Annotated in this window: 51 protein-coding genes and 2 pseudogenes; 27 read left to right on the top strand and 26 right to left on the bottom strand. The window is 74.6% G+C overall.

Annotated elements, in window-relative coordinates; genetic code table 11:
* The first annotated feature begins 164 nt into the window (after nucleotides 1-164).
* From IG05_RS0106265 to mug, 8 genes are all read left to right on the top strand, one after another.
* Entirely contained in the window at nucleotides 165-1,007 is an 843-nt protein-coding gene (locus IG05_RS0106265; protein ID WP_051789544.1) for an ABC transporter ATP-binding protein, read from the top strand.
* A 4-nt stretch (nucleotides 1,008-1,011) separates the two neighbouring features.
* Nucleotides 1,012-3,588: an FtsX-like permease family protein gene (locus IG05_RS0106260; RefSeq protein WP_030339931.1), complete on the top strand. Its 2,577-nt coding sequence runs from the start codon at nucleotides 1,012-1,014 to the stop codon at nucleotides 3,586-3,588.
* Nucleotides 3,589-3,672: 84 nt separating this feature from the next.
* A complete protein-coding gene (locus IG05_RS0106255) occupies nucleotides 3,673-4,077 on the top strand; it encodes a GNAT family N-acetyltransferase (protein WP_030339930.1) in 405 nt (134 codons plus the stop codon).
* Between the two features lie 173 nt (nucleotides 4,078-4,250).
* Nucleotides 4,251-5,612, top strand: a complete 1,362-nt coding sequence (locus IG05_RS0106250; RefSeq protein ID WP_030339928.1) for a hemolysin family protein — start codon at nucleotides 4,251-4,253, stop codon at nucleotides 5,610-5,612.
* Nucleotides 5,609-6,628, top strand: coding sequence for a hemolysin family protein (locus IG05_RS0106245; protein WP_030339926.1), 1,020 nt, complete (start codon nucleotides 5,609-5,611; stop codon nucleotides 6,626-6,628). The genes IG05_RS0106250 and IG05_RS0106245 overlap by 4 nt, the downstream gene beginning before the upstream one ends.
* A gap of 76 nt (nucleotides 6,629-6,704) precedes the next feature.
* The gene (locus IG05_RS0106240; RefSeq protein WP_030339924.1) at nucleotides 6,705-7,493 is read left to right on the top strand and encodes an SGNH/GDSL hydrolase family protein; all 789 of its coding nucleotides are present in this window, start codon (nucleotides 6,705-6,707) and stop codon (nucleotides 7,491-7,493) included.
* 117 nt (nucleotides 7,494-7,610) lie between these two features.
* Nucleotides 7,611-9,053, top strand: a complete 1,443-nt coding sequence (gene purB, locus IG05_RS0106235) for an adenylosuccinate lyase (RefSeq protein ID WP_030339922.1) — start codon at nucleotides 7,611-7,613, stop codon at nucleotides 9,051-9,053.
* Nucleotides 9,054-9,124: 71 nt separating this feature from the next.
* Entirely contained in the window at nucleotides 9,125-9,631 is a 507-nt protein-coding gene (mug, locus tag IG05_RS0106230) for a G/U mismatch-specific DNA glycosylase (RefSeq protein WP_030339920.1), read from the top strand.
* Between the two features lie 41 nt (nucleotides 9,632-9,672).
* Here mug and IG05_RS0106225 read toward each other — a convergent pair whose 3' ends face one another.
* The 3 genes from IG05_RS0106225 to IG05_RS0106215 all read right to left on the bottom strand — a co-directional run bounded on the left by IG05_RS0106225 (nucleotide 9,673) and on the right by IG05_RS0106215 (nucleotide 11,813).
* A complete protein-coding gene (locus IG05_RS0106225) occupies nucleotides 9,673-10,116 on the bottom strand; it encodes a hypothetical protein (RefSeq protein WP_030339918.1) in 444 nt (147 codons plus the stop codon).
* 63 nt (nucleotides 10,117-10,179) lie between these two features.
* On the bottom strand, nucleotides 10,180-10,890 hold the full coding sequence (locus IG05_RS0106220) for an ABC transporter permease (RefSeq protein WP_030339916.1): 711 nt from the start codon (nucleotides 10,888-10,890) through the stop codon (nucleotides 10,180-10,182).
* Nucleotides 10,891-10,892: 2 nt separating this feature from the next.
* The gene (locus IG05_RS0106215) at nucleotides 10,893-11,813 is read right to left on the bottom strand and encodes an ATP-binding cassette domain-containing protein (RefSeq protein ID WP_030339914.1); all 921 of its coding nucleotides are present in this window, start codon (nucleotides 11,811-11,813) and stop codon (nucleotides 10,893-10,895) included.
* A gap of 107 nt (nucleotides 11,814-11,920) precedes the next feature.
* Here IG05_RS0106215 and IG05_RS0106210 point away from each other — a divergent pair, with 107 nt between their 5' ends.
* From IG05_RS0106210 to IG05_RS0106200, 3 genes are all read left to right on the top strand, one after another.
* Nucleotides 11,921-13,075, top strand: coding sequence for a sensor histidine kinase (locus tag IG05_RS0106210; RefSeq protein WP_030339912.1), 1,155 nt, complete (start codon nucleotides 11,921-11,923; stop codon nucleotides 13,073-13,075).
* A 14-nt stretch (nucleotides 13,076-13,089) separates the two neighbouring features.
* The gene (locus IG05_RS0106205) at nucleotides 13,090-13,746 is read left to right on the top strand and encodes a response regulator transcription factor (protein WP_030339910.1); all 657 of its coding nucleotides are present in this window, start codon (nucleotides 13,090-13,092) and stop codon (nucleotides 13,744-13,746) included.
* Nucleotides 13,747-13,841: 95 nt separating this feature from the next.
* A complete protein-coding gene (locus IG05_RS0106200; protein ID WP_030339908.1) occupies nucleotides 13,842-14,996 on the top strand; it encodes an ROK family transcriptional regulator in 1,155 nt (384 codons plus the stop codon).
* A gap of 161 nt (nucleotides 14,997-15,157) precedes the next feature.
* Here IG05_RS0106200 and IG05_RS0106195 read toward each other — a convergent pair whose 3' ends face one another.
* Nucleotides 15,158-15,919 carry a GntR family transcriptional regulator gene (locus tag IG05_RS0106195; protein ID WP_030339906.1) on the bottom strand — a complete coding sequence of 254 codons (762 nt, stop codon included), beginning with the start codon at nucleotides 15,917-15,919 and terminating at the stop codon, nucleotides 15,158-15,160.
* Nucleotides 15,920-16,174: 255 nt separating this feature from the next.
* Nucleotides 16,175-17,059: an RNA polymerase sigma-70 factor gene (locus tag IG05_RS0106190; RefSeq protein WP_030339904.1), complete on the bottom strand. Its 885-nt coding sequence runs from the start codon at nucleotides 17,057-17,059 to the stop codon at nucleotides 16,175-16,177.
* 121 nt (nucleotides 17,060-17,180) lie between these two features.
* Here IG05_RS0106190 and IG05_RS0106185 point away from each other — a divergent pair, with 121 nt between their 5' ends.
* From IG05_RS0106185 to IG05_RS0106170, 4 genes are all read left to right on the top strand, one after another.
* On the top strand, nucleotides 17,181-17,834 hold the full coding sequence (locus IG05_RS0106185) for an NADPH-dependent F420 reductase (protein WP_030339902.1): 654 nt from the start codon (nucleotides 17,181-17,183) through the stop codon (nucleotides 17,832-17,834).
* Between the two features lie 96 nt (nucleotides 17,835-17,930).
* On the top strand, nucleotides 17,931-18,761 hold the full coding sequence (locus IG05_RS0106180; RefSeq protein WP_030339900.1) for an alpha/beta fold hydrolase: 831 nt from the start codon (nucleotides 17,931-17,933) through the stop codon (nucleotides 18,759-18,761).
* Nucleotides 18,762-18,879: 118 nt separating this feature from the next.
* Entirely contained in the window at nucleotides 18,880-20,466 is a 1,587-nt protein-coding gene (locus tag IG05_RS0106175) for an alkaline phosphatase D family protein (protein WP_030339898.1), read from the top strand.
* Nucleotides 20,467-20,590: 124 nt separating this feature from the next.
* Nucleotides 20,591-22,003 (top strand): GNAT family N-acetyltransferase, encoded by a 1,413-nt coding sequence (locus IG05_RS0106170; protein WP_199808256.1) that lies wholly within the window; start codon nucleotides 20,591-20,593, stop codon nucleotides 22,001-22,003.
* 85 nt (nucleotides 22,004-22,088) lie between these two features.
* Here IG05_RS0106170 and IG05_RS0106165 read toward each other — a convergent pair whose 3' ends face one another.
* Nucleotides 22,089-23,291, bottom strand: coding sequence for a trans-sulfuration enzyme family protein (locus IG05_RS0106165; RefSeq protein WP_030339894.1), 1,203 nt, complete (start codon nucleotides 23,289-23,291; stop codon nucleotides 22,089-22,091).
* A gap of 60 nt (nucleotides 23,292-23,351) precedes the next feature.
* Here IG05_RS0106165 and IG05_RS0106160 point away from each other — a divergent pair, with 60 nt between their 5' ends.
* The 6 genes from IG05_RS0106160 to IG05_RS0106135 all read left to right on the top strand — a co-directional run bounded on the left by IG05_RS0106160 (nucleotide 23,352) and on the right by IG05_RS0106135 (nucleotide 29,481).
* Entirely contained in the window at nucleotides 23,352-23,837 is a 486-nt protein-coding gene (locus IG05_RS0106160; RefSeq protein WP_030339892.1) for an Lrp/AsnC family transcriptional regulator, read from the top strand.
* A gap of 53 nt (nucleotides 23,838-23,890) precedes the next feature.
* Nucleotides 23,891-25,582, top strand: a complete 1,692-nt coding sequence (locus IG05_RS0106155) for a DUF885 domain-containing protein (RefSeq protein WP_030339890.1) — start codon at nucleotides 23,891-23,893, stop codon at nucleotides 25,580-25,582.
* Nucleotides 25,583-25,775: 193 nt separating this feature from the next.
* A complete protein-coding gene (locus tag IG05_RS0106150) occupies nucleotides 25,776-26,450 on the top strand; it encodes a hypothetical protein (protein ID WP_030339888.1) in 675 nt (224 codons plus the stop codon).
* A gap of 143 nt (nucleotides 26,451-26,593) precedes the next feature.
* The gene (locus tag IG05_RS0106145) at nucleotides 26,594-26,824 is read left to right on the top strand and encodes a ferredoxin (protein ID WP_030339886.1); all 231 of its coding nucleotides are present in this window, start codon (nucleotides 26,594-26,596) and stop codon (nucleotides 26,822-26,824) included.
* Nucleotides 26,814-28,205, top strand: coding sequence for an NAD(P)/FAD-dependent oxidoreductase (locus tag IG05_RS0106140; RefSeq protein ID WP_030339884.1), 1,392 nt, complete (start codon nucleotides 26,814-26,816; stop codon nucleotides 28,203-28,205). The genes IG05_RS0106145 and IG05_RS0106140 overlap by 11 nt, the downstream gene beginning before the upstream one ends.
* Nucleotides 28,206-28,242: 37 nt before the next feature.
* Complete coding sequence (locus IG05_RS0106135; RefSeq protein WP_030339882.1) at nucleotides 28,243-29,481, top strand: cytochrome P450; 1,239 nt, start codon at nucleotides 28,243-28,245, stop codon at nucleotides 29,479-29,481.
* 9 nt (nucleotides 29,482-29,490) lie between these two features.
* Here the strand turns inward: IG05_RS0106135 and IG05_RS0106130 are convergent, their stop codons facing one another.
* The 5 genes from IG05_RS0106130 to IG05_RS0106110 form a co-directional block, all read right to left on the bottom strand.
* A complete protein-coding gene (locus IG05_RS0106130; protein WP_030339880.1) occupies nucleotides 29,491-30,591 on the bottom strand; it encodes a sensor histidine kinase in 1,101 nt (366 codons plus the stop codon).
* The gene (locus tag IG05_RS0106125; RefSeq protein ID WP_030339878.1) at nucleotides 30,588-31,241 is read right to left on the bottom strand and encodes a response regulator; all 654 of its coding nucleotides are present in this window, start codon (nucleotides 31,239-31,241) and stop codon (nucleotides 30,588-30,590) included. The genes IG05_RS0106130 and IG05_RS0106125 overlap by 4 nt, the downstream gene beginning before the upstream one ends.
* A gap of 104 nt (nucleotides 31,242-31,345) precedes the next feature.
* Nucleotides 31,346-31,975, bottom strand: coding sequence for a histidine phosphatase family protein (locus tag IG05_RS0106120; RefSeq protein ID WP_030339876.1), 630 nt, complete (start codon nucleotides 31,973-31,975; stop codon nucleotides 31,346-31,348).
* Nucleotides 31,976-32,130: 155 nt separating this feature from the next.
* Nucleotides 32,131-32,631, bottom strand: a complete 501-nt coding sequence (locus IG05_RS0106115; RefSeq protein ID WP_030339874.1) for a GNAT family N-acetyltransferase — start codon at nucleotides 32,629-32,631, stop codon at nucleotides 32,131-32,133.
* Between the two features lie 78 nt (nucleotides 32,632-32,709).
* A complete protein-coding gene (locus IG05_RS0106110; protein WP_030339872.1) occupies nucleotides 32,710-33,186 on the bottom strand; it encodes a rhodanese-like domain-containing protein in 477 nt (158 codons plus the stop codon).
* 95 nt (nucleotides 33,187-33,281) lie between these two features.
* On the opposite strand from IG05_RS0106110, the gene IG05_RS0106105 reads away from it, so the two are divergent.
* Nucleotides 33,282-33,728, top strand: coding sequence for an Lrp/AsnC family transcriptional regulator (locus IG05_RS0106105; RefSeq protein WP_030339870.1), 447 nt, complete (start codon nucleotides 33,282-33,284; stop codon nucleotides 33,726-33,728).
* A 72-nt stretch (nucleotides 33,729-33,800) separates the two neighbouring features.
* Here the strand turns inward: IG05_RS0106105 and IG05_RS50495 are convergent.
* The 6 genes and pseudogenes from IG05_RS50495 to IG05_RS0106075 all read right to left on the bottom strand — a co-directional run.
* Nucleotides 33,801-34,286 (bottom strand): annotated as a pseudogene (locus tag IG05_RS50495) (response regulator transcription factor); the annotation flags it as partial.
* 153 nt (nucleotides 34,287-34,439) lie between these two features.
* The gene (locus tag IG05_RS0106095) at nucleotides 34,440-37,481 is read right to left on the bottom strand and encodes an AAA family ATPase (RefSeq protein WP_051789542.1); all 3,042 of its coding nucleotides are present in this window, start codon (nucleotides 37,479-37,481) and stop codon (nucleotides 34,440-34,442) included.
* On the bottom strand, nucleotides 37,478-38,641 hold the full coding sequence (locus IG05_RS0106090) for an exonuclease SbcCD subunit D (protein ID WP_030339863.1): 1,164 nt from the start codon (nucleotides 38,639-38,641) through the stop codon (nucleotides 37,478-37,480). Before IG05_RS0106090 ends, IG05_RS0106095 begins: the two co-directional genes overlap by 4 nt.
* A 105-nt stretch (nucleotides 38,642-38,746) precedes the next feature.
* On the bottom strand, nucleotides 38,747-39,373 hold the full coding sequence (locus tag IG05_RS0106085) for a YigZ family protein (RefSeq protein ID WP_030339861.1): 627 nt from the start codon (nucleotides 39,371-39,373) through the stop codon (nucleotides 38,747-38,749).
* A gap of 289 nt (nucleotides 39,374-39,662) precedes the next feature.
* Nucleotides 39,663-40,205, bottom strand: a complete 543-nt coding sequence (locus IG05_RS0106080) for a SixA phosphatase family protein (protein ID WP_030339859.1) — start codon at nucleotides 40,203-40,205, stop codon at nucleotides 39,663-39,665.
* A gap of 34 nt (nucleotides 40,206-40,239) precedes the next feature.
* Complete coding sequence (locus IG05_RS0106075) at nucleotides 40,240-41,076, bottom strand: hypothetical protein (protein WP_030339857.1); 837 nt, start codon at nucleotides 41,074-41,076, stop codon at nucleotides 40,240-40,242.
* Nucleotides 41,077-41,228: 152 nt separating this feature from the next.
* Between IG05_RS0106075 and IG05_RS0106070 the strand changes: the two genes are divergently transcribed.
* From IG05_RS0106070 to IG05_RS0106060, 3 genes are all read left to right on the top strand, one after another.
* Nucleotides 41,229-41,636, top strand: coding sequence for a CoA-binding protein (locus IG05_RS0106070; RefSeq protein WP_030339856.1), 408 nt, complete (start codon nucleotides 41,229-41,231; stop codon nucleotides 41,634-41,636).
* Between the two features lie 202 nt (nucleotides 41,637-41,838).
* Nucleotides 41,839-43,482 carry an APC family permease gene (locus tag IG05_RS0106065; RefSeq protein ID WP_030339854.1) on the top strand — a complete coding sequence of 548 codons (1,644 nt, stop codon included), beginning with the start codon at nucleotides 41,839-41,841 and terminating at the stop codon, nucleotides 43,480-43,482.
* A 65-nt stretch (nucleotides 43,483-43,547) separates the two neighbouring features.
* Nucleotides 43,548-44,768: a 4-hydroxybenzoate 3-monooxygenase gene (locus IG05_RS0106060; protein ID WP_030339852.1), complete on the top strand. Its 1,221-nt coding sequence runs from the start codon at nucleotides 43,548-43,550 to the stop codon at nucleotides 44,766-44,768.
* Nucleotides 44,769-44,825: 57 nt separating this feature from the next.
* On the opposite strand, the gene IG05_RS0106055 is transcribed toward IG05_RS0106060, so the two are convergent.
* Nucleotides 44,826-45,386 (bottom strand): YbaK/EbsC family protein, encoded by a 561-nt coding sequence (locus IG05_RS0106055; protein ID WP_030339851.1) that lies wholly within the window; start codon nucleotides 45,384-45,386, stop codon nucleotides 44,826-44,828.
* A 43-nt stretch (nucleotides 45,387-45,429) separates the two neighbouring features.
* Nucleotides 45,430-46,002, bottom strand: a complete 573-nt coding sequence (locus tag IG05_RS0106050) for a helix-turn-helix domain-containing protein (RefSeq protein ID WP_030339850.1) — start codon at nucleotides 46,000-46,002, stop codon at nucleotides 45,430-45,432.
* Between the two features lie 109 nt (nucleotides 46,003-46,111).
* On the opposite strand from IG05_RS0106050, the gene IG05_RS0106045 reads away from it, so the two are divergent.
* Nucleotides 46,112-46,969 (top strand): DMT family transporter, encoded by an 858-nt coding sequence (locus IG05_RS0106045; protein WP_030339849.1) that lies wholly within the window; start codon nucleotides 46,112-46,114, stop codon nucleotides 46,967-46,969.
* 10 nt (nucleotides 46,970-46,979) lie between these two features.
* Here IG05_RS0106045 and IG05_RS0106040 read toward each other — a convergent pair whose 3' ends face one another.
* Complete coding sequence (locus IG05_RS0106040) at nucleotides 46,980-47,744, bottom strand: acyltransferase (RefSeq protein ID WP_030339848.1); 765 nt, start codon at nucleotides 47,742-47,744, stop codon at nucleotides 46,980-46,982.
* 109 nt (nucleotides 47,745-47,853) lie between these two features.
* On the opposite strand from IG05_RS0106040, the gene IG05_RS0106035 reads away from it, so the two are divergent.
* A complete protein-coding gene (locus IG05_RS0106035; RefSeq protein ID WP_030339846.1) occupies nucleotides 47,854-48,381 on the top strand; it encodes a gamma carbonic anhydrase family protein in 528 nt (175 codons plus the stop codon).
* Between the two features lie 47 nt (nucleotides 48,382-48,428).
* Here IG05_RS0106035 and IG05_RS0106030 read toward each other — a convergent pair whose 3' ends face one another.
* The 6 genes and pseudogenes from IG05_RS0106030 to IG05_RS0106005 form a co-directional block, all read right to left on the bottom strand.
* A complete protein-coding gene (locus IG05_RS0106030; protein ID WP_030339841.1) occupies nucleotides 48,429-49,082 on the bottom strand; it encodes a DedA family protein in 654 nt (217 codons plus the stop codon).
* Between the two features lie 118 nt (nucleotides 49,083-49,200).
* Nucleotides 49,201-50,364, bottom strand: a complete 1,164-nt coding sequence (locus IG05_RS0106025) for a class I SAM-dependent methyltransferase (protein WP_107051299.1) — start codon at nucleotides 50,362-50,364, stop codon at nucleotides 49,201-49,203.
* Entirely contained in the window at nucleotides 50,361-51,542 is a 1,182-nt protein-coding gene (locus IG05_RS0106020) for a glycosyltransferase (protein WP_030339838.1), read from the bottom strand. Before IG05_RS0106020 ends, IG05_RS0106025 begins: the two co-directional genes overlap by 4 nt.
* Entirely contained in the window at nucleotides 51,539-52,333 is a 795-nt protein-coding gene (locus IG05_RS0106015; protein ID WP_051789540.1) for an alpha/beta hydrolase, read from the bottom strand. The genes IG05_RS0106020 and IG05_RS0106015 overlap by 4 nt, the downstream gene beginning before the upstream one ends.
* Before the next feature lie 9 nt (nucleotides 52,334-52,342).
* Nucleotides 52,343-52,663: an acyl carrier protein gene (locus tag IG05_RS0106010; RefSeq protein WP_030339835.1), complete on the bottom strand. Its 321-nt coding sequence runs from the start codon at nucleotides 52,661-52,663 to the stop codon at nucleotides 52,343-52,345.
* Between the two features lie 116 nt (nucleotides 52,664-52,779).
* Nucleotides 52,780-56,031: pseudogene (locus IG05_RS0106005) on the bottom strand (acyltransferase domain-containing protein); the annotation flags it as partial.
* Nucleotides 56,032-56,198 lie beyond the last annotated feature (167 nt).

The following is a 56,198-nucleotide window of genomic DNA, read 5'->3' as shown; positions in this document are numbered from 1 at the left end:
CGCTAGCGCCGGCGTGCTAGCGCGGGCAAGGGCGCACGGAAGCGCTGCGCCGGGCCCCCGCGTCCCTTACGCTCGCCCGGGACGGGCGGTGGTGTACGCCCGCCCGGGCCGGGCGGAACCGTACGCCCGCCCGTGGAGGCGGTTCCGGCGACGGGGAGGCTGTCTTGTCGACACCTGCTGCGCAGCACGCACCCGGCCGCACGCCGGACGGCGGGGTCGCGGCCCGCTCGCGCGGGCTGACGAAGGCGTACGGCTCCGGTGAGACGGCTGTGCTCGCCCTGGACGCGGTGGACGTGGACATCGCCCGCGGCCGGTTCACCGCCGTGATGGGCCCGTCGGGGTCCGGGAAGTCCACGCTCATGCACTGCCTCGCGGGCCTCGACACCGTCTCGGCCGGCCGGATCTGGCTCGGCGGCACCGAGATCACGGGGCTGCGGGAGCGGGAGCTGACCCGGCTGCGACGGGACCGGGTCGGGTTCGTGTTCCAGTCGTTCAACCTCATCCCGACACTGACCGCGGCCGAGAACATCACCCTGCCGATGGACATCGCCGGCCGGAAGCCCGACCCGGGGTGGCTGGACCAGGTCGTCGGCACGCTCGGGCTGCGGGACCGCCTGACGCACCGCCCGGCCCAGCTCTCCGGGGGCCAGCAGCAGCGGGTGGCCTGCGCCCGGGCGCTGGCCTCCCGGCCGGAGCTGATCTTCGCCGACGAGCCGACCGGCAACCTGGACTCGCGGGCCGGCCTGGAGGTGCTGGGCTTCCTGCGCGGTGCCGTGGACGACCTCGGGCAGACCGTCGTCATGGTGACGCACGATCCCGGCGCCGCCGCCCACTCCGACCTGGTGCTCTTCCTCGCCGACGGGCGGATCGTGGACGATATGCCCGCGCCGACGGCGGAGGCCGTGCTGGAGCGGATGCGTGTCCTGCCCGGCGGGAGTCCCCGCACCGCCGGACACGGCGTGGTCCGGAGCCGGGCCCGCGACGGCCGCACCGCCGAGGAGGACTGACCCGGTGCTCAAGGCGACCCTGAGGAGCTTCCTGGCGCACAAGGGGCGGCTGGCGCTGTCCGCGCTGGCCGTGCTGCTGTCCGTGGCGTTCGTCGCGGGCAGCCTGATCTTCTCCGACACCGTCACCCGTACCTTCGACCGGCTGTTCGCCTCCACCGCCGCCGATGTGACGGTCCAGCCCCGGCAGGACCTGCGGTCGGCGCGGGCGAGCGGCGCGGTGCAGACCGTGCCGGCCGCACTGCGGGACCGGGTGGCCGGGGTGGACGGGGTGGCGGCGGCCCGTGCGCTGGTGTCGGTGCGGAACGTGGTGGTGGTCGACCGCCGCAACCGGTCGGTCGGCCCGACCACCGGCGCCCCGACCGTCGCCGCCGCCTGGTACCCCACCGGCCGCAGCCCGGTGCGGCTGACCTCCGGTCACGCGCCGCGCGGGAGCGGCGAGGCGCTGCTGGACGCGGACACGGCCGGCCGGAGGCACGTGCGGATCGGGGACACCCTGACCGTGCAGGCGCAGCCGGGCACCTTCCGGGTCCGGGTCGTCGGCATCGCCGCCTTCACCACGACCAATCCGGGCGCGGCCCTGCTCTACCTCGACCCGGCGGCGGCCGGCCGGGAGTTGCTCGGCTCGTCCGCGCGGGCGACCGGCATCGCCGCGGACGCGGCACCGGGCGTGTCCGACACGGAGCTCAAGCGCCGGATCGGCGCGGTGGCCGGCATCCGCGCGTACGACGTGAAGACCGCCGGTGAGCAGGCCGAGTCGGCCGCGGCAGCGCTCGGCAGCTTCCTGGACGTGGTCAAGTACGTGATGCTGGGCTTCGCCGGTGTCGCCCTGCTGGTCGGCGTGTTCCTGATCGTCAACACCTTCTCCATGCTGATCGCCCAGCGCACCCGGGAACTGGGCCTGCTGCGGGCGCTGGGCGCGGACCGGCGCCAGGTGCGGCGCTCGGTACTCACCGAGGCGCTGCTGCTGGGGCTGGCCGGCTCGACGCTCGGGCTGGGCGCCGGGATCGGGCTGGCGTTCGGGCTGATCCGGCTGATGAGCGCGTTCGGGATGAACCTGCGGGCCGCGGAGCTGGTGATCGGCTGGGGGACGCCGGCCGTGGCCTATGCCGTCGGCCTGGGCGTGACCTTCGTGGCCGCGTACCTGCCCGCGCGGCGCGCCGCGGCCGTCTCGCCGATGGCGGCGCTCGCCGGCGACGGGTTCGCCGACGCGGCGGGTGCGGACCGGCCGTTGCGGGCGCGGGCGATCGCCGGGGCGGTGGCCGGGGCGGCCGGCGCGGCGGCGCTGGCCGGGTGCGCGACGGCGACCCGGACCGGGCGGGCCGCCTCGCTGCTGGGTGCCGGTGTGGTGCTGACGCTGATCGCGACCGTGGTGGCCGGCCCGCTGCTGGTGCGGCCGGTGATCCGGGTGCTGGGGGCGACCTTCCCGGCGCTGTTCGGCCCGGTCGGGCGGATGAGCCTGCGCAACGCGTTGCGCAATCCGCGCCGGACCGGTGCCACGGCCGCCGCGCTGATGGTGGGCCTGGCCCTGGTCGGCGGGATGTCAGTGGCGAGCGCCTCGATGTCCGCGTCGTTCGACCGGCAGATCGACCGCACGCTGGGCGCCGACTTCGTCGTCCAGAACGCCAACTTCCTGCCGTTCACCCGGCAGGTCGCGGACCGGACGGCCGCGACACCGGGGGTGGGGCTCGTCGTACGGCAGCGGCTCACCCCGATCGCCGTGCGCCTGCCGGACGGCCGGCGGGTGACGACGTCCGCCACCGGGTACGGCCCGCGGCTCGACGACGTCGCGCACATCACGTACACGCGGGGCGGCTCGGCGGCCGCCCTTGCCGACGGGCACCTCGCCCTGGACGCCGGCTACGCGCGGGACCACGGGGTGCGGGTCGGCAGTGTGCTGCCGGTCGAGTTCCCGGGCGGGCGCCGGACGGAGCTGACCGTCGGGGCGCTGACGGACCAGGAGGCCGCCGACGGCTTCGGCGGCCAGGGCGGCCTCTTCCTCGGCCTGGCGACCCTGGAGAGGTACGTGCCGAACGGGCAGGACGCCGCGGTCTACGTCAACGCGGCCCCCGGCACCGACCCGGCTCACCTGCGGCCCCGCCTGGAGCGGGCGCTCCGCTCCTTCCCGCAGGTCCGGGTGCGCGACCAGGCCGACTACAAGGACCTGGTCCACGACCAGATCGCCGTGCTGCTGTACCTGGTGTACGCGCTGCTCGGGCTGGCGATCGTCATCGCCGTGCTGGGCGTGGTCAACACGCTCGCCCTGTCGGTGGTGGAGCGGACCCGGGAGATCGGGCTGCTGCGGGCGATCGGTCTGGGGCGGCGGCAGGTGCGCCGGATGATCCGGCTGGAGTCGGTGGTGATCGCGGTGTTCGGGGCGGTCCTGGGGCTGGGCCTGGGGCTGGTGTGGGGGGTGTGCATGCAGCGGGTGCTGGCCCTGCGCGGGCTGCCGGCGCTGGCGATCCCGTGGGGCACGATCGTGGCGGTGGTGATCGGCTCGGCGCTGGTCGGCGTGGTGGCGGCCCTGCTGCCGGCGCTGCGGGCGTCCCGGATGAACGTGCTGGCGGCGATCGCCCACGAGTGAACCCGCCGGACGCCGTGCGGGAGCGGACCGTCCGCATGGCGGAATTCCGGGTGGTGCCCGGGCGGTGGCGATCACGATGGCCGCATGACCGGTCTGCGTGTGCGCGCCGCCGCGCCCGAGGATCTCGACTCCGTCCTCGCCTTCTGGCGGACGGCCGCCGAGGGGACGAGCATCAGTGACGACCGCGCCGGTGTGGAGCGGCTCGTCGGCCGGGACCCGGAGGCGCTCGTGCTGGCCGAGCTGGACGGCGAGCTGGTGGGCGGCTGGCGGTGCCATCTGTACCGGCTCGCGGTGCACCCGGAGCGGCGGCGGCAGGGCATCGGCTCGGCGCTGCCGGCCGCCGCCGAGGAGCGCTTCGAACGGCTGGGCGGGCGGCGCGCGGACGCGATGGTGCTGGTCCGCAACGAGACCGCGCAGCACGCCTGGCGCGCCGCCGGATACGGGCCGGAGGAGCGGTGGCGGCGCTGGGTGAAGCCGCTCACGCACTGAGACCGGCGACCGGCACGGGACCCCGGGACGGCTTTTTTGCTCATCCTTTACCCTTGAGGGAGCACTCGGCCCTCTATGAAAGGTTGTGAGCGTCCGCCCATGGGCGAGCCTCCCAGTACGCGACACCGCGCGTTCCGCGCCACCCTGTCCGAGCATGGGACGGGGGTGACCCGATGACCGAAGTGCTCCTCCTCCTGGTGGCGATCCTGCTGTCGCTGGCCTGCGGCGCCTTCGTGGCGGCCGAGTTCTCGCTGACCACGGTGGCACGCGGCGAGCTGGAGCGGGCCGCCGCGCGCGGCGAGCGCGGCGCCGCGGGCGCCCTGAAGGCCGTACGGAACCTGACCTTCCAGCTGTCCGGCGCCCAGCTCGGCATCACCGTGACCAACCTGGTGGTCGGCATGCTCGCCGAGCCGTCGGTCGCCAAGCTGCTCGCCGGGCCGTTCACGGCGCTGGGCCTGTCCCGGACCACGGCGCATTCCGTCGCGCTGGTGCTGGGCACGGCCCTGTCGACGGTGTTCCTGATGGTCGTCGGCGAGCTGGTGCCGAAGAACTGGGCGATCTCCTCGCCGCTGGCCATGGCCAAGCGGGTGGGCAGCGCCCAGCGCTGGTTCAGCGCGGCCTTCCGGCCCTTCATCACCCACCTGAACAACACCGCCAACCGGTTCGTCCGCCGGCTCGGCATCGAACCCGCCGAGGAGCTGGCCTCCGCGCGCGGGCCGCAGGAGCTGGCCGCGCTCGCCCGGCACTCCGCCAGGAAGGGCGCGCTGGAGCCGGACACCGCCGAACTGTTCGTGCGGACGCTGAACCTGGCCGACCTCACCGCCGAGAACGTGATGACCCCGCGCGTCCAGGTCATCGCCCTGGACACCCAGGCGACCTGCGAGGACGTGGCCAACGCGACCCGGGCGACCGGACTGAGCCGGTTCCCCGTCTACCGGGGCAGCCTGGACTCCGTCGTCGGCACCGCCCACATCAAGGACGTGCTGGCCGTCCCCGCGGACCAGCGGCGCCACCGCACGGTCGCGCAGATCATGCGCGAGCCGCTGCTGGTGCCCGAGTCCCTGACCGTCGACCGGCTGCTGGACCGGCTCGGCGGCCGGCACACCATGGCCGTCGTCATCGACGAGTACGGCGGTACGGCCGGTGTGGTCACCCTGGAGGACATCGTGGAGGAGGTCGTCGGCGAGGTGCGGGACGAGCACGACCCGCACGAGACGCCCGATCTCGCGCCCGCCGGCGCGGACGAGCAGGGGCGGGCCCTGTACGCGGCGGACGGCTCCGCCCGCACCGACCAGCTCGCCCGCGTGGGACTGCGCGTGCCCGAGGGGCCGTACGAGACACTGGCCGGACTGGTCGCCGCCGAGCTGGGCCGGATACCCGCCGCCGGGGACAGCGTCGAGGTGGCCGGCTGGCGGCTGGACGTGGTCGACGCCTCGGGCCGCCGGGCCGCGCGGGTGCTGCTGCACGCACCGCTGGACGACGAGCGCACGCAGGGCACGGGTGGGACCCACGGGACGCGGGAGGGCACGCGATGACCGCCGTACAGCTGCTGATCGGCCTGGCGACCCTCGTCGTCAACGCCTTCTTCGTGGGCGCCGAGTTCGCGCTGATCTCCGTGCGCCGCTCGCAGATCGAGCCGCTGGCCCAGGAGGGCGACCGGCGCGCGCGGAGCGTGCTGTGGGGTCTGGAGCACGTCTCCGCGCTGCTGGCCGCCGCCCAGCTCGGCATCACGCTGTGCACGCTGGTGCTGGGTGTGGTCGCCGAGCCGGCGATCGCGCATCTGCTGGAGCCGGTGTTCCACGCGCTGGGCGTGCCGGTGAGCGCCGGGCACGCCGTGTCCTTCGTGATCGCGCTGACCCTCGCCACCTATCTGCACATGCTGCTCGGCGAGATGGTCCCGAAGAACATCTCGCTCGCCGAACCGGTGCGCAGCGCGTTGCTGCTCGGCCCGCCGCTGGTGGCGCTCGCCCGGGCGCTGCGGCCGGTGATCTTCACGATCAACGCCTTCGCGAACGGACTGCTGAAACTGCTGCGGGTGGAGGCGAAGGACGAGGTCGCGGCGACCTTCACGGACACCGAGCTGGCCGAGATCGTCAAGGACGCCAGCGAGGCGGGCCTGATCGACGACCGGGCGCAGGAGCGGCTGCACGACGCCCTGGAGCTGGGCAGCCGGCCGGTGCGGGACGTCGTCGTACCGCTGGAGCGCGTCGTCTACGCGCGCGTGGGCGTCACCCCGGAGCAGCTGGAGCGGCTGTCGGCCGAGTCGGGCTTCTCCCGGTTCCCGGTGGTCGACACCGGCCGCCGGATCGTGGGCTACCTGCACGTCAAGGACGCGCTCGACGCGTCCCCGCGGGACGTGGCGTTCCGGCTGCGGGACATGCGCCCCATCGCGCGCGTCCGCGAGAGCACGCCGCTGGACGACGTCCTCACCGCGATGCGCCGCAGCCGCACCCATCTGGCCGCCGTGCTCGGCGACGACGGCCGGCTGGCGGGCCTGGTGACGATGGAGGACGTGCTGCGCCAGCTGTTCGGCCAGCCGGCCCAGAGCTGAGCGCGGTCGGTCAGCCCCAGGATCCCGGGGCTGACCGACCGGCTGGTATTGGCCTCGGGATACCATCTCTGTCGCCATGCAGACGAATCCCACACCTCCCGCCCACACCAGCCTGGTCGCGGTCGGCGACTCCTTCACCGAGGGCATGTCGGACCTGCTGCCCGACGGCTCCTACCGGGGCTGGGCCGATGTGCTCGCCGCGCGGATGGCCGCCCGTACGCCCGGCTTCCGGTACGCCAACCTCGCCGTGCGCGGCAAGCTGATCGGGCAGATCGTCGACGAGCAGGTGGACGTGGCCGCGGCCATGAAGGCCGACGTCGTCACCCTGGTCGGCGGCCTCAACGACACCCTGCGCCCCAAGTGCGACATGGGCCGGGTCCGGGGGCTGCTCACCGAGGCCGTGGAACGGCTGGCGCCCTCCTGCAAGCAGCTGGTGCTGATGCACAGCCCCGGCCGGCAGGGCCCGGTGCTGGAGCGGTTCCGGCCGCGCATGGAGGAGCTGGTCGCCTGCGTGGACGAGCTGGCCGCCCGGCACGGCGCCGTCGTGGTCGATCTGTACGGGGCGCCCGCGCTGGCCGACCCGCGGCTGTGGGACGTGGACCGGCTGCACCTGACGGCGGAGGGGCACCGCCGGGTCGCCGAGGCGGTGTGGCAGGCACTCGGGTACGAGCCGGAGGACACCGACTGGCACCTGCCGATGCCGGCGACGCTCCCGCCGGGCTGGCTGGCGCGGCGAGTCGCCGACGCGCGCTTCGCCCGGCAGCACCTGCTCCCCTGGATAGGCCGCCGCCTGACCGGCCGCTCCTCGGGCGACGGCCGCCCGGCGAAGCGCCCGGACCTCCTGCCGTACGAGGACCTGGCCTAGCCGTCCGGGCGCGCTCGCGTCCGGAGCGGGGGCCCACGGCGTGACGCGGCTCTCGTAGCTTTTGCCGAACGCACCCATGGCGTTGGCCTGCACGAACCGCCAGTAGAATCTGGACACGTGACTTCTGCGCCCGCCAAGCCCCGCATCCCCAACGTCCTCGCCGGACGCTACGCCTCCACCGAGCTCGCCACGCTCTGGTCCCCCGAGCAGAAGGTGAAGCTGGAGCGGCAGCTCTGGCTCGCCGTGCTGCGGGCCCAGAAGGACCTCGGCATCGAGGTCCCGGACGAGGCGATCGCCGACTACGAGCGCGTGCTCGACACCGTCGACCTGGCCTCGATCGCCGAGCGCGAGAAGGTCACCCGGCACGACGTGAAGGCGCGGATCGAGGAGTTCAACGACCTCGCCGGGCACGAGCACGTGCACAAGGGCATGACCTCCCGTGACCTCACGGAGAACGTCGAGCAGCTGCAGATCCGGCTCTCGCTGGAGCTGATGCGCGACCGCACGGTGGCCGTGCTGGCCCGTCTGGGCAAGCTCGCGGGCGAGTACGCCGAGCTGGTCATGGCCGGCCGCTCGCACAACGTGGCCGCGCAGGCCACCACCCTCGGCAAGCGTTTCGCGACCGCCGCCGACGAGCTGCTGGTGGCCCACGGCCGCGTCGAGGAGCTGCTCGGCCGCTACCCGCTGCGGGGCATCAAGGGCCCGGTCGGCACCGCGCAGGACATGCTCGACCTGCTGGGCGGGGACGCCGGCAAGCTCGCCGAGCTGGAGAACCGGATCGCGGGGCACCTCGGCTTCTCGCAGGCCTTCACCTCCGTCGGCCAGGTCTACCCGCGCTCGCTGGACTACGAGGTCGTCACCGCGCTGGTGCAGCTCGCGGCGGCGCCCTCCTCGCTGGCCAAGACGATCCGGCTGATGGCCGGGCACGAGCTGGTCACCGAGGGCTTCAAGCCGGGCCAGGTCGGCTCCTCGGCGATGCCGCACAAGATGAACACCCGCTCCTGCGAGCGCGTCAACGGCCTGATGGTCATCCTGCGCGGCTACGCCTCGATGACGGGCGAGCTGGCGGGCGACCAGTGGAACGAGGGCGACGTGTCCTGCTCGGTGGTGCGCCGGGTGGCCCTGCCGGACGCCTTCTTCGCGCTGGACGGCCTGCTGGAGACCTTCCTGACGGTCCTCGACGAGTTCGGTGCCTTCCCGGCCGTCGTCGCCCGCGAGCTGGACCGCTACCTCCCCTTCCTCGCCACCACCAAGGTGCTCATGGGCGCCGTGCGGGCCGGGGTCGGCCGCGAGGTCGCGCACGAGGCGATCAAGGAGAACGCCGTGGCGACCGCGCTCGCGATGCGCGAGCAGGGTGCCGAGCGCAACGACCTGCTCGACAAGCTCGCCGCCGACGAGCGGCTGCCGCTGGACCGTGACCGGCTGGGCGCGCTGATGGCCGACAAGCTGTCCTTCACGGGTGCCGCCGCCGCCCAGGTCGGCGTGGTCGTCGCCCGCATCGAGGAGATCGTCAAGCAGCACCCGGAGGCCGCCGGGTACACCCCCGGAGCGATCCTCTGACCCGGGCACCGCGCACTCCCCGCCTCACCCGGGCGGAACTGGAGGCCGCCCGCGACCGCCTCGTCCCGGACGTGGTCGCGGACGGCCTCCAGGTACTGTTCTGCGGCATCAACCCCGGTCTGACGACCGCCGCGACCGGCCACCATTTCGCCCGCCCCGGCAACCGGTTCTGGCCGGTGCTGCACCTGTCCGGCTTCACCCCGCGGCTGCTGCGGCCGGCCGAACAGCGGGAGCTGCTCTCCTACGGCCTCGGCATCACCAACGTGGTCGCCCGGCCCACCGCACGGGCGGACGAGCTGACCGCCGAGGAGTACGCCGAGGGCGGCCGGCTGCTGACCACCAAGGTGACGCGTCTGAAGCCGAGGTGGCTGGCCGTGGTCGGCGTGACCGCCTACCGCGCCGCCTTCGCCGACCGCACCGCCCGGGTCGGCCCCCAGCAGCGCACGATCGGCGACACCCGCATCTGGGTCCTGCCCAACCCCAGTGGCCTGAACGCCCACTGGACCGCGACGACGATGGCCCAGGAGTACGCCCGGCTGCGTCAGGCAGCGGGCGTCGACGACCACCTGCCCGGCTGACGCCGGTCCCGCGCGCAGCGGCCACCACGGCTCCCGCCGGGTCAGGGCGGGTCGGTCTCCGTCACTATGCCGAGCAGTTGGAACGGCAGCTCCTTGTCCCACTGGGAGACGCCGAGGGCGAGCCAGCGGTCCGTCCGCGGCAGTTGCCACAGGTGGACGTCCGGGACGTGGCCGCTCAGGCCGGCCCAGGGCTCGGGGACGTCCTCGCCCGCCAGGGTCCGGTCGAGCACGCTGTACAGACTGACGTGGTGCGGCGGGCCCCAGCGGTCGCCGAGCCGCCGGGCGAGGCCGTCCCGGTCGGCCTCGTACTGCGCGGCGGTCTCCTCCCGGGCGCTGCCGTCACCGTCCCAGAACTCCTCGCTCGTCTGTAAAGCGGCTATGTGGTAGCCGGGCCCGCTCTCGCCGTGCTCCGTCCTGCCGTGCACGGCCGGGAACTCCCGGGCGCACAGCAGGTCGATGAGAGTCAGGCACTGCGCGATGTCCATGCCGTCCAGTAAAGCGGGCCCCACTGACAATTGGCGGCGCGTCAGACCGCCCCTCCCCCGGTGTCAGGCGTCCCGGCGCCGTAGGCTCCACGCGCCCGCCAGCAGGGCCGCCGCCGTCCACAGCGCGGTCACCGCGAGGCCGGTCCACGGGCCGAGGGTGCCGTCCCAGGTGCTGTGCAGCGCGACCTGACCGGCCCGGTCGGGGAGGAAGTCGGCTGCTCCGCCCGCCAGGTCGCCGACGACGAAGGAGACGATCAGGAGGAACGGGATCAGCACGGAGAGGGTGGCCACGCCGCTGCGCAGGACCGTGGCGAGGCCGGCGGCGAACAGGGCCATCAGCGTCAGGTGCACACCGCAGCCGACCGCGCCGCGCACTCCCCCGGCCCAGCCGGGCGCGGACTCGCGGAGCACCGCCCGGCCCGTCAGGAGCGTGACGAACCCCGTGAGCAGCCCGACGGCCAGCACCGGCAGGGCGATCGCCGTCGCCTTCGCGGCGAACCAGCGCCCCCGGTCGGGCACCGCCGCGAGCGTCAGCCGCAGCGCGCCGCCCCGGAACTCCGCCGAGACGGCCGTCGTACCGAAGGCGATCGCGGCGATCTGGCCGAAGTTGACGCCGAAGAACACCGAGTACAGCGGGTCGGAGTCGTCGGCGTCGGCCGCGGCGAGCGCCGAGAACGCGGCGGTGCAGACGAGGACCGCGGCGAGGGCGCCCAGCAGGGAGCGCAGGGTACGGATCTTGATCCACTCGGCGTGCAGCACGGGTGCGAAGGGCATGGTCAGGCCTCCTGGCGTGGTGCGGTGAACTCGGCCTCGGCCGCGGTCAGATCGAGGTAGGCCTCCTCCAGGGTGGCCTCACGGGCGGCGAGTTCCAGGACGGGGACGCCCGCCTCGGACATCAGCCGGCCCAGGTCGTCCACGCGCGCGTGCCGTACGGTCCAGGTCCCGTCCTCGTCCCGGGAGGCGTCGTGGCCGTGCCGGGCGAGGAGGTCGCCGAGGGCGGCGGGATCGGTGGTGCGGATGCGGACGTGGGGCCGTACGCGCGCGTGGATGAAGTCCCTCACCGGGGTGTCGGCGAGCAGGCGGCCCCGGCCGAGGATCAGCAGGTGGTCGGCGAAGGCGGCGGTCTCGCCCATCAGATGGCTGGAGACCAGGACCGTGCGGCCCTCGGCGGCGAGCCGGCGCAGCAGGGTGCGGATCCACACGATGCCTTCGGGGTCGAGGCCGTTGGCGGGTTCGTCGAGCAGGACGACCTCGGGGTCGCCGAGCAGGGCGGCGGCGATGCCGAGCCGCTGGCGCATGCCGAGGGAGTACGTCCGTACCCGGCGCCGGGCCACGGCGGCGAGGCCCGTCTCCTCCAGGACGGTGTCGACCCGGCGGGCCGGGATGCGGTTGCTCGCGGCGAGGGCCCACAGGTGGTCGCGGGCGGTGCGGGAGCCGTGCGCGGCGCGGGCGTCGAGCAGGGCTCCCACCCGGCGCAGGGGGTCGCGGAGCCCGGCGTAGACGTGGCCGCCGACGGTGGCGGTGCCCGCGGTGGGCCGGTCCAGGCCGAGGACGAGGCGGAAGGTGGTGGACTTGCCGGCGCCGTTGGGGCCGAGGAACCCGGTGACCCGGCCGGGCCGCACGCGGAAGGTGAGCCGGTCCACGGCCCGCCGGCCGCCGTACTCCTTGGTGAGGTCTCGTACGTCGATGCTGGTCATGGCAACAGCCTGGCCGTACGGCCGAGTCGGATCATCCCCCGCCGGTGGGGAGCGTCTCCCCCGCGCGGGGGAGGTCCGTTGCCGGTGCCGCCTGCGACGATGAGGTCATGCCCCGCTTTCTGCGCCCGCTGCTGAGCGGGACGACGTACACGCGCCTGCTGCACCTGTGGGTGCCGATGCTGGCGGTCGGCGTCTGGCTCCTCGTCGTCCCGTCGGTCCCGTGGGTGCCGGCGCTGCTGCTCGCCCCGCTCGGCCTGGTGCCCGCGGTGCGGCGGGGCGAGGGGGTGCAGGCGCGGCTGCTGCTCACGCCCGGCGAGCCGGACCCCGGCATCTGCGAGACGCCGGCGGCGGCCTGGCGGGACCGGCTGCGTACGGTGCTGTGGCTGGAGCTGCGCATGCTGCTCGGCGGCGCGATCGCGTTCGCCTCGGTGTGGCTGCCCGTCACCTGCTTCGCACTGGCCCGGTGCGCCTGGGCCGGGACGTCTCCCGGGGTGCCGCTGCTGGACCGGTTGCCCCCGCATCCCGCCTGGGCGCTGCTGGCGCCGCTGCCGCTGCTCGCTCTGTACGGGGTGGTCGTCGGGCTCGGCGCGCTGCTCACCGCCGCCGCGCGCCGGCTGCTGGGGCCGTCGGCGGCCGAGCGGCTGGCCGCGCTGGAGGAGCGCACCGAGCACCTGCTGGAGCGCACCCGGATCGCGCGGGAGTTGCACGACTCGATCGGGCACGCCCTGACGGTGGCGGTGGTGCAGGCCGGTGCCGCGCGCGCGGCCGGTGATCCGGAGTTCACCGACCGGGCGCTGGCCGCCGTGGAGGAGACCGGCCGGGCCGCGCTGGAGGACCTGGAGCGGGTGCTGGGCGTGCTGCGGGAGTCCGAACGGCCGGTGGGCGCACGGCCCACGCTGGCCGACGCCGGCCGGCTGCTGGAGTCGGCGCGGACCTCCGGCGCCGAGGTCGACGCCGAGGTGACGGGCACGGTCGAGGCCGTGCCGGGGCCGGTGTCCCGCGAGGGCTACCGGATCCTCCAGGAGGCGCTCACCAATGTGCTGCGGCACGCGGGGGCCGTCCCGGTCCGGGTCCGGGTCACGGTCGCCGACGGGAGACTCGTCCTGGAGGTCCGCAATCCGCTGCCGGGGGCGGTACCCGGCCCCGGGCGGGGCAGCGGCCTGCGCGGCATACGGGAGCGGGCGGCGCTGCTCGGCGGCACCGCGCGCACCGGCCCGGACGAGGGTGACTGGCAGGTGCGCGCGGAGCTGCCCGCCTGCTGATCTACGCTGGCCGGATGCCGGTCACCGTACTCCTCGTCGACGACGAACCCCTGGTCCGCGCGGGTCTGCGGGCCGTGCTCGCGGCACAGCCCGACATCGAGGTGGTGGGCGAGGCGGCCGACGGCGCGGCGGTCGTCCCGCTGGTGCGGCGACTGCGGCCGGACGTGGTCGCGATGGACGTACGGATGCCGCTGATGGACGGGATCGAGGCCACCCGCGCGGTGCTGCGCACGGTGCCGGAGCCGCCGAAGGTCCTCGTGGTCACCACTTTCGAGGACGACGAGTACGTCTACGAGGCGCTGCGCGCGGGCGCCGACGGGTTCCTGCTGAAGCGGGCCCGCCCGGCCGAGATCGTGCACGCGGTGCGGCTGGTCGCGGAGGGCGAGTCGCTGCTGTTCCCGGCGTCGGTACGGCGGCTCGCCGCCCGGTACGGCGACGGCGGCCGGCCGGCGCGGGCCGTGCTGGAGCGGGCCCGGCTGACCGACCGGGAGGCGGAGGTGCTGCGGCTGATGGCCCGGGGACTGTCGAACGCCGAGATCGCCGGCCGGCTGGTGGTGGGCGCGGAGACGGTCAAGTCGCATGTGAGCGCCGTCCTGGCCAAGCTCGGTGCGCGGGACCGCACCCAGGCGGTGATCGCGGCCTACGAGTCCGGTTTCGTGGCACCAGGGTGACCGAAGGGCCCGGCCCGTGGGCGGAACCCGCTCGCCGGGCTGCGCCGGGCCGAGTACGATCCGGCCAACACGCCCGCAAGCTGGGAGGACGGACGGTGGGGCAGCTGACCGGCGGCGATCCCTCGCTGCTGCGAAGGATCAATTCCGCGGTGGTGCTGCACGCGCTGCGTGCCACGGACTGCGCGACCTTCACCGAGATCACCCGCGTCACCGGACTGTCCCGGCCGACCGTCGAGGGCGTCGTGGAGGGGCTCGTCGAGGGCGGGCTCGTGGTGGAGGCCGCGGCCGACGACGGCGGTGCCCGCCGCCAGGGGCGGCCCGCCCGGCGGTTCCGGTTCCGGGCCGAGGCGGGACACCTGCTGGGCCTGGAGATCGGGCCGCACCGGGTCGCCGCGCTGCTGTCCGACCTGGACGGGCGGGTGCTGGGCGCACAGGCCAAGGAGGTCGACGAGACGGCGCCGGCGGACGAGCGGCTGGACCGGCTGCGCGGCGCGGTCGCCGAACTGCTGCGCCGGGCCGGGGTGGCGCGCAGTTCGCTGCGGGCGGTGGGCGTGGGCACGCCGGGCATCGTGGAGGCGGACGGCACGGTTCGGCTGAGCACGGCCCTGCCGCAGTGGACGGGGCTGCGGCTCGGGGAGCGGCTGAGCCGTTCCTTCCGCTGTCCGGTGCTGGTGGAGAACGACGCCAACGCGGCGGCCGTCGCCGAGCACTGGAAGGGCGCGGCGACCGGGACGGACGACGTGGTCTTCGTCCTGGCCGGGCTGAGCCCGGGGGCCGGCTCACTGATCGGCGGGCGGCTGCACCGGGGTTACGGCGGGGCGGCCGGGGAGATCGGCGCGCTGCACCTGCTGGGCCGGGAGGCGACGCCGGAGGCGCTGCTGTCGACCACCGACGAGCCGCTGCACCCGCTGGACGAGCAGGCGGTCGCCGAGGTGTTCGCGTTGGCCCGCAAGGGCGACCAGCGGGCCCGGGCGGCCGTCGAACGGTTCATCCAGCGGCTCGTGCACGATGTCGCCGCGCTGGTGCTGGCGCTCGATCCGGAGCTGGTCGTGATCGGGGGCTGGGCGGCGGGCCTGGACGGCGTCCTGGAGCCGCTGCGGCGGGAACTGGCCCGCTACTGCCTGCGGCCGCCCAGGGTGGCGTTGTCCGTGCTGGGCGAGGCGGCCGTCGCCACGGGGGCGCTGCGCCTGGCTCTGGACCATGTGGAGGAGCAGTTGTTCGCCGTGGACGGCACGGTGACGCGGCGCTGAGCCGTGCTACGCGCCGGGCGCGGGTCGTCGTGGAGCTGCCGCGGCGGCGGGGCCGGCCGCGCCCGCGCGGCGGAGCCGCACACGCGGTGCGGCCCCGCTCCGTCAGGGGAGTTGGCCCGTCCGGGGCCCTGAAGGGCCCCGGGTGCGGGCTGCCTCACGGTTCAGGAGGCCCGCTGCCGAGGGTCGTGGTGTATCTCCACGTCCGCCGACTCTCCGAAGGTCAGCCGGCAGGTGTCGGCCCGGTAGGTCGCCACCGACAGTGCGGCGGTGCGCCCCTGGACGAGGAAACGGGTGGTGACGACGAGGACGGGTGAGCCGGGGAGGCGGTCGAGCTCCTTGGCGTCGTCCGCGCGTGCGGAGCCCAGCTCGACGGCGCGCTCCTCGCCCTCCAGCGGCAGGTGCTGCAGCTCGCGCAGCACCGCACGCGCGCGTGCCGCGCCGGACGGGGTGTCGATCGCGGTGAGGCCGGGCACGGAGACCGCCGGGATGTAGAGCAGTTCGGTGGCGACCTGCTGGCCGTGGGACATACGGGTGCGGCGGACGGTGTGGACGGCCTCGTCCGCGCCGGTCTCCAGGGCGGCGGCGACAGCGGCGGGCGGCGCCGCCAGGTCGCTGTCGACGGGCTGCCAGGCGTCTCCGGCGGCGCCGGGCCAGGCGTGCTGCTCGGTGCCGACGGCGACGCCCACGCGCGGCGGCGCGACGGTCGTGCCGACGCCGCGGCGGCGTTGCAGCCGGCCCTCCAGCTCCAGCTGTTCGAGGGCCTGGCGGAGCGTGGCCCGGGCCACGCCGAAGCGTGCGGCGAGGTCGCGTTCGTTCGGCAGGATCTCGCCGACCGAGAACTCGGAGTCGAGTGCCTCGGTGAGCACGGTCTTGAGATGCCAGTACTTCGGTTCCGGCACCGTTTCCAGCTGCGTGGTCCCCACCCTGTCCTCCGCAAGAGCCGTGGTCCGGCGGTTTTTAGCGCCCTTGTTTATTAAAGGTTGTTGCACTTCTCTGCGACGATAGGGCGGCCGTCACCCTTGGTCAAGACCAATCCTCGGCCCGGCGCGCAACGCGTGGCCGGACTGCCGCGGAGCGTTCATGAGGCGTTCGTACGCGGCACGCCGTGTGACATCACGGCAAAGCCCCCGTCGCACGACGGGGGCTTCGCGGGTGGAGCGGTGGGTACAGCGGTGGGTTCAGCGGTCGGCCAGGTGCCGGAGCTTGTCCGGGTTGCGCATGATGTAGACGGCGGTGATCCGGCCGTCGGCGATGTCCACCTGGAACAGGCTGTCGGGCTTGTCGCCGGACAGGATCAGCAGGGCGGGGCCGCCGTTGACCTCCACGGGGCGGAAGGACAGGTCCGCCCTGCCGGAGCGCGCGGCGCCGACGAGGAAGCGGCCGACCTTGTCGGCGGTGTGCAGGACGCGCAGCGGCGCCTTGGCCTTGCCGCCGCTGTCGCCGACCAGGCGGACGTCCGGCGCGAGCAGGGACAGCAGGCCCTCCAGGTCGCCCCCGGCCGCGGCGGCGAGGAAGCGCTCGGTCAAGTCGCGGCGCCGGGCGGGGTCGACCTCGTACCGGGGGCGCCCTTCGGCCACGTGCCGGCGGGCCCGGCCGGCGAGCTGCCGTACCGCCGGCTCGGCCCGGTCGAGCATGGTGGCGATCTCGGCGAAGGGGTAGCCGAAGGCCTCGCGGAGCACGAACACCGCGCGCTCCAGCGGGGACAGCGACTCCAGGACGACGAGGACGGCCAGGGAGACCGTGTCGGCGAGCACGGCGCGGTCCGCGGAGTCCGGCGCGGTGTCGGCGAACTCGGTGGGATACGGCTCCGGCAGCCACTGCCCGACGTACGCCTCGCCGCGGGACTGCACCTGGCGCAGCCGGTCGATGGCCAGCCGGGTGGTGATGCGCACGAGGTAGGCGCGTGGTTCGCGGACGTCGGTGCGGTCGGCCTGGTACCAGCGCAGCCAGGCATCCTGGACCACGTCCTCGGCGTCGGCGACCCGGCCGAGCATGCGGTAGGCGACCCCCATGAGCAGGGGCCGGTGCTGTTCGAAGACGTCGGTGGCGAGGTCGGCGGTCACGGGCCCATCCCAGCCGACACGTCTTTCGCTGTCCAGCCGGAATGCCCGGCGTCGGGAGCGGTGCGGATCACAATGACGGCGGACCGTCGGCGGGCGGCGGCCGGTGACCGTGAGGTGGGCGATGCGGTACGCGGTACTGGGCACGGGCGAGGTGGGCCGTACCCTGGCCGGCCGGCTGCTGGAGCTGGGCCACGAGGTGACCCTCGGTTCCCGCACCCGCGACAATCCGGTGGCGGTGGAGTGGGCGACGGCCGCGGCCGGCCGGGCCCACGCGGGGACGTTCGCGGACGCGGCGGAGGCGGGCGAGGTGGTCGTCAACGCGGTGAGCGGCCGGGTGGCGCTGGACGCGCTGCGGGCGGCGGGTGCCGAGCACCTGGAGGGCAAGGTGCTGGTGGACGTCACCAATCCGCTGGCCTTCGAGGGCGGGCAGCCGCGGCTGGACCCGGTGGAGTCCGACAGTGTGGCCGAGCGGATCCAGCGGGCGTTCCCGCACACGCGCGTGGTGAAGACGCTGAACACCGTCGACTGCCGGGTGATGGTGGATCCGGGGCGGGTGCCGGGCGAGCACCACGTGTTCGTGTGCGGGGCGGACGCCCGGGCCAAGGAGCGGGTGACGGGGCTGCTCGTGGAGTTCGGCTGGCCGGCCGGGCGGGTGCTGGACCTGGGCGGCATCGGGTCGGCGCGGGCGGTGGAGATGTACCTGCCGCTGTGGCTGGCCCTGTCCCGCGGCTTCGGGCACGCCGACTTCAACATCGAGGTGCGGCGGGCGCGTTGAGGGCCGGGCAGGCGGCATCCGGGGGCTACCGGCCGGTAGTAATTGCTGACAAGCTGTCTACGGCGTCCGTCAGCAGCCCCAGACGAGGAGCACCCCATGTCCGCCACCGTCTCCTTCAAGGTCCCCGCCCCGCACGGCCCCGGCGACGTGACCGTGTCCTACGCGCGCGTGGGCCGCGGCGAACCGCTGGTCCTGCTGCACGGCATCGGACACCACCGGCAGGCCTGGGACCCGGTCGTGGACATCCTGGCCACCGAACGCGAGGTGATCGCCGTCGACCTGCCCGGTTTCGGCGCCTCCCCGGGGCTGCCGGCCGGCCTGGCCTACGACCTGCCCACCACGAACTCCGTGCTGGGCGCCCTGTTCGAGGCGCTGGAGCTGGACCGCCCGCACGTCGCCGGCAACTCGCTGGGCGGTCTGCTCGCGCTGGAGCTGGGCCGGGAGAAGCTCGTACGGTCCGTCACCGCCCTTTCCCCCGCCGGTTTCTGGACCGAGGCCGAGCGGCGGTACGCGTTCACGGTGCTGCTCGCGATGCGGGGCATCGCCCAGCGGCTGCCGCTGCCGCTGGTGGAGCGGCTGGCCCGCACGGCGGCCGGCCGTACCGCGCTGACCAGCACCATCTACGCCCGTCCCGGGCGCCGTTCACCGGAGGCGGTGGTCGCCGAGACGCTCGCGCTCGTCGGGGCCACCGGCTTCGAGGCGACCCTGCGGGCGGGCTCCGCCGTCCGGTTCAGCGACGAGCTGGCGGGCCTGCCGGTCACGGTGGCCTGGGGCAGCCGGGACCGGATCCTCATGCGCCGCCAGGGCGTCCGCGCCAAGCAGCTCATACCGCACGCCCGGCTGGTGCGGCTGCCCGGCTGCGGCCACTGCCCGATGAACGACGACCCGGCGCTGGTCGCGCGGGTCATCCTGGACGGCAGCCGCTGAGCACCGCCCGACCGCCCGGGAACCGGCGGGAGTTCACCTCGGGTTCGCGTGCGCGCCGCGCCGCCCCCGTAGATGTGGCTGTGCACACTGGCCGGATCCCGTCCCTGGAGGCGTAGCCATGTCCCACCGTCCGCTCCCCGGTCGCCGCGGCGTGCTGCGCGGCTCCCTCGCCGCGTCGGCGGCCCTGACCCTGCCCACGGGCCTCGGCGCGGCCCCGGCGTTCGCCCGCTCCGGACGCCCCGGGGCGGGCTGGGGCGTGCAGAGCGGCGACGTGACCGCCGACTCCGGCCTGGTGTGGGTACGCGCGGACCGGCCGGCCCGGATGATCGTGGAGACCTCCGCCACCGAGTCGTTCCGCGATCCGCGCCGGTGGCACGGCCCGCTGCTCGGCCCCGGCACGGACTTCACCGGCACCACCCGGCTGCACGGCCTGCCCTCCGGCGAGCAGATCCACTACCGGGTGCTGCTCGCCGACCCGGAGGACCCGCGCCGCACCGGCGAGCCCGTGACCGGCACCTTCCGTACCGTGTCCCGGCGCCGCCGGGACGGCGTGCGGTTCCTGTGGTCGGGCGACCTGGCCGGACAGGGCTGGGGCATCAACCCGGACCGGGGCGGTTACCGCATCTACGACGCGATGGCGAAGCTGGACCCGGACTTCTTCCTGTGCAGCGGCGACAACATCTACGCCGACGGCCCCATCCCGGCCACCCAGGCGCTGCCCGGCGGGGGCACCTGGCGGAACGTCACCACCGAGGAGAAGGCGAAGGTCGCCGAGACGCTCGCCGAGTACCGGGGCAACTTCCGCTACAACCTGCTCGACGAGAACCTGCGTCGGTTCAACGCCCAGGTGCCCTCGGTCATCCAGTGGGACGACCACGAGGTGCGCAACAACTGGTACCCGGGCGAGGTGATCGCCTCCACCGACACCCGCTACACCGAGAAGAGCATCGACGTGCTCGCCGCGCGCGCCCGGCGGGCGTTCGCCGAGTACTTCCCCGTGTCCACGCTGCGGCCCGGCGCGAGGGAGGGCCGCGTCTACCGGGTGCTGCGCCAGGGCCCGCTGCTGGACGTGTTCGTGCTGGACATGCGGACGTACCGCAACGCCAACTCGCCGGACGACCAGACCGTGGACCCGCAGGGCATCCTCGGCCGGGAGCAGCTGGAGTGGCTCAAGCGGGAGCTGGCCCGGTCGCGTGCGGTGTGGAAGGTGATCGCCGCCGACATGCCGCTCGGTCTCGTCGTACCGGACCCGGTGGAGAACGAGCCGAACTTCGAGGCCGTGGCCCAGGGCGACCCGGGCGCCCCGCTCGGCCGCGAGCTGCAGATCGCCGAGCTGCTGCGGTTCGTCAAGCACCGGCGGATCACCGGCACGCTGTGGCTGACGGCGGACGTGCACCACACGTCCGCGCAGCACTACCACCCCTCCCGGGCCGCGTTCACCGACTTCGAGCCGTTCTGGGAGTTCGTCTCCGGGCCGCTGAACGCCGGCGCCTTCCCGGCCAGTGCGCTGGACGGCACCTTCGGACCGGAGCGGGTGTTCGTGAAGGCGCCGGCCGCGTCGAACGTCTCGCCCGCGGGCGGCTACCAGTTCTTCGGCGAGGTCGACATCGACGGGGACAGCGGGGAGCTGACGGTACGGCTGCGGGAGCAGGACGGCACCGTGCTGTTCACGCGGACGCTGCGGCCGGGCCGGGTCGGTCAGTAGGGCCCGCGCGGGAAGAGGGCGGGCGGTCGGCCGTAGAAAATCCAACAAATGGGACGGAGCATGCTTTACCCATCGGTCACAATCAGTTCGTGATCACGCAACACCTTTCGTCCACAGTGGCTGCATGACTCCAGACATTCCTGATGTGACCCGGGCCAGGCACGGGCGGCCCGTGCACCACTGGCGGCGCGAGGTCGTCGAACTCGCCGCGCTCTTCACGGCGGTGGCCGTCGCGGACGCGGGGGCGAACCTGGTCGGACACGGGCCCGACGGCCCGGCCCTGCTGGTGGTCTCGGCGCTCGTGCTGGCCGCGACGGCGGTGTTCCACGTGTGGTGGTCACGCCGCCACGGACACGCGCCGCCGGTGAGCGATACCGGTGCCCGGCCGGCCGCGGAGACGCGGCCGGCCGGGCCCTCCGAGCAGCCCGCCGCCTACGGGATCGGCGGCACGCTGTGGCGGATGCGGACGACCGTGAAGGACGAACCGGGCTCGCTGGCCGCCCTGTGCACGGCGCTCGCCGGACACCGGGTGGACATCCTGAGCCTGCAGACGCACCCGCTGGCCGACGGCACGGCGGACGACTTCCTGCTGCGGGCGCCGGGCGCGCTCCCGGCGGCCGAGATCACCCGGGCGGTCGCGCTGGCCGGCGGCACGGGCACCTGGATCGAGCGGGCCGACGCCCACGACCTGGTCGACGTGCCCACCCGGGTGCTCGGCCTGGCCGCCCGCACCGCCGTCGACACCGCCGAACTGCCTCTCGCACTGCGTCAGTTGCTGGGCCGCTGCACGATCCGCTCGCTGCCCGGCAGGCCGGCCGGCGGCGGCCGCGGTCCGCAGCCGGTGCCGGCCGAGGGGGTCCTGGAGGACACCGTGATGCGGCTGCCGGCACCCGAGGGCGGTGTGCTCACCGTGGAGCGGCCGTACCTGCCGTTCACCCCCACCGAGTTCGCTCGCGCCCGGGCGCTGGTGGAGCTGGACAGCCGGCTCGGCCCCCGCATCCCCGACGGCGAGGACGTACTGACCCTGCCCGAGGGCAACGACATCACCGTGCGCCGGGTCGACACCGGGGACCTGGCCGCGGCCCGGGCGATGCACGACCGGTGCTCGCCGCACACCCTCGGCCTGCGCTACCACGGCCCGGTCGGCGACGCGGACCGCTACCTGAACCACCTGCTCAGCCCCCGCTACGGCCGCACCCTGGCCGCGCAGACCGCCTCCGGGCGGATCGTCGGCCTCGGGCACCTGCTGTGGGACGGCGACGAGACCGAGGTCGCGCTGCTGGTCGAGGACGAGTGGCAGCAGCGCGGCATCGGCGGCGAACTGCTCGGCCGGCTGGTGGCGCTGGCGGCGGAGGCCGGCTGCGAGAGCGTGTACGCGGTGACCAAGGCGTCCAACACGGGCATGGTGGCCGCGATGCGCGGGCTCGGCCTGCCGCTGGACTACCAGGTCGAGGAGGGCACGCTGGTGATCACGGCCCGGCTGGACGCCGCACCGGCCGCCACCGCAGCCGGCCCCCAGCCGCCGCACCTCGGCTGAACACCGGCCCCGGGGAGCGCGGACACGGCGCCGCCGCCCGGCAGGGTCGGCGGTGCCGGACCGTACGGGGACGGCACCGTCCGCCTCAGCGCACCGCCTCCTGGAGCGCCGTCACCCGCCGCGCGCGTGGAGCACCCAGCGCCTGGTCCAGGTCGGCCCACAGGTCGTCCACGTCCTCCAGGCCCACCGACAGCCGCAGCAGCCGGTCGCTCACCCCGGCCCCGCGCCGGTCCTCGGCGTCGACGATGCGGTGGCTGATGGACGCGGGGTGCTGGATGAGCGTGTCGACGCTGCCCAGGCTCACCGCGGGCGTGACGAGCCGGACCCGGGAGATCACCTCGTGCGGGTCGTCGTGCACCTCGAAGGCGATCATCGCGCCGCCGAGCCTCGGGTAGCGGACCCGGGCCACGCGCGGATCGGCGGCGAGCCGGCGGGCCAGCTCGGCGGCGTTCGCGGAGGCGGCCCGCACCCGCACGGGGAGCGTGGACAGCCCGCGCAGCAGCAGATAGCCGGCGAGCGGATGCAGGACTCCCCCGGTGGCGAACCGTATCTGCCGCAGCCGGCCCGCGAACTCCTCGTCACAGGCGACCACCCCGGCCAGCACGTCGCCGTGTCCCCCGAGGTACTTGGTGGCGCTGTGCAGCACCAGCCGGGCGCCCTGCTCGGCCGGGCGCTGGAGCACGGGCGTGGCGAAGGTGTTGTCGGCGAGCAGCGGCACCGAGCCGCAGGCGTGCGCGATGCCCCGCAGGTCGAGTTCGGCGAGGGTCGGATTGGCCGGGGACTCGACCATCACCAGCCCGGTGTCCGGGCGCAGCGCCTCGGTGATGCCGGCCGGGTCGGTCCAGGTGACCTCGGTGCCGAGCAGCCCGGCGGTCAGCAGATGGTCGCTGCACCCGTACAGGGGCCGTACCGCCACGACATGGCGCAGGCCCATGGCGGACCGGGCGAGCAGGACCGCGCTGAGCGCCGCCATGCCGCTGGCGAAGGCGACCGCGGACTCGGTGCCCTCCAGGCGGGCGAGGGCGGTCTCGAAGCGGGCGACGGTCGGGTTGCCGAGGCGGCCGTAGACCGGCGGTCCGACCGGGTCGGCGCCGTCGGCGGCGAAGGCGTCGATGCGGGCGGCCTCGGCGCGGCTGTCGTAGGAGGGGTAGGTGGTGGACAGGTCGATCGGCGGGGCATGCAGACCCTGGCGGGCGAGGTCGTCGCGGCCGGCGTGCACGGCCTCGGTGGCCAGGGCTCTCGGTGCGGTGCGTACGTCGTCGTAGGCACCGGTGCTCGATGTGTCCATGGGCGGAAGGGTGAACATCGAACGGTTCACCGGAATCGAACACCGTGCTACGTTCGGCCCATGGCCGAATCCGTCGTACTGGATCCGGTCGATCTGCATCTGCTGCGGTTGTTGCAGAACGACGCCCGGACCACCTACCGCGACCTCGCCGCGCAGGTGGGCGTGGCGCCGTCGACCTGTCTGGACCGGGTGACCCGGCTGCGCCGCTCGGGCGTGATCCTCGGCCACCGGCTGCGGCTCGACCCGGCCAAGCTCGGGCGCGGCCTCCAGGCGCTGCTGTCGGTGCAGGTGCGGCCGCACCGGCGGGAGCTGGTGGGACCGTTCGTGGAGCGGATCCGGGCGCTGCCGGAGGCGCGGTCGGTGTTCCACCTGACCGGGCCGGACGACTACCTCGTCCACGTGGCGGTCGCGGACATGGCCGATCTCCAGCGGCTGGTGCTGGACGAGTTCACGGCGCGGCGCGAGGTGGCCCGAGTGGAGACCCGGCTGATCTTCCAGCAGTGGGAGTGCGGGCCGCTGCTGCCGCCCGGCCACGCCCAGAGCTGAATCCCGCGAATCCCGGGTGACGCGGAGATCCCCGCCGTACGAGGATGGGCCGCATGTCTGAGACCCAGAGCCCGCTTCCCCGTCAGGTCGCCGACGCCTACGTCGACGACCTCATCGCCCTCGACCCGGTCACCGGTACGTACCTCGGTGTGAAGGAGAGTTCGAGCAGGCTGCCCGACTACTCGCCGGCCGGTCAGGAGGCCCTGGCGGAGCTGGCGCGGGCCACGCTCGCGAAGCTGGACGAGGCCGAGCGGCGGCCCGGTGCGGACAGTGACGTGGAGCGGCGCTGCGCCCGGCTGCTGCGGGAGCGGCTGACCGCCGAACTCGCCGTCCACGACGCCCAGGAGCACCTGCGCCGGATCGGCAACCTGGACACGCCCGGCCACGCGGTCCGGGAGATCTTCACGGTCACCCCGGCCGAGACCGAGGAGGACTGGGCGGCGATCGCCGAGCGGCTGCGCGCGGTGCCGGGCGCGCTCGCGGGCTACCGGGAGTCGCTCGAACTCGGCCTGGAACGCAAGCTGTTCGCCGCGCCCCGGCCGACCGCGACCCACATCGGCCAGCTCACCGAGTGGACGGACACGGACGGCACGGGCCGCGGCTGGTACGAGGACTTCGCCGCCGCCGGCCCCGAGGCGCTGCGCGCGGAGCTGGACGAGGCGGCGCGGGCGGCGACCGGCGCCCTGGTGGAGCTGCGGGACTGGCTGCGGGACGTGTACGCGCCGGCGATCGAGGGCGCCCCGGAGGTGGTCGGCCGGGAGCGGTACGCACGCTGGGCCCGCTACTTCAACGGCACGGACCTGGACCTGGACGAGGCGTACGCCTACGGCTGGGCGGAGTTCCACCGCATCCTCGGCGAGATGCGCAAGGAGGCGGAGAGGATCCTGCCCGGCGCCGGGACGCCGTGGGTGGCGCTCGCGCACCTGGACGAGCACGGCCGGCACATCGAGGGCGTCGACGAGGTCCGGGAGTGGCTCCAGGGCCTGATGGACAAGGCGATGGAGGAGCTGGACGGCACGCACTTCGAACTCGCCGAGCGGGTGCGCAGGGTGGAGTCGTGCATCGCCCCGCCCGGCGGCGCGGCGGCCCCCTACTACACGCCGCCCTCGGAGGACTTCTCCCGGCCCGGCCGCACCTGGCTGCCCACCATGGGCCTGACCCGCTTCCCGGTCTACGACCTCGTCTCGACCTGGTACCACGAGGGCGTGCCCGGCCACCACCTCCAGCTCGCGCAGTGGGCGCACGTGGCGGAGAACCTCTCCCGCTACCAGGCGACGATCGGCGGGGTCAGCGCCAACGCGGAGGGCTGGGCGCTGTACGCCGAGCGGCTGATGGACGAGCTGGGCTACCTCACGGATCCCGAGGAGCGGCTCGGCTACCTGGACGCGCAGATGATGCGGGCGGCCCGGGTGATCGTGGACATCGGCATGCACCTGGAGCTGCCGATCCCGGCGGACTCGCCGTTCCACCCCGGTGAGCGGTGGACGCCGGAGCTGGCCGAGGAGTTCTTCGGCCGGCACAGCAGCCGGCCGGCGGACTACGTGGAGAGCGAGCTGACCCGGTACCTGACGATCCCGGGCCAGGCGATCGGTTACAAGCTCGGCGAGCGGGCCTGGCTGCTGGGCCGGGAGAAGGCGCGCGAGCGGCACGGTGACGCGTTCGACCTGAAGGCCTGGCACATGGCGGCGCTGTCACAGGGCTCGCTGGGCCTGGACGACCTGGTGGACGAGCTCTCCCGGCTCTGACCGCCCGGCGCCCCCCTTCCGGGCCGGTCACCTCGGAGGTGATCGGCCCGCCTCGCCGGTGGTCCGGCCCGCCCGGCCGGTGGCGTACCCGGTGCCGGCGCGTTCCCTCGGCCGTACGGCCGTCTCCCGGTGGCGGAGGCGGGGTGCGGGAGGCTAGCTGGTGCCGGGGGCCGACACGGAAGGCGGGCCGGGCATGCAGGAGCAGTGGCCGGGGCAGCGGGCACTTCGGGCACCGCGGGCCGCCGGGCTGGCCGGCGTGGTCTTCGCGCTGCTCCTGGCGGCGGCGATGACGCTGGTCAGGCTGGGGCTCCCGGAAGGTGCCGAAGCTGGCACCGGGCGGGCGTTCACGGACTCCGTGCGGGGCGACGCGCTGCGTGCGGCCCTCGCGCTGGTGCCGTTCGCCGGCATCTTCTTCCTCTGGTTCGTCGGTGTGATCCGCTCGCACGTCGGCGCGGCCGAGGACAAGTTCCTCTCCTCCGTCTTCCTCGGCAGCGGACTGGTCTTCCTCGCGACGATGTTCGGTGCCGCCGCCGCGGCGGACGCCACCCTCGCGGTGAACCACGAGCCCGGCCTGCCGCCGCTGCCGGCCGCCTGGGACTTCGGCCGCCACCTCAGTTACACGCTGATGACGGAGTACGCCACACGGATGGCGGCCGTCTTCGTGTCCTCCATGTCGGTCATCGGCCGCCGCCTCGGGGTCCTGCCGCACTGGCTGACGACCCTGGGGTTCCTCACCGCCCTGATCCTGCTCTTCGTCTCCTCGAACGTGCCCTGGGCGGAACTCGTCTTCCCCGCCTGGTCACTGCTGCTGAGCCTGCACATCCTCGGGGCGGACCGGGGGCCCCGGCCCCGGCCGGACGAGGCGTAGGCCGCCGGCCGCCCTCACTCGATCGGCGTGCCCGGCGCGCGGACGCCCCGCCCCGCCTCGCATGCTGGCGGACGGGGGACGACCGCCGTCCGGAACCGTCCGCGCGGGCGACCGGACCTGGCCAGCGGAAGGGCGGAGCGTCGATGAGGCTCGTCGTCGATCTCAACAAGTGTCAGGGATACGCGCAGTGCGTGTTCCTCGCGCCGGACGTCTTCGCCCTGCACGGCGAGGAGTCGCTGATCTACAACCCGCGCGCGGACGACGCCCAGCGGGAACGGGTGGCGCGGGCCGTCGCCGCCTGCCCGGTGCAGGCCATCACCGCCGAGGGAGCTGACCGCGCGGCCGGGGTCCGGGAGGCGTCCGATGGCCGCTGACTACGTGGAGTGGCTCAGGCGCGAGGGCCGGATCGTGATCGTCGGCGCCTCGCTGGCCGGCCTGCGGGCCGCCGAGACGCTGCGCGCCGAGGGCTTCACCGGTGAACTGACCCTGGTCGGGGACGAGCCGTACGAGCCGTACGACCGGCCGCCGCTGTCCAAGTCCGTGCTGCTGGGCATGGCGTCCCCGCACCACACCGAGCTGCCCCGCCACAGGGACCTCGACGCCAAGTGGCGCCTGGGCGTCGCGGCGACCGGCCTGGACCTGACGGCCAAGCGGGTACGGCTGGCCGACGGGGACGAGGTGGAGTACGACCGGCTGCTCATCACCACCGGTGTGCGCGCCCGGCCCTGGCCGAAGCAGGAGGAGGCCCGGCTGGACGGCGTCTGCCTGCTGCGCACCCGGGAGGACGCGGCCGATCTGTACCGGCGGCTGAAGGCGGGGCCGCGCCGGGTGTTCGTCATCGGCGCCGGGTTCGCCGGTTCGGAGGTGGCGTCGGCGTGCCGCGGGATGGGGCTGCCGGTCACCGTGGCGGAGCGGGCGGGGGCGCCGCTGGTGGGGGCGCTCGGCGGGGTCGTCGGCGCGGTCGCGGCCGACCTGCAGACCGAGAACGGCGTGGACCTGCGCACCCATGTGACGGTGACCGCGCTGGAGGGCGACTCGGCGGGCCGGGTGCGGGCCGTCCACCTGTCGGACGAGAGCGCCGTCGAGGCGGACGTCGTCGTGGTCTCGCTCGGGTCGCTGCGCAACACCGAGTGGTTGACCGGGTCGGGGCTGGGTGCCGGGCCCCGGGGCATCGCGTGTGACGCGGGCTGCCGGGCCTTCGACTTCCGGGGCATCGTCACGGACGACGTCTTCGTGGCCGGTGACGTGGCGCGCTCCCCGCACGCGCTCTTCGGCTACCAGTTCCTGTCGCTGGAGCACTGGGGCAACGCCGTCGCCCAGGCGGAGACCGCCGCGCACAACATGATCTGCCACGGCGTCGACCGGCGCCCGCACCTGTGGATGCCCGCCTTCTGGTCCTCGATGTTCGGGGTGAACATCAAGTCGGTCGGGGTGCCGCCCATGGGCGAGGAGCTGATGATCACCCAGGGGTCGCTGGCCGAGCGCCGGTTCGCCGGCGTCTACGGGTACAAGGGCCGGATCGTGGCCGCCGTGACCTTCGACAACACCCGGTGGCTGGAGTTCTACCAGGGGCAGATCGAGCGGGGCGCGCCGTTCCCGGTGGAGTTCCCGACGGTGGACCGGCGCCCGGAGAACCGGCGGCCGGTGCCGGCCGGCTTCCCGGACCCGTCCCTGCCGACCCACGGCCCCATGGTGACCCTGAGCGGTTACTCGCCGGCCGACCAGCAGCTGGTCTTCCACCCCGCCCGCCACTGACCGCCGCCCCAGGCCCGCACGCCCGAAGGACCCCGCCATGCCCCGCACCTCGATGCTGCGCCAGATCACCGACTTCGCCAATCGCGCCGACCCCTATCCGGTGTACGCGGAACTCCGCCGGACGCCGGTCCTCCACGAGGAGGAGGACGGCCCGTACATCATCAGTTCGTACTACGACATCAAGGCGCTCCTCCACGATCCGCGGATCAGCTCCGACGCCACCAACCTGGCCGCCGCCGGGGACGACGAGCTGGGCCAGGCGGACGAGACCGGAGGGCTGCCGCCGTCGTTCCTGCGCCTCGACCCGCCCGAGCACGACCGGCTGCGGCGCATCGCCAACGGCGCCTTCGGGCCGCCGCACCGGCCGCGGCGGATCGACGGCCTGCGCGGTGAGATGCGGGAGATCGTCACCGAGCTGATCGACGGCTTCGGGGACGCGCGGCGGATCGACCTGGTGGACCAGTTCGCCTACCCCTTCCCGGTCACCGTGATCTGCCGGCTGCTCGGGGTGCCCCGGGAGGACGAGCCGCGGTTCCGCGCCTGGGTCGACCCGCTGGTCGCGAGCCTCGACCCGGAGACGCGGCCGGGCCCGGACGACGAGACAGGCAAGAAGGCGCAGGAAGCCCGGATGCAGCTCGGCATGTACCTGGCCGGACTGGTCGAGGAGCGCACCAAGGAACCGCGGGACGACCTGTTGTCCGACCTGATCGACACCCGGGGCCCGGAGGGCTCCATGAGCATGATGGAGGTGCTCAGCACCTCCGTGCTGCTGCTGATCGCCGGTCACGAGACGACGGTCAACCTGATCACCAACGGCATGCTCACCCTGCTGCGCCACCCGGAGGTCCTCCAGCGGCTGCGGGCGGACCCGGGCCTGTCGGTCGGCATCGTGGAGGAGCTGCTGCGGTACGAGCCGCCGGTGCAGCTGGTGCCGCAGCGCACGTGCCTCGCCGACATCGAGGTGCGCGGGGTCACCATCCCCAAGGGCTCGCGGATCTGGCTGGCCCTCGCCGCGGGCAACCGCGACCCGGAGCGGTTCGAGGACCCCGACCGGTTCGACCCGGACCGCGGGGACATCCAGCACCTCGGGTTCGGCAGCGGCATCCACAGCTGCTTCGGCGCGCCGCTGGCCCGGCTGGAGACCCAGCTGGCCCTGTCCGAGCTGGCCCGGCGGCTGGAGGGCCCCCGCCTGGTCGAGGACCCGCCGCCGTACCGGCCGAACGCCGTGCTGCGCGGTCCCCGGCACCTGGAGATCGCGTTCGACGAGCTGCGCTGAGCAGCCCGCTCAGCCCGTCGGCTTCGCCGGCAGCACCACGCAGACCTCGTAGCCGCCGTCGCCCGTGGGACCCGAGGTCATCGTGCCGCCGAGGAGCTCGGCGCGCTGGCGCAGCCCGATCAGGCCGTGGTGCGCGCCGGGCAGCGGGAGGGGCGGCTGGGTCGGCGCGGTGTTGGTGACCCGGACCCGGACGGAGCCGTCGGCGTGCAGCAGGTCGATGCTCGCGGTGGCGCCGGGGGCGTGTTTGCGGGTGTTGGTCAGCGCCTCCTGCACGGTGCGGTAGATCGCGCGCTGGACGGTGGCCGGAAGACCGTCGGGCAGTTCCATCCGCAGCCGGGTCTCGATGCCGCAGTTGTCGGCAAGCCGCCGGATGTCGGCGAGCGCCGGCTGCGGGGTCAGCTCCGTCGGGTGCCCGCCGGAGGCCCGCAGGACGCCGACCATGTGGCGCAGCTCGTCCAGCGTCTGCACGCTCAGCCGCCGGATCGTCGCCGCCGCGTCCTTGGTGTCGGCGTCGCGCGCGCCGACCTGGAGCGCTCCGGCCCGCACGGCGATCAGGCTGACCTGGTGGGAGACGACGTCGTGCATCTCCCGCGCCAGCTGGGCGCGCTCCCTGGCCAGGACGGCCTGGGCCGTCAGCAACTGCTGGTGGTCCCGCGCCTCGGAGATCTCGGTGAGGCGCAGCGAAAGGTCGTGCCGGGTCCGCACGAGCTGGCCGAGGAAGACGGCGGCGGCCGCGGTGGCGGCGCTGTAGCCGAACGCGATCAGCTTCCGGGAGTCGGACAGATCGAGCTCCGGCGTCGGCAGGGACATCGTGTCGCTGAACGCGAAGGCGAGCGTGCACAGCAGCAGCAGCGCCCTGGGACGGCTGAGCGAGGCGAGCGTGTACAGCGCGGCCAGACAGGCGACGACCGCGTCGGACAGCAGGACGGCCGGGAGGGTGAGGAGGTAGGTGAGCAGCGGCTGCCGCCGGCGCAGCATCAGGGCCACGGCGGCGCCCAGGCCGCAGGCCATCCGCAGCGGCTCGTGGATGTCCCAGTGCGCCCACACGTCGAGCAGGGCCATGGCCACCGCCGCGCCGTCCAGCAGCAGCGGGGGCGGGCGGCGGGTCATCCGGTCTCCTCCGTGAGGAGGCCGGCCCGCTGGGCGAAGAGGGCGGCCTGGACCCTGCCGCTGACCTCCAGCTTGGTGAGGATCGCGCTGACGTGGTCCTTGACCGTGCCGGTGCTCAGGTGCATCCGGGTCGCGATGTCGGCGTTCGACAGGCCCTCGGCGATGAGGACGAGCACCTCGCGCTCCCGGCCGGTCAGCCGTTCGAGGGCCTTGGGCGGCCGCTCCTGCGGTCCGGCGCTCAGGTAGCCGTCCACCACCGTTCGGGTGACCTTGGGCGCGAGCACGGTGCCGCCGCGGGCCAGGCTCTGCACCGCCAGCGGCAGCGCCTCGGGGTCGGTGTCCTTGAGGAGGAATCCGGCGGCGCCCGAGCGCAGTGCCGTCTCCACGTACTCGTCCATGTCGAACGTGGTCAGCATGGCCACCACGGGCGGCTGCGGCAGCCGGCGGATATCACCGAGGACGGTGAGCCCGTCCACGTCCGGCATGCGGATGTCCAGCAGCACCACGTCGGGGTCCTGTTCGCGCACCGTCCGCAGGGCCTGGGCGCCGGACACCGCCCCGACGACCTCGATGCCGTCGGCGGCGGCGAGGATCCGCTGGAAACCCGTGCGGATCAGGGCTTCGTCGTCGACCACCAGTACCCGGATCACGTGCGCTCCAGCCTCGACGGCACCACTGTCCGATTCGTACCACGCCCGGGGCCGCTTCGCCGCCGGGCGCCGCGGTCACGGACGCGCGGGCCGGACCGCTCCGGTCAGGGCCGGCCGGTGAGGCACAGGTGGCGGCGGGTGGCCGGCAGGGTCGGCACCGCGACGGTTCCGGGGCCGTCGGCGGGCCGCCGGTGCCGCGGGGCGGCCGGCGGGGCGAGCCGGGCGCTCCACCCGCCGTCGCGCAGCGTCAGCGTGAGCACGGACGGCACGTCCAGGTACCGGAACGCGCGGGCGGGCAGGGCCAGGGCGTGGACCAGCGCGGCCCTGACGACGGACTCCTCGACGATCGCGAGCACGAGCTCCGGGCCGGCGGGCAGGGCCGTCAGCCAGTCGGCCGTCCGGCGGCAGAACCGGCGCACGGACTCGCCTGCGGGCGGTGCGGCGTCGGGATCCGTCAGCCAGACGGACAGGCCGTGGGGATCCTCGGCCGCGACGTCGGCGAGCGGGCGGCCCTCCCACGCGCCGTGGTCCAGGCCGCGCAGGGCGTGCCGGGGCGCCGCGTCGATCCCGAGGACCTCGGCGGTCCGCGCGCAGCGGGCCGAGGGGCCCCTCAGGGCCAGGGCGTACGGCGGCACGGCCGCTGTCACGGGCGCGCCGGGGGCGCCGTCCCCGAGGATCCGGTCATGGCCGCCGTCCGCGGCGGTCGCGCAGAGCATCGTCAGTCGCACCGTCACCGTCCGACCTCCTTCTCGATCGGGAAGAGCCGCTCCGCCGGGGCGGAGGAGTTTCCCTCGGACACCACATTCCAGGAAGGGAGCCCCGTCAACCTCCAGCAGGTGGCCGGAGCACCCCCGCCGGTCGGCGGGACTTCTCCGCGGCCGGAGGCGGTCTACGACAGGAGGACGAGGTCGCACTGGTACCAGGTACCGGGCTGACCGCCGAGGTCGGCCGGGTCGGCCGGTCCGATCGGGACGAACCCGGCCTTGGTCAGCACCCTGTGGGAGGCGGCGTTGCGGTGGGCGGTGGCCGCCCGCAGGGTGCGCAGTCCGTACCGCTGGGCCGCCAGCCGGCACAGCTCGCGGACGGTCTCGGTGGCCACGCCGCGGCCGGCGACGTGCTCGGCGACGCGGTAGCCGAGTTCCGCGGTGCGGTTCTGGATGTTGACCAGGTTGAACCTGCCGAGTACGGCACCGTCCTCGGCGACGAGCAGGTAGAAGGCGCAGGTGCCGGCCTCCTGCTCGGCCAGCAGGGCGTCGTACCGGTCGGTGAACCGGTCGAAGTACTCGTCGCCCCGGTCGGGGACCGAGGCGGCGAAGTAGGCGCGGTTCGACAGCTCGAAGGCCAGGACCGCGGGGGCGTGGCTGGGGTGCAGCCGCTTCAGCTCGGGCACTGCCCGACTCTACCCGGACGCGGTGCCCGGACCACGTGTGTTCCCGCGTCCGTGTGCCGCGCCGCCCGGGGAACGGGTTCAGCAGCCGCAGTCGCCGTCGACGGGTGCCGTCAGCGGGTCGGCGTCCTGGTGCGCCGGGCCCTGCCAGGTCTCGTAGGCGAAGCCCTCCCGTGCCCAGTACTCGAAGCCGCCGAGCATCTCCTTGACCCGGAAGCCCAGTTCGGCGAGGGCGAGGGCGGCGCGGGTGGCGCCGTTGCAGCCGGGCCCCCAGCAGTACGTCACCACCGGCACGTCCTTGTCGAGGAGCCGTTCGGCCTGCTCGGGGATGAGCGCGGTCGGCAGGTGGACGGCGCCGGGGAGGTGGCCCTGGTCCCAGGACTCGGTGGAGCGGGTGTCCACGACGACGAACCCGGGGTCGCCGCCGGCCGCGAGCGCGGCGGCGACGTCGGAGACGTCGGCGTGGAAGGCGAGGCTCGCCCGGAACCAGGCGGCGGCCTCGGCGGGGGCGGCGGGGGCGACGCGCAGGACGGGGTTCGCGGAAGTCGTCTTGATCATGACTGAGAATCTATGATCCGCCGGCCCGCGCTCTGAAGGGACGATTCCCGGGCTTTCCCTTGCCCGGCCGGGGATTCCCCTGCTATTCATCCGGGATGACCGTGTATTCCCCGGACGCCACCGACTGGCGCATCCTCGAAGTCCTCCAGCACGACGGGCGGGCCAGCTACGCCGAGCTGGCGCGCGCCGTGTCGATGTCGCCCAGCGCCGTCACCGAGCGGGTCCGGCGACTGGAGGAGGCGGGCGTGATCCAGGGGTACGCGGCGGTCGTCGACCCCGAGCGGCTGGGCCTGCCGATCCTGGCCTTCGTACGGCTGCGCTACCCGAACGGCAACTACAAGCCCTTCCACGACCTGGTCGCGGCGACGCCCGAGATCCTGGAGGCGCACCACGTCACGGGTGACGACTGCTTCGTCATCAAGGTCACCGCGCGGTCGATGTCCCACCTGGAGGAGGTGTCGGGCAGGATCGGCGCGCTCGGTTCGGTGACCACCAGCGTGGTGTACTCCTCCCCGCTGACCCGGCGCCCGCTGGGCCGCTAGAGCCGGCAGGGGCCGGCAGTCCGGCAGGAATCGGCGGCCCCGCCGGACCTGGCGGAAGTGGGCGGCCAGTTCGATGCGGGAGCGCACGCCGAGTCGGGTGAAGACGTTCCTGAGGTGGTACTCGACGGTTCGCACGCTGACCATGAGCACCTCGGCGATCTCCTGGTTGGTCGCCCCCTGGGCCACCAGTTCGCAGATCCGCGTCTGCTGCGCCGTCAGTTGCGTGCCCGCTGCGGACCCGCGGCCGCCCGGGCGGGCAGGGGCCTGCGCGCGGGCCCCGGCGGCGCGGAGCTCCGCGGTGGCCCGCCGGGCCCAGGAGGCGGCACCGAACTGCTGGAAGATCTCCAAGGCTTCTCGCAGCAGCTCACGCGCGGGACGGGGCTTGCGGGCACGGCGCAGCCGATGGGCGTGGAACAGCTCGGTCCTGGCCGACTCCAGAGCAGCCCCGTCGCGTTGGTGAAGCCGGGCGGCGCTCGTCCCGCTGGCCGCCCAGGCGTGGTAGGAACGCAGCGCTCCGGCCGCCTTGGCCCGCCGGAAGCAGCGGACCGCGGCCTCCACGAAGTGCGGTGTGGCGAGCTGACGGACGAGCAGGTGAAGAGACTCGGCGGCCAGCCCTACGTCCGCCAGACCCACCTCGGCTTCCTGACCGACGTACCGACCCTCCGGGCCGTCGAGCACTTCCTCGGCAGCCGACCTCGACGCCGGGACGGTTCAGGCAGATCGTGGTGAGGGGCTGTCCGGCCGCGGGCCGGACAGCCCCTGGGCCACGCCGCGCTGGCGCAGCGCGGAGCCCGATCTGCCCTTGACGACCTCCAGCTGGGCGTGGATGCGGCGGCGCAGGTCGGCGACGTGGCTGACGATGCCGACGCTGCGGTCGCGTTCGCGCAGGGAGTCCAGGACGTCGAGGACCTCGTCCAGGGTCTGGTCGTCGAGGCTGCCGAATCCCTCGTCGATGAAGAGGGTGTCCAGGCGGACGCCGCCCGCCTCGTCGGTGACGACGTCGGCGAGACCGAGGGCGAGCGCGAGCGAGGCGAAGAAGGTCTCGCCGCCGGACAGGGTGGCGGTGTCCCGTTCCCGTCCGGTCCAGGCGTCGACCACGTGCAGCCCGAGTCCGCTGCGGCCGCGCCCGGTGCGGTCGTCGGAGTGCACGAGGGTGTAGCGGCCGGACGACATGCGCTGCAGGCGCACGGTCGCGGCGGCGGCGACCTGTTCCAGCCGGGCCGCCAGGACGTACGACTCCAGGCGCATCCGGCGTTCGTTGTCGGCGGAGGTGCCCGCGGTGAGGGCGGCGAGCCGGGCCACCCGGTCGTACTCCTCGCGCAGCGGGCCCAGCCGGCGGACGGCTTCGGCGGCGCGGGCGGAGAGGCGGTCCAGCTCGGTGCAGCAGCGGGCGGCGGCGTCGCGCGCGGAGGCGGCCTCGCGCAGCCGCCGTTCGGCGCCGGCCGCCGTGTGCTCGGCCGCGGCCGGGTCGGCGGGCGGCTGCTGGGCGGCGGCCGCGGTGCCGGGCTCGGCGAGGACCGCGCGGACGGCGGCCTCCTCCTGCTGCCAGGCGTCCAGGCGGTGCTGGAGCTCGCGGTGGGCGGCGGGGTCCAGCAGGGCCTCGGCGGCGGCCTGCGGGGTGTCGAAGCCGGCCCGGTAGGCGGCGTCGGCGAGCCGGGCGTCGGCGTCCTTCAGCCGCTGGGCGGCGTCCTCGGCGGCGCGTACGGCGTCGGCGGCGTGGGTCAGCCGGGCCGCCTGCCGCTCCAGTTGCGCGGCGCGCGCGGCCACGCTGTCGGCGGCGCCCCGAGCCTGCGCCAACTCGGTTTCCAGCAGGCTCTGTTCGCGTTCCAGGGTGTCCCGCCGGGTGAGCCGGGAGGCGGCCCGTACGGCGGCCTGCTGGCGGTCGGCGAGGCGCTGCTCGCGTTCCTGCCCGGCGCGCCGCAGCTCCTCCTGGGCGGGGTGCAGGGCGGAGGCCTCGCGGCGGGCGCGGGCGTACTCCTGCTCCAGTTCGCCGGCCTCGGCGGCGAGCCGGTCGGCGGGCGTGTCGCCGGCTTCCGCGGTGGCCGCGGCCAGGGCCTCGCGGACCTCGCCGAGGCGCCGTTCGTCCCCGGTGTGCTGCTCCTCGGCCCGCTGGTACGCGGCGAGGGCGCGGTCCTCGGTCTCGCGGTCGACGTGCCCGGCGACCTTGAGGGCGGGGGCGGGGTGTTCGGTGGCGCCGCAGACCGCGCAGGGCTCGCCGTCGGTGAGGTGGGCGGCCAGTTCGGCGGCGATGCCGTTGAGCCGCTGCTCCTTCAGGTCCAGCCAGTGGGCGCGGGCGTCCAGCGCGCGCTGCCCGGAGTCACGCGCGCGCTCCCGGGCCTGTGCGAGGTCGGCGGCCAGCCGGTCGCGGGTGCGGGCCGCGTCGAGCCGCCGCTGCATGGGGGCGCGCTGGACGGCGAGCTGTTCGGCGCGGGTGGCGGCCTCCTGAGCGGCATCGATGCGGGTCTGGAGGGCCGCGCGGGTGGTGTCCCAGTCGGCGAGCCAGGCGTCGGCCTCGCGCAGTACGTCGTCGTCGGCGTGCTCCTGCCGGTCGAGTCCGGCGCGTTCCTCGGCGAGTTCGGCGAGCCGGCGTTCGGCGCGCCGGGCCGCGTCCAGGCCGCCCAGTTCCTCGGCGGCCCGGCGGGCGGCGGCGGCGAGTCCGCTCGCGCCGGCGCCGGCGTGCGAGTCGGGCAGCAGGGCGCGCGCCCGTGCCTCGGCCGCGGCGGCCCGGCGGTGTTCCGTCTCGGCGGCCTCCCACAGCTCCAGCGCGGGTGCGACGGCCTCCGCCTTGCGGGCCCGCGCCATGCGCTCCTGCGCCTCGCGGTGCGCGCCGGCCCGCTCCTGGAGGCGCTCGGCGCGCTGCCGGGCCTCGGTGAGCCTGCTCTGCAGCCGGGCGAGTTCGCGTGCCTCCTCCAGCGTGCGCCGGGCCGCGGCGTGGGCGGACTCGGCGGCGGAGAGCCGGCAGTGGGCGACGGCGAGGCGTTCGCGGGCGGTGCTGCGGGCGACGGCGGCGGCGCCGAGGACGGCGGCGGCCAGGCCGGGGTCGCCGGGGGCCAGCTCGGGCAGCTCCATGGCGTCGCCGGCCTCCTGCTGCATGCGGTGGGCGTCGGCGAGCAGCGCCGCGTCCCCCTCGCGCACGCGTGCCTCGGTGGCGCGGCGGCGTTCGGCGAGGCGCTTCTCCACGTCGCTGAAGCGCTGGGTGTCGAAGAGGCGGCCCAGGAGCCTGCCGCGGGCCTCGGCGTCCGCGCGCAGGAAGCGGGCGAAGTCGCCCTGGGGCAGCAGGACGACCTGGCAGAACTGCTCGCGGCTCATGCCGAGCAGCTGCTCGATCTCGGTGCCGGTCTCCTGGTGGGAGCGGCTGAGGTCCTTCCAGGTCCGGGCCTGGGCGTCGTACTCGCGCAGCCAGGTCTGGGCCTTGTCGACCGTCATGCCCTTGCCGCGCAGTTTGCGGCGCTCCCACGGCGGCTGGCGGGTGATCTCCAGCCGGCGTCCGGCGACGGTGAGTTCGAGGCGGACCTCGGTACGGGTGCCCGGCTGGGCGTGGTCGCTGCGCAGGTGCATGCCCTGGCCGCTCTGCCGGGCGCCGGGGACGGAGCCGTAGAGGGCGTAGCAGACGGCGTCCAGGACGGAGGTCTTGCCGGCGCCGGTGGGGCCGTGCAGCAGGAACAGCCCGGCGGTGGACAGCGCGTCGAAGTCGACGCGCTGGGCGCCACCGAAGGGCCCGAAGGCGGTGATGTCGAGCCGGTGCAGCCTCACCGGGCCACCTCCCGCACGGCGTGGTCGGCGCGTACGGCGTCGAAGGCCTCGCGCAGCACGGCCGCCTCGTGCCCGTCGGGGCCGGTGCCGCGCACATGGGCGACGAAGTCCTGGGCGATCTGCTGGTCGCTGCGGCCGGCGAGGCGCCGGGCGTACGACACCCGGGGGTCGTCCTGACCTCGTTCGGGGGCGAAGACCAGGCTGAGGGTGTGCGGGAAGCGTTCGGTGAGCCGGGCCATGGGGTCGGCCGGGCGGACGGGGTCGGTGAGGGTGGCCTCGACCCAGGCGTCCTCGTGGCGGGTCAGCGCCGGGTCGGCGAGCAGGTCGTCCAGGGTGCCGCTGATGCGGGCGAGCGGGCGGGGCACCGGGCAGTCGACGCGTTCGGCGGTCACCGCGCCGTCCGCGTCCAGGTCGACCAGCCACATGCTCTTGCGGTGGCCGGCCTCGGAGAAGGAGTAGGCGAGCGGGGAGCCGGAGTAGCGCACGCGCTCGGTGAGGGTCTGGCAGCCGTGCAGGTGCCCGAGCGCCACGTAGTCGACGCCGTCGAAGACCCCGGCCGGTACGGCGGCGACCCCGCCGACGGTGATGTCCCGCTCGCTGTCGCTGGCCTGGCCGCCGGTGACGAAGGCGTGGGCGAGGACGACGGAACGCGTGCCCGGCGGGCGGGTGGCGAGGTCGGCGCGGACCCGGTCCATGGCGGCGCCGAGGACTGCCTCGTGGCCGGCCTTGTCGACGCCGAACTCGTCCTTCACCAGGGCCGGTTCGAGGTACGGCAGGCCGTAGAAGGCGACCTCGCCGTGGGCGTCCCGGAGCACGACCGGGGTGCCTGCGGCGGCGGGTTCGGTGCGCAGGTGGATGCCGGCGCGGCCGATGAGTCCGGCGCCGACGCCGAGGCGGCGGGCCGAGTCGTGGTTGCCGGAGATCATCACCGTGGGCACGCCGAGGTCCGCGAGGCGGTGCAGGGCGTCGTCGAACAGCTCGACCGCGGCGAGCGGCGGCACCGCGCGGTCGTACACGTCGCCCGACACGACCACCGCGTCCACCTCGTGCTCACGCACGGTGCCGACGAGGTGACCGATGAACTCGGCCTGGGCCCCGAGCAGGTTCACCCGGTGGAAGGCCCGGCCGAGGTGCCAGTCGGACGTGTGCAGCAGTCTCATGGGCCCCGAGACTAACGGCCGGGTCCGACACCACGGGCGGTTGCTCGCGTATCGCCGTCACGACCCGCCCACCACGGGGGTGTTATGTCCGATTCGCGGTAATCGTCAGGCGTCTCCGTAGGCTTCGCCGCCGAGTTCGAGGCCGGCCGTGCCCGCCGTCACATCGGCGAGCCAGGAGCGGAAGGCGTCCACCTCGGCGTCCGGCAGGCCGATCTCCAGGGTGACGGCCTCGCCGTAGCGGACGTCGCGCACCTCGCGTCCGGTGGCGCGCAGGTCGTTCTGGACCTTGCCCGCGCGCTGGTGGTCGACGGTCACCGTGGCCAGCCGGAAGCGGCGCCGGGTGATCGTGCCCAGTGCGTCCAGTGCCTCGCCGACCGAGCCGCCGTAGGCGCGGATCAGTCCGCCGGCGCCGAGCTTGACGCCGCCGTAGTAGCGGGTGACGACCGCGACCACGTACCGCATGTCGCGGCGCAGCAGCATCTGGAGCATGGGCACGCCGGCGGTGCCGCCCGGTTCGCCGTCGTCGCTGGCCTTCTGCACGGAGGCGTCGGCGCCGATGACGTACGCCCAGCAGTTGTGTGTGGCGTCGGCGTGCTCCTTGCGCACGGCGGCGACGAACTCCTGGGCCTCCTGCTCGGTGGCGGCCGGGGCGAGGGCGCACAGGAAGCGGGAGCGGTTGATCTCGGTCTCGTGCACGCCCGCGCGGGCGACTGTGCGGTACTCGTCCTGCATTCCGCCAGCCTAATCCGTGGCCGGGGACGTCCTGCGGAGCCGGATGCGCCGGACAGACGGTCCGCCGGCCGCCGGCAGTCCGGCAGGTGATCACCCGGCGGCGTCTTGCGCGGGCCGTCTTCGCCGCCGCGGATACAGGCACCCTCGTCCCCGGTCATGCTCCACGAGCATGCTCCGCGAGCGGCGGCAGACCGTCCGGCACGGGAGAAGAGGCATCCCGATGCCGTGCCATGGCCGTGCCGCCCTTGTGGTGCCGGGTGATCCCGGCCGTTCGACCGGGACCCCCTCGCTAGCCCCGCTTCCTCCCGCGCGGGACCGTGAACGAGATGAGCAGGGCGCCGCCGGGGCCGAGGTCCGGCCAGCCGGTGCCGTGCCAGGCGAGCACGGCGCACGCGGAGGTCGGGAACTTCGCGCGCACCCGGTCCAGCGTGTCGTCGAGGCCGTCCGCGGCCAGGGCGAGCACCAGGTCCTCCAGGCCGGGGTTGTGCCCGACCAGCAGGAGCGTGCGCACCCGCGCCGGCACCTCGCGCACCACCTCCAGCAGCTCCGGTACGCCGGGCGCGTACAGCCGCCGGTCGTAGCGGACCGGCGGTGGCGTGGCCCACTCGGCGGAGGCCAGCTCCCAGGTGCGGCGGGCGCGTACGGCGGTGGAGCACAGGGCGAGGTCGGGCAGCGGGCCGGCGGCGAGGGCCCGCCCGGCGGCCGGCGCGTCCCGCAGGCCACGCGGCGCGAGCGGCCTGCGGTGGTCCTCGACCCCCTCGGGCCGGGCGGACTTGGCGTGCCGCAGCACCACCAGCCGCCGCAGCGGGCCGCCCCCGGCCGGTCGCCTCACCCCCGCCTCCCGCACACCGGCCCCCACGCCCCGCTCACCCCGCACCCCCGATGTCCCGCACGAGATCGAGGGCCAGCAACCGGTCGGCGTAGGCGAACGTCTCGAACCGGGCGCCGTCCGCGAGACCGGGGGCGCTCTCCACGTCACGCAGGACGCCGAGCACCGCGGGCAGGTCCAGGTCGTCCTCCCAGGCGGCACGCAGCCGTTCCCGCACCTCGCCGGGGACCGGCCGCGAGGGCTGCCGCGCCCAGCCGGCGACGGCCCGCCGCCACCGGGCGAGATTCCCGGCGGCGTCCTCCAGGGCGGCCGGGTCCAGCCGTACGGGTTCGCTCCGCGGGACGGCGAGCAGCGCGAGCCGGAGGGCGGAGGGGTCGGAGAGCAGCACGGGAAGCGGCGAGGGTCCGGCGGGATCCGACGTTCCACGGGCATCCCCGGCGGCGAAACGCCCACCGGCGACAGCCGCACCGGCACCAGGATCGGCTCCCGCACCCGCACTCGCACCGGGCCACTCCACCTCCCCTACGCCGACCACCGGTCCCTCCCCGAGGGTGTTCCCGGCCCCCCGTTGCGCCACATGGATGGCCTGGGACTCGCCGAGGCCCGAGGCGAGGTCGTGGGCGTCTTCGAAGGGGCGGATGGCCAGGCGGGTGGCGGCGGTGCGGAGCTCGGCGTGGTCGCGGGGGGACGTGAGGATCGTCCAGACCGGGGTGCCGCCCAGTTCCAGCGCGCGGACGAGCAGGTCGGCGGTGAGCAGCACCCGCAGGGCCGTCGGGTCGAGACGCCGGGCGTGGGCCTGGATGCGGGTCAGGCCGCGGCGGGCGGGCGCGGCGGGGACGGGCTCACCGGTTCGGGCGTCGAGGATGTGCAGCACGGGGTGAGCGTAGGCGGGCGAGCGCCCGTACGCAGCGGCTCGCACCGATTCCGGTCAGCGCGCGGTCATCGTGCCGGGGTACGGCGGGAATCCGTACCCGCCGGGGCACTGTTGCCCGGACACACAGTTCCCGCAGCCCGAGGAGGCGGCCGATGTACGGCGACGAGGCGACGATCCGCAGGATCCTGACCGGGATGGGCGACACCTGGGCGGTGGTCGGCCTGTCCTCGAACCAGCACCGGGCCGCCTACGGGGTGGCACGGGTGCTGCAACGGTTCGGCAAGCGGATCGTGCCGGTGCACCCGAAGGCCGAGACGGTGCACGGCGAGCGGGGCTACGCCTCCCTCGCGGACGTCCCCTTCGACGTGGACGTGGTCGACGTCTTCGTCAACAGCGAGCTGGCCGGCCCGGTCGCGGACGAGGCCGTGGCGAAGGGCGCGCGGGCGGTGTGGTTCCAGCTGGGCGTCGTCGACGAGGCCGCGTACGCGCGGACCCGGGCGGCGGGCCTGGAGATGGTCATGGACCGGTGCCCCGCGATCGAAATTCCCCTCCTGCGCTGACCTGTCTCACTTTCTTCTCACAATTCACCGCTGAATATTGACATTCGGCCCATGCCCTGACCTGTGCGAAGACTGTTCCCAAGACACCGGAGATCCCGGGTCAAAACTTGGTTAACAGTCTTCTGCCAAGACGGAACGCGTCCCTAATGTGTGGCCTCCTTGCTCGTTAATCCTGTGTTTACGATCTGAGAGGCCACTTGACATGGCGAAAGTCGACCATGCTGTGCCGATAGCCCCGACGGACTCCGGCGGCGGCTTGCGCCGGGACGTCGGGCTCATCGGCCTGATGTGGGCCTCGGTGGGCTCCATCATCGGGTCCGGCTGGCTCTTCGGCGCCGAGAAGGCGGTTGTGGCGGCGGGCCCCGCGGCGATCATCTCGTGGGTGATCGGCGCGGTGGCCATCGTGCTGCTCGCCCTGGTGCACGCCGAACTCGGCGGCATGTTCCCTGTGGCCGGCGGCACCGCCCGCTACCCGCACTACGCCTTCGGCGGCCTGGCCGGCATGTCCTTCGGCTGGTTCTCCTGGCTGCAGGCGGCGACGGTGGCCCCGATCGAGGTCGAGGCCATGATCGGCTACGCCAAGCACTGGCAGTGGGCCACCGGCCTCCAGCACCCCGACGGCACGCTGACCGCGAGCGGCTTCGCCGTGGCCGTGGTGCTCATGGCCCTCTTCGTCGGCGTCAACTTCTTCGGCGTCCGTGCCCTGGCGCACACCAACAGCGCCGCGACCTGGTGGAAGATCGCCGTCCCGCTCGCGGCGATCTTCGTCATCGCGATCGGCAACTTCCACCCCGGCAACTTCACCTCCGAGGGCTTCGCGCCGTTCGGCGCCAAGGGCGTGCTGAGCGCCATCAGCGACAGCGGCATCATCTTCGCCCTGCTGGGCTTCGAGCAGGCGATCCAGCTGGCCGGCGAGAGCCGCAACCCGCAGCGCGACCTGCCGCGCGCGACGCTGGGCTCGGTCGCGATCGGCGCCGTCATCTACCTCCTGCTCCAGGTCGTCTTCATCGCCGCCCTGCCGCACACCTCCTTCGCGCACGGCTGGGCCCACCTGGACTTCCCGGGCATCAGCGGCCCCTGGGCGGGCCTCGCCACCCTGGTGGGCCTGGGCTGGCTGAGCGTGGTGCTGTACATCGACGCGGTGATCTCCCCCGGCGGCACCGGCCTGATCTACACCACGGCCACCTCCCGCGTCTCCTACGGCCTCGCGAAGAACGGGTACGCACCGAAGCTGTTCACCAAGACCGACAAGCGCGGTGTGCCGTGGTTCGGCCTGATCATCGCGTTCGTCACCGGTGTGATCTGCTTCCTGCCGTTCCCGAGCTGGCAGACGCTGGTGGGCTTCATCACCTCGGCGAGCGTGCTGATGTACGCGGGCGCCCCGCTGGCCTACGGCGTGTTCGCCGACCGGCTGCCGCACCTGGAGCGCCCGTACCGGCTGCCCGGCGGCAAGATCGTCTCGCCGCTGTCCTTCGTGGTCGCCGACCTGATCATCTACTGGGCCGGCTGGGGCACGCTGTGGCGGCTGGGCTTCGCGATCCTGCTCGGCTACGTGCTGCTCGGCTCGTACGCCTGGTACGCGATCCGCAAGGGCCTGCCGGACGCGCCGCGGCTGGACTTCAGGGCGGCGCAGTGGCTGCCCGGGTACCTGCTGGGCATGGGCGTGATCTCCTGGCTGGGCGGTTTCGGCGGCGGCCGGGGCACCATCGGGCTGTGGTGGGACATGCTGATCGTCGCGGTCTTCTCCCTGGTCGTGTACTACTGGGCCAAGGCCACCGCGTCCAAGCCCGAGGCGATCGAGCAGAGCATCGACGAGGTCGTGGTGACGGACGCGCCCGCGCACTGACCCTTCACCTCTCCCCCACGGTGTCCCGTCGGCCCGGCTGACGGGACACCGTCATAATTGCCCGCGTGACGTCTCCCTCCCCCCGCCCCGCCTCCCCCACCGCTGCCCGCTTCCCGGTCGTCGTCGTGGGCGCCGGACCGGCCGGCCTGACCGTCGGGAACATCCTGCGGGCCGCCGGTCTCGACTGCCTGGTCCTGGAGACCGAGAGCAGGGCGTTCATCGAGCAGCGGCCGCGGGCCGGAGTCGTCGAGGAGTGGGCCGTACGCGAACTGGAGCGACGCGGTCTGGCCGGCCGGCTGGTGGAGCGGGCCGAACGGCACTCCGCGTGCGAGTTCCGCTTCGACGGGCACGGCTACCGCTTCGACTACGCGGAACTGACGGGGCGCCATCACTGGATCCACCCGCAGCCGCTGCTCGTGACCGACCTGGTGCGCGAGTACGCCGACGTGCGCGGCGGCGAGATCCGTTTCGGCGTGCGGGACGTACGCCTGCACGATCTGGACTCGGACCGGCCCGCCGTCTCCTACACCGACCCGGACAGCGGCGAACGGCGGCTGGTGTACTGCGACTTCGTCGCCGGCTGCGACGGGGCGCGCGGGGCGAGCCGGGCCGCGCTGCCGCCGCGGGCGCGGATCTCCCGGCACGACTACGGCATCGGCTGGCTGGCCCTGCTGGCCGAGGCACCGCCGTCCTCCGACCGCGTGCTGTTCGGCATGCACACCGACGGGTTCGCCGGGCACATGCCCCGCAGTGCCGGGATGACCCGCTACTACCTCCAGTGCCCGCCCGGCGACGACCCGGACGCCTGGACGCACGAGCGCGTCTGGGACCAGCTCCAGCGGCGCCTGGCGGCGGCGGACCGGCCGCCGCTGACGGAGGGGCGGCTGCTGGAGAAGCGGGTGCTGGACATGCACACCTACGTCGTCGAGCCCATGGTGTTCGGCCGGCTCTTCCTGGCCGGCGACGCCGCGCACCTCGTCGCGCCGATCGCGGCGAAGGGCATGAACCTGGCGCTGCACGACGCGTTCCTGCTCGGCGACGCCCTGGCCGCGTACCTGGACAAGGAGGACCCGGCGGGCCTGGACGGCTACTCGGACGCCTGTCTGCGCCGGGTGTGGGACTACCAGGAGTTCTCGGAGTGGCTCTCCGAGATCTACCACGGCGCCTCGTACGGCGACTCGTACCGCGCCGGCACCACGCTGGCCCGGCTGCGCCGGCTGTTCACCTCGCCCGCGGCGGCGGCCGCCTTCGCCGAGCAGTACCTCGGGACGGCCGAGGCGTTCTGACCCTCCTGCACCCCGGTCGGCGCGCCGCCGGACGGCGGGACGACGCTCCCCGGCAGTTCAGGCGGTGAGGCCCAGCCCCTCCAGGACGACCGCGCCGGGCAGTCCGGCTAGGGCCTTGCCGGGCACCAGCAGCTTGCCGCGCCGGCGTCCGCTGCCGACCAGGACGTAGGGCAGGTCGACGACGGCGGAGTCCACCAGGACCGGCCAGCCGGTGGGCAGCCCGAGCGGGGTGATGCCGCCGTACTCCATGCCGGTCTCGCCGGTCGCCGTCTCCATCGAGGCGAAGGAGGCCTTGCGGGCGCCCAGTTGACGGCGGGCGGCACCGTTGACGTCGACCCGGGTGGTGGACGGCACCACGCAGGCGGCCAGGGTCGTCTCGCCGGCCCGCTTGCCCGCGACCACCACGCAGTTCGCCGAATGCTGAAGCAGGTCCCGGCCGTAGTGCTCCACGAAGACGGCCGTGTCGGCCCACTGCGGCTCGGTCTCGACGTACAGGATCCGGTCGGCCGGGACCGCGCCCTGCCAGTGGCGTACGGCGTCGGCGACCGGGGCGGTCAGCTCGTCCAGGCAGTCCGGGGCGGGGGTGGCGGTGTCGAAGTCTCCGATGGGTGCGCGCATGGCCGCACGCTAGCAAGGGCCGCCGGCCCGCCGTAGCGGTGTCTCAGGGCACGGGCGGCACCGAGACGGCCATCACCATCTCCATCGGCTCCTCGCCCCGGTTGCCGTAGCGGTGGGGGACGTTGGCCTCGAAGGAGACGCTCGCGCCGGCCGGGACGCGGTACTCCTCGCCCTCGACGGTGAGCGTCAGCTCGCCGGCGGTGACGTGGACCAGTTCGATGGTGCCGCCGGGGTGCGGCTCGGAGGGGCTGCTCTCCCCCGGCATCAGCCGCCAGTCCCACATCTCCAGCGGTCCGGGCGCCTCGGTGCCGGCGAGCAGCCGGTTGTAGCTGCCGGCCTCCGTGTGCCAGAGCCGTACGGCGCGTTCCGCGGGGACCACGCGGACCCGGGGGCCCTGCTCGTAGTCGAGGAGGGTGGTGATGCTGACGCCGAGGGCGTCGCCGATCTTGACGACCGTGCCGATGCTGGGGTTGGTGCGGGCCTGCTCGATCTGGATGAGCATGCCGCGGCTGACACCGGCCCGGGCGGCGAGCACGTCCAGCGTGAAGCCGCGCACCGAGCGCCAGTGCCTGACGTTGCGCGCCAGGGACTGGGTCAGGAGTTCGAGGTCCGACACGTTGCGTCCAATATCCGGGAAGTTCAATATTCTTAATGGCGCAGTTCAGTGTGCTGAACTACGGTGAGGTGCACCTGAGCGTTCACCGAACTGTACTGCGAGGCCGGCCGTGACAGCATTCTTCGCCTTGACCACCAGCCTGCTGTGGGGGCTGGCCGACTTCGGCGGCGGGCTGCTGACACGGCGTACCCCGGCGCTGACGGTCGTGGTCGTCTCGCAGGCGGTCGCGGCGGCCGTCCTGGGCGCGGTCGTGTTCGCCACCGGCGGCTGGAGCGAGGCCGGCCCCCGGCTGTGGTTCGCGTTCGCGGCGGGCCTGGCCGGACCGGTGGCCCTGCTCTCCTTCTACCAGGCGCTCGCGCTCGGCCCCATGGGCGTGGTCTCGCCGCTCGCCACCCTGAGCGTCGCCGTGCCCGTCGGCGTCGGTCTGGTCCTCGGCGAGCGGCCCGGACTGCTCCAGGTCGCGGGCATCGCGGTCGCCGTCACCGGGGTCGTCCTCGCCGGCGGCCCGCAGCTGCGGGGCGCGGCCGTGCAGCGGCGCGCGGTGCTGCTCACGCTGGTCGCGGCGCTCGGCTTCGGGACGGTGTTCGCGCTGATCGCGGAGGCCTCGACCGATGTGACCGGCCTGTTCCTCGCCCTGTTCGTGCAGCGGCTGACGAACATCGCGGTGGGCGGGACCGCGCTCGCCGTCTCCGTGCGGCGCGGCCGTGCCGCCCTGCCGGGAGGCGGCTTCCCGTGGGCCTCGCTGCCCGCGCTGGCCTTCGTCGGACTGGCCGACGTGGCGGCCAACGGCACCTACGCGATCGCCGCCCGCAGCGGTCCGGTCACCGTCGCGGCCGTCCTCGCCTCGCTGTATCCGGTGGTGACCGCGCTGGCCGCGCGCGGCTTCCTGCGCGAGCGGCTGCGCGCGGTCCAGGCGGCGGGGGCCGGTCTTGCCCTGCTGGGCACGCTGCTGCTGGCGACCGGCTGACCCGGCCGCGTCAGCCCTCGGGCTCCAGCGCGGCCAGCCGCGCCATCGCCTCCTCGTCCAGGTCCGCCAGCGCCCGCAACTGCCCCGGCGTCATGCCGTCGGGTATCGGCACCGGAGCGGGCGTCCGCAGCGGCGGCTGCCAGCCGTCCTCGGCCGTCCAGCGCCGTACGACCCTGGCGGGCGCCCCCGCCACCACCGCATGGTCGGGCACCGTGCCCCGGACCACCGCACCGGCCGCCACGACCACGTTCCGGCCGATCCGCGCGCCCGGCAGGATCACCGCGCCGGTGCCGATCCAGCAGCCCGGGCCGATCTCGACCGGCTCCATCCGCGGCCACTGCCGGCCGATGGGCTCGTGCGGGTCGTCGTAGGAGTGGTTGGTGGAGGTGACGTAGACGTACGGGCCGAAGTAGCAGTCGCTGCCGATGGTGACCGCCGTGTCCGCGATGACATGGCTGCCGCGGCCTAGGACCACGCCGTCGCCGATGCGCAGGATCGGGTCCGGGCCGAGGTCGAGGCCGGGCATCAGGCCGGCGGTGAGGGTGACCTGCTCGGCGATGATGCAGTGGGAGCCGAGCCGGATCCAGGGTTCGCCGAAGACCGTGCCGAGCGGGAAGGCCAGCCGGGTGGCTTCGCCGATCGCGCCGAAGCGGAGGCCCGCCGGGTGCTCGGCCGTGACGGATCCGGTGCGCTGGACCCAGGACCAGGCAGCGTGTACGGCTCGCTGGGCCAGGCCCTGTCGCCACAATGAGAACGTGTTCTTGCGCTTCGGCACGGGGTCACGTTACTCACCGGTCGCCTCCGGCGCAGCGGGCGGGCTGCTGTGATCTTTGCCCCACCCGGTGTCGTACCGTGCCCCGTACGGCCGACACGAGGAGACGGTGATGACGCACAAAGCGCTGATCGTGGGTATCGGGGGCAAGGAGCCCCGGGTCGATCCGGAGGCGTTCGTGGCCCCTACGGCATCCGTGATCGGGGATGTCACGCTGCACGCGGGAGCCAGTGTCTGGTACGGGGCCGTGGTGCGCGGGGACGTCGAGCGGATCACCGTGGGGGCGCAGGCCAATGTGCAGGACAACGTCACCCTGCACGCCGATCCCGGGTTCCCGGTGACCGTCGGCGAGCGGGTGTCCATCGGGCACAACGCGGTGGTGCACGGGGCGACCGTGGAGGACGACTGCCTCGTCGGGATGGGGGCGACCGTGCTGAACGGGGCGGTGATCGGAGCGGGGTCGCTGGTGGCGGCCCAGGCCCTGGTGCCGCAGGGGATGGTCGTGCCGCCCGGGTCGCTGGTGGCGGGGGTGCCGGCGAAGGTGAAGCGGCCGCTGTCCGAGGAGGAGCGGGGCGGGGTGACCCTCAACGGCACGCTCTACGCCGAGTTGGCGAAGGCGCACCGCGGGGTGCACGAGTAGGTTCGCCGGCGGGTGCGGGGGCCGGCCGCGCGGTTCCCCGCGCCCCTTCAGGGCGCTTCGGTCCCCGCGCCCACGGGTTCCGCCTCGCGGTGGTCCGCCTGGGCCTTCTTCGCCTTGCGCTTGATGATCAGCATCGACGCCAGGCCGATCAGGACCGCCGCCACCAGGCCCAGGTACGAGAAGCGCTTCAGCCAGTCCTCGGCGACCGTGCCGACGTAGTAGACGACGGCCGTGGTGCCGCCGGCCCAGCAGATGCCGCCGAGGACGTTGGCGATCAGGAACTTCCAGTACGGCATGTGGAGGACGCCCGCGAGGGGGCCGGCGAAGATGCGCAGAAGGGCGACGAAGCGGCCGAAGAAGACCGCCCACATGCCCCACTTCTCGAAGGAGCGCTCGGCGGTGGCCACATGTCCCGGGCCGAAGTGGCGCGGGAACTTCCCGCCGAGCCAGGCCAGCAGCGGGCGTCCGCCCTTGCGGCCGATGGCGTACCCGATGGAGTCGCCGATCACCGCACCGGCGGTCGCGCAGATGCCGAGGACGACCGGGTTGACACCCGAGTGCTGGGAGGACATCAGCGCCGCGGAGACGAGGACGATCTCGCCCGGCAGCGGGATGCCCAGACTCTCCAGACCGATCACCAGGGCCACCACGGCGTAGACGGCGGCCGCCGGCACCGAGTCGAGCCAATCCTGGACGTGCACCGCCGGTTCCTCCCCTGTCGCTGTCGTGCCCTCCGGGCTGCCGGGCCGCCGCGTGCACAGGCGCGCCCCAGTGGAAGGCTACCTGGTCCGCGTCGCTTTCACGGGGGCGCCGGAGGGGTCACTGCCTGCGCGCGACCAAGCGGTACGCGTTGCACAGGCCGAGGCGCCGGGACAGCGGCCGTACGGCGAACCGGTCGAGGAGGGTCGCGGTGAGCAGCGCCGGGACGCCGGCCAGCAGGAGGGCGGTGCGTGCGGCCCGGCGCAGCGGGCCGGGGCGTGCCGGGAGCCAGGGCGCGTCCTCGCGCGGGGCGGTGTGGTCGAGCGCGAGCCAGACGGCGGCGAGCAGGTCGACCGGGTCGTGCGCCTCGGCGTGCTGTTCCGCGACCACCGTGAAGCCGAGGCCGGCGAGCCGGCGGCGCAGGTTGGCGACCGGTATGAAGTGCAGGTGCTGCGGCTGGAGCCAGGGCAGCCACCAGCGGCCGAGGAGCCGGGCATAGCGGCTCTGCGGGTCCGGCACCTCGATCAGGAGGTGGCCGCCGGGCCGTACGGCCTCGTGGGCGGCGCGCAGCTCGCGGTCGGGGTCGGTGCTGTGCTCCAGGTAGTGGAACATGCTCACCACGTCGTAGCGGGAGGCGAGTGTCGGGGCCAGCTCGGGGAAGGCACCGCGGTAGGCGTGGTCCACGCGGCCCTCGCGGGCGGCGAGTGCGACGCCGTCGGTGAAGTCGAGGCCGTCGAAGACCGTGCCGGGCAGGACGGTGCGGGCGGTCGCGCAGAAGTGACCGTGGCCGGTGCCGACGTCCAGCCACGCCTTCGGCGCGGAATCGTGCGGCAGCATCGCCTCGACGCGGCCCCGGTACATCGCCGCACGCCCCCCGAAGGTGCCGCTCATCCGCTGCTCACCGAGGCCGTCGTAGAAGTCCCGGTAGTAGAACTCCAGCCCCTCGGCGGTCAGCTGCGGGTTCTGGAAGACGTGACCGCAGTCCGCACAGCCCTCCAGCGTGAAGCGACCGGGCTTGTGCTGGAGCAGGTCGGTGGTCCGCAGGCGGGGAGCGAGCCGACCGGAGGAGCACCAGGGGCACGTGGTGCGCCGGGGCCCCAGGAAACGGTCGGTACCCGCGTCCAGATCGGCGCGGTAGGCCTCGCGGAGTGCGGCGATCCGGGCTGTCCTGTCACCGGCGTCCCGCGCGGGTTCCGGGGCGTCGGTCTCTCGTGCCTCGGTCTCCCGTGCGTCGGTCTCTCGTGCCTCGGTCTCTCGTGCCTCGGTTTCTCGTGCCTCGGTCATCGGGTCTCCGCTGCCAGTCGTTCGAGGTGGGCCGCCGCGGCCGGGACGCCGCCCGCGGCGTGGAACGCGGTGCCGATCCGGGCGGCGGCGGCCCGGTGGGCGGGATCGTGCAGGGCGGTGTCGAGGGCCTCGCCCAGGCGGGCCGCGGTGACCCGGCCGAAGCGGACCCGGACGCCCGCACCGGCATCCACGACCTGCCCCGCCACCACGGGCTGGTCGTCCCGGATCGGCGCGACGACGAGCGGGACGCCGTGCCACAGGGCCTCGCAGACGGTGTTGTGGCCGGCGTGGCAGACGACGGCGTCCATCCGTTCCAGCAGGCGCAGCTGGGGCACGGCCGGCAGGGCGAGGACGTCCTTGTCGTCCGGTGCCACGGGCAGCGTGCCGGCCGGGTCGGCGATCACCGCCTGGATCCGGTCGGCGCGGTCCCGCAGCGCGGCCAGGCACGCGGCGAGGAACCGCCCGCCGGCGTCGGCGTTGGCCGTGCCGAGGGTGACCAGGACCTTGGCCCGGCCGGGGTCCAGCCGTTCCCAGGGGAAGTCCGGTCCGGCCGGGCGGCCGGCGAGCGAGGGGCCGACGTAGTGGATGTGCGGGGCCGACGGCGCCTGCGGGCCGATGAGCTCGGGCGTGCTGAACACCAGCAGCAGGTGGGGTGAGGAGCGCGGGTCGGCGGTGCCGGCGGGGTCGCCGACGCGGGCGCGCAGCCCGGCGAGGTGCTGCCGGAGCCGGTCGGCGACCTTGGGCAGCCCGTCGTAGGCGCCGCTGAACTCGGCGGACGTGGTCGCCGAGGTGGCCCATGGCAGTCTGCGGCGTTCGGCCACCAGGGCGCCGGCGAAGGCCTGCTGGTCGGCGACCACCACATCGGGGCGGAACCCGGCGACCGCCGCGTGGACCCCCGGTGCCATCGCGTCGGCGAGCGGCAGCAGGTACCCCTCCCACAGGAACCGCAGCGCCTCCGCGCCCCGCAGGTCCGGTGGCCGTACGGCGCCCGGGGCGCCCGGCACCGGTCCCGCGCACCCGAACACCACCGCGTCCGCGCCCGCGAGCCGCCGCACCAGCGCCGGGTCGGCACACGCCCAGGCCACCCGGTGGCCGCGCGCCCCGAGCCGGGCGGCGACGCCGACGGCGGGGTTGATGTGCCCGGTCAGCGGCGGGACGACGAACAGGAACCCGCTCACCGGGCCACCGCCCCCGCCGAGACCAGGTCGAGGATGTGCCCGCCGACGGTGCCGGGCGCCTCGACCAGGACCGAGTGCTCGTGCCCGGGCAGCACGACCGCCCGGAAGTCCGTCAGCAGCCGCCGCTGCACCGGCACCAGGTCCGCCAGGTCCGAGTCGCCGCCGTACACCCCGAGGACCGGGCAGCGCACGGCGCCGATCTCGGCCTCGGTGAGCACTCGGCTGGCGGGGATGTCCCGGCCCAGGGTGGTCTCGCGGGCCAGCCGGGCCGCGCCCTTGGCGAGGCGGGCGGTGTTGTGGCCGCGGTGGGCGGTGATCCAGGCGATCGCGTCGGGCTCGTTGTACGCGAGTTCGGTCAGCACCCGGCGCAGGATGCCGCCGAGTTTCGCGGCCCAGGCGGCCGTCGCCGGCTCGGACTCGATCAGGGTCAGGCTGGCCACGCGGCCGGGGTGGCGGGCCGCGTAGCCGAAGGCGATGGTGCCGCCGTAGGAGTTGCCGACGAGGTGCACGGGCCCGGTCACGGCCAGCCGGCCGAGGAGCGCCTCCAGGTCGTCGATGTTGTGGTCGAGGGTGTAGCCGTGCGGCGGGCGCTCGCTGCGGCCGTGGCCGCGCAGGTCGTACATGACGACGTCGAGTCCGGCCGCCGCGAACGCGGGCGCCACGGTGAAGTAGTAGCTGGCCAGGCTGTCGGTGAGCAGTCCGTGCACCAGGACGACGGTGGGGTGCGGGGTGCGGCCGTCGGTGGGGCCGGTCCGCTGGACGTGCAGCCGGATGCCGCCGGCGTCGACCATCGCCACGGCTCAGGCCGCCCGGGTGGCGTTCAGGCTCCCCGTCACGTGCTCCACGAGCCGGCCGACGGTCAGCTCGATGATCTCGTCGAACTCCATGCCGGCCAGGAACTCGGCGAGGTTGACCCGGGGCCCGTACCGCTCCTCCAGCAGGCCGGCCAGGGTGACGAGGTCGATGCTCTCCAGTTCCAGGTCCCGGTTGAAGGTGGTGGACATGCCGATCGCCACGTCGTCGTCGCCGTACTCCGCCAGGACCGTGCGGAGCATGCCGGTGACGTCGGCGAGCACGGTGTCGGCGGTGGGCTGCGCGGGGGCCGGCTGGGTGGGGTTCATCGGGGGTTCTCCTCGGCTGCTGAGTCGGCGGGGGCGGCGGGTGGTCCGGCGTGCGGCCGGCCGGGCGGGCCGTCGGCTGGGGCGGCGGGTGAGCCGTCGGGAGGGCCGTCGCCGGCCGCGGGTCCGGTGGTCCAGGCCACCACGTAGGCGCGCGGGGGCAGGGCGGGCGGGTTGGCCGCCGGGGCGCAGTGCACGGTGTAGGCGCGTTCGAGGCGGCCGGCGACGAGGAGCCGGCTGCCGTCCGGGGCGGCCTCCAGTACGGCGAAGTCCCGGGGCCGGCCGCCGAATCCGACGCCCTCGGCCTTGGCGACCGCCTCCTTGGCGGCCCAGAACCGGGTGAACCACACGGCCTGCCCGTCGCCGCCGTCCGCGCAGCGGGTGCGTAGGAGCCGCAGTTCGGCCGGGCCGAGCGCGGTGGTCAGGGTCGCCGGGTCGCGGTCGGTGACCTCCTCGATGTCGATGCCGGGGCCGGGCTGCGGGCGGTGCGGCCGTACGATCGCCACGGCGGCCTCGGCCCGGTGGGCGAGCGAGACGTCCAGCGGGGGCAGCTCCCGGCCGTGCACACCGGTGACGTACGGGCGGCCGAGCGCGTCGTTGCCGACCCGCAGCTCCGCCGGGAAGACCGGTCCCTCGCCCTGCCGCCAGAGCCAGTGCCGTACGGCGTCCTTGGCCGCGATCCGGCCGAGCAGCCACTGCCGGCGCCCGCGCGGCGGGCGCTGGGCGTACTCGGTGCGCTCCGCGCCGCCCAGCGAGTTCCGCATGATCAGCTCGCGGGAGGCGAGGTCCGGCCACCGCTCGTGCAGCAGCGCCCAGCCGCCGGGCAGGGCCGCGGCGAGGGTGTGCCGTTCGGGGAAGCGTTCGACGGGCCGGGTGGTGGGGTCGTTGTCGAAGCGGCGGTCCTGCCAGCCCGTCAGCCGGGCCCAGACCCGGCCGCCGACGGTCAGCTCCGCGTCCGCCTCCAGCACGGTGTCCGTGAGCGAGGTGATCCGCAGCACGCAGTGGACCCTGGTGCCGGGCTCCGGGTGCGGACCGTGGAACCGTGCCCGGCCCAGCTGCACCGGGAAGACGACGGTGCGCTCGGTGCGGGTCGCCATGATCCAGTAGCCGAGCAACTGGCCCACGTTGTCCAGCAGGGCGCCGGGTGCCGCGGGTGTGGTGAGCACTCCGCGGATGTGCCGCTCGCCGAGCGCGGTCAGCTCGGTCAGGCCCTGGAACCGCGGTCCGTGGAACATCCAGCGCTCGCGGTAGAGCTGGGCGGCGGTGTGGCCGGGGACGCGCTCGGGGCCGGCCGGGAGAGGGCCGGGCGGGGGCGGGGCCGGGTGGTGCGGGGCGAGTTCGACCATGGCGCGGGCGGTGGGGCCGAAGGTGACGGTGACCCGGTCGTGCCGGCCGGGGTCCGGTGCGACGGTGACCGGTACGTCGACGGCGGGTACGGCGGTGAGCCAGCGGTCGAACCGGGCGCCGTGCACGGCGACGGCACGCAGGCCGGGGGCCGCCGCCTCCGCCGCGTCCATCATGTGCCGCACGATCGTGGTCGCCGGGACGACCGGCCAGCGGTCCTCCGGGTCCGGCCAGCCGGGGCGCTGCGGGAAGAAGCAGTGGTCGATGAGGTGGGGCATGGTGCCGAGGGAGACGTGCAGGGTCGTGGTGACGGGGCGTGCGGTCGCCGTCGCGCGGCCGGCGGGGGTGGTGGCGGGCCCGGTGTCCGTGGGAACGCCGGTCGCCGCCGGGCGGCCGGCGGGGGTGGTGGCGGGCCCGGTGTCCGTGGGAACGCCGGTCGCCGCCGCGCGGCCGACGGGGGTGGTGGCGGGCCCGGTGTCCGTGGGAACGCCGGTCGCCGCCGCGCGGCCGGCGGGTGCCGGTGGCCGGCCCGCGGGCCGGTGGCTCGCGGCGATCAGTTCCGCCGCGGTGGTGGCGGTGTCGCGCAGGAGGGCGGTGAGTTCGGCGGCGGCCGGGTGGTGGGCGGCGAGGGCGTCGAGGACCGGGGCGCCGGAGGGGGCGGGGCGCGCGGGGGCGGCCGTTGCCGGCGTCGGGCGCAGCCGGGCGCGCAGGGCCTCGCGGGTCGGGCCGTCCAGGGACACCAGGGCGCTGCCGAGGTCGAGGCGGACCGGCGGGCGGGTGACGGCCGGCCGGCCTGCCGGGGGCGGTGCGTACGGTGCCACGGCCGCCCCCGCCGTCCACAATGCGGTGGCCACGCGCCGGAGTTGGGCCAGGCCGCCGTGGTGGGGGGAGTTGGCGGCGACGGCCAGGTGGTCGCGGTCGCCGAGGGTGTCGCCGATGAGGGAGGGCAGCCGGCCGGGGCCGGTCTGCACGAAGACGCGGTGGCCGGCGGCGTACAGGGCCTCGGTCAGCTCGCGGAAGCGGACGGGTTCCAGCAGGTGCCGCACGAACAGTTCGCGGACCGCCGGCTCCTCTTGCGGGAAGGGTGCCGCGGTCGTCCCCGACCACACCGGCACGGTCGGCGGGTGCAGCCGGAAGCGGTCGGCGGCCGCCTTGATGGGGGCGAGGTACGGTTCGAGCATCGGCGTGTGGAAACCGGACCGGAACGGCAGCACCTGGCAGAGCACACCCCCGGCACGCAGCGCCCGCGCGAAGTCCGCCACGGCCGGTCCGGGGCCGCAGACCATGGACTGGCGGGGCGCGTTGTCGTGGGACAGCACTATCCCCAAGTCCGCCCAGGCGCCGGCGAGCGCGGCCCGCACGTGGCCGGCGGAGGTTCCGACGGCGGCGAAGGCGAGGCCGGGGACGCTGACCGAGTCCGGGTCGAACCCGGCCATGAACGCGTCCACCTGGGCCGCCGAGTAGAGCCCGGCCGCGGCCATGGCCGTCCATTCGCCGACGCTGTGCCCGGCGACCGCGTCCGGTACGACGCCCATGCGGCGCAGGGCCCGGTCCAGCAGACGGCCCACGCCGACGACCCCGAAACCGTGCCGGCCGATGTCGCCGACCCGGACGTCCGGGCCGGCGCCGTCGACCGGGGGCAGGCCGAAGTGGGCGGCGATGTCGTCAGTGCGGGGTGTGAAGTCCGCTTCCAGGCCCGGGAAGACGAACGCGACCTTGCCGCCGGCGCGGCCGAGCAGCGGCCCGGGCCGGAACCAGACGTCACTACGGCCGTGCCAGGCGCCGCCCTTGGCGACCGCGCGCCGGGCCAGGGCGAGCCGTTTGGCGGTGGGTTCCACGACTCCGAGCCGGACCGGACCGGCGTCGCCGTGCGGCCGTGCCGGATCGAGCCCGGTGCCGAGCACGACCGCGTCCCCGGCACCAAGGAGCGCGGCGAGGCCGTCCACGTCATCGGCCGCGAGCAGGAGGACACGCTCGGGCTCGCTGACGCGGGCGGGTCCCCGGGCGCCGCCCTCGGGAGCCGGGCCTGACCCGGACGCAGACGTGGCACCACCCCCGCCGACGGGGGGCACGCCGGTTCCGGAGACGCGGGCGGGTCCCCCGGCGCCGGCCCCAGGAGCCGGGCCTGACCCGGACGCAGACGTGGCACCACCCCCGCCGACGGGGGGCACGCCGGTTCCGGAGACGCGGGCGG

This window comes from Streptomyces sp. NRRL S-1022 (genome assembly GCF_000720135.1).
In the GTDB taxonomy this organism is placed as follows: Bacteria; Actinomycetota; Actinomycetes; order Streptomycetales; family Streptomycetaceae; genus Streptomyces.
The sequence above is the reverse complement of the archived record's forward strand: the minus strand, read 5'-3'. Positions and strand labels throughout refer to the sequence as shown.

Bases quoted from the DNA above. Each gene is read 5' to 3' on its own strand.
- IG05_RS0106245 (WP_030339926.1), top strand. From the start codon at position 5,609: ATGACCGCCGTACAGCTGCTGATCGGCCTGGCGACCCTCGTCGTCAAC.
- IG05_RS0106155 (WP_030339890.1), top strand. From the start codon at position 23,891: ATGTCTGAGACCCAGAGCCCGCTTCCCCGTCAGGTCGCCGACGCCTAC.
- IG05_RS0106160 (WP_030339892.1), top strand. From the start codon at position 23,352: ATGGCCGAATCCGTCGTACTGGATCCGGTCGATCTGCATCTGCTGCGG.
- IG05_RS0106110 (WP_030339872.1), bottom strand. From the start codon at position 33,186: ATGATCAAGACGACTTCCGCGAACCCCGTCCTGCGCGTCGCCCCCGCC.
- IG05_RS0106255 (WP_030339930.1), top strand. From the start codon at position 3,673: ATGACCGGTCTGCGTGTGCGCGCCGCCGCGCCCGAGGATCTCGACTCC.
- IG05_RS0106145 (WP_030339886.1), top strand. From the start codon at position 26,594: ATGAGGCTCGTCGTCGATCTCAACAAGTGTCAGGGATACGCGCAGTGC.
- IG05_RS0106220 (WP_030339916.1), bottom strand. From the start codon at position 10,890: ATGCCCTTCGCACCCGTGCTGCACGCCGAGTGGATCAAGATCCGTACC.
- IG05_RS0106205 (WP_030339910.1), top strand. From the start codon at position 13,090: ATGCCGGTCACCGTACTCCTCGTCGACGACGAACCCCTGGTCCGCGCG.
- IG05_RS0106090 (WP_030339863.1), bottom strand. From the start codon at position 38,641: ATGAGACTGCTGCACACGTCCGACTGGCACCTCGGCCGGGCCTTCCAC.
- IG05_RS0106135 (WP_030339882.1), top strand. From the start codon at position 28,243: ATGCCCCGCACCTCGATGCTGCGCCAGATCACCGACTTCGCCAATCGC.
- IG05_RS0106165 (WP_030339894.1), bottom strand. From the start codon at position 23,291: ATGGACACATCGAGCACCGGTGCCTACGACGACGTACGCACCGCACCG.
- IG05_RS0106055 (WP_030339851.1), bottom strand. From the start codon at position 45,386: ATGCGCGCACCCATCGGAGACTTCGACACCGCCACCCCCGCCCCGGAC.
- IG05_RS0106010 (WP_030339835.1), bottom strand. From the start codon at position 52,663: ATGAACCCCACCCAGCCGGCCCCCGCGCAGCCCACCGCCGACACCGTG.
- IG05_RS0106025 (WP_107051299.1), bottom strand. From the start codon at position 50,364: ATGACCGAGGCACGAGAAACCGAGGCACGAGAGACCGAGGCACGAGAG.
- IG05_RS0106130 (WP_030339880.1), bottom strand. From the start codon at position 30,591: ATGACCCGCCGCCCGCCCCCGCTGCTGCTGGACGGCGCGGCGGTGGCC.
- IG05_RS0106210 (WP_030339912.1), top strand. From the start codon at position 11,921: ATGCCCCGCTTTCTGCGCCCGCTGCTGAGCGGGACGACGTACACGCGC.
- IG05_RS0106150 (WP_030339888.1), top strand. From the start codon at position 25,776: ATGCAGGAGCAGTGGCCGGGGCAGCGGGCACTTCGGGCACCGCGGGCC.
- IG05_RS0106225 (WP_030339918.1), bottom strand. From the start codon at position 10,116: ATGGACATCGCGCAGTGCCTGACTCTCATCGACCTGCTGTGCGCCCGG.
- IG05_RS0106185 (WP_030339902.1), top strand. From the start codon at position 17,181: ATGCGGTACGCGGTACTGGGCACGGGCGAGGTGGGCCGTACCCTGGCC.
- IG05_RS0106015 (WP_051789540.1), bottom strand. From the start codon at position 52,333: ATGGTCGACGCCGGCGGCATCCGGCTGCACGTCCAGCGGACCGGCCCC.
- IG05_RS0106035 (WP_030339846.1), top strand. From the start codon at position 47,854: ATGACGCACAAAGCGCTGATCGTGGGTATCGGGGGCAAGGAGCCCCGG.
- IG05_RS0106070 (WP_030339856.1), top strand. From the start codon at position 41,229: ATGTACGGCGACGAGGCGACGATCCGCAGGATCCTGACCGGGATGGGC.
- IG05_RS0106140 (WP_030339884.1), top strand. From the start codon at position 26,814: ATGGCCGCTGACTACGTGGAGTGGCTCAGGCGCGAGGGCCGGATCGTG.
- IG05_RS0106105 (WP_030339870.1), top strand. From the start codon at position 33,282: ATGACCGTGTATTCCCCGGACGCCACCGACTGGCGCATCCTCGAAGTC.
- IG05_RS0106175 (WP_030339898.1), top strand. From the start codon at position 18,880: ATGTCCCACCGTCCGCTCCCCGGTCGCCGCGGCGTGCTGCGCGGCTCC.
- IG05_RS0106180 (WP_030339900.1), top strand. From the start codon at position 17,931: ATGTCCGCCACCGTCTCCTTCAAGGTCCCCGCCCCGCACGGCCCCGGC.
- IG05_RS0106085 (WP_030339861.1), bottom strand. From the start codon at position 39,373: ATGCAGGACGAGTACCGCACAGTCGCCCGCGCGGGCGTGCACGAGACC.
- IG05_RS0106215 (WP_030339914.1), bottom strand. From the start codon at position 11,813: ATGACCAGCATCGACGTACGAGACCTCACCAAGGAGTACGGCGGCCGG.
- IG05_RS0106240 (WP_030339924.1), top strand. From the start codon at position 6,705: ATGCAGACGAATCCCACACCTCCCGCCCACACCAGCCTGGTCGCGGTC.
- IG05_RS0106250 (WP_030339928.1), top strand. From the start codon at position 4,251: ATGACCGAAGTGCTCCTCCTCCTGGTGGCGATCCTGCTGTCGCTGGCC.
- IG05_RS0106065 (WP_030339854.1), top strand. From the start codon at position 41,839: ATGGCGAAAGTCGACCATGCTGTGCCGATAGCCCCGACGGACTCCGGC.
- IG05_RS0106170 (WP_199808256.1), top strand. From the start codon at position 20,591: ATGACTCCAGACATTCCTGATGTGACCCGGGCCAGGCACGGGCGGCCC.